We start from the raw sequence: 57192 nt of genomic DNA, 5'->3' as shown, positions 1-57192 counted from the left end.
GAGGCCGCACTGCAAACTCTTGTCGAGGCGCGGCTCAACGTCCTGATCAGCGGCGGCACCTCGACCGGTAAGACCACCTTCGCCCGCCACCTTCTGACCCATGTCAGTGAACACGAACGGCTGATCACCATCGAAGACGCCTTCGAACTCTTCCCTGGTCAGCCGAACACCGTCGCCCTTCTGGCCGACCGAGGTGCCGGGTCGCAACGCAGCGCCAACGCCCTTCTGCAGGCCTCCCTCCGCATGCGCCCCGATCGGATCATCGTTGGCGAGCTGCGCGGGGCCGAGGCCTTGACCTATCTCGAAGCGATCAACACCGGTCATGGCGGCTCGGTCTCCACCATCCACGCCGAAACCGCGGAACTCGCCATCGATCGGTTGGCGATCATGGTACTGCAGGCGGGAACGCCGCTGACCTTCGCCGAGGTGCGCGAGTACATCCGCAAGTCCATCGATGTGATCGTACAACTGGGGCGGGCCGAGGGGAAGCGGGGGATTACGGAGTTCTATTTGCCGGGGTGGTGACTTACATCATTGAAGCCGTACTTTGCACACATTTGGCGCAGCGAGTAAGCTTAAGCCTGTAACCTACAGCAAGAAGGCTTGCGACCTTACACTTAGGCTATACGTTTGACACAAATTCTCAGGTGTGTGTTTTGCCCGAAAACAACTCGGCGGACCTGCCTAGAAAGTGGACGGCGATCCCAATAACCACCCCCCAGAAGGCCGAACCGATTCCGAACAGGGTCACACCAGATGCCGTGAACAGGAACGTCAGCAGCCCCGCCTGAGCATCTTCAGACGCAAGCATCGCACCGGTGAATTTCAGGATAGGTTGTAAGAGCGCGAGACCAGCCAGCAGGGCAATAAGCGCCGTCGGCAAAAGCACCAGTACTTCAACGATGGTCCCGGCGAAAACGCCGCCAAGGCAGAAGAAAACGCCACAGGCGATGCCGGCGACATAACGGCGGTCGGGGTCTTCATGGCTATCCGATCCCGCACAGAAGGCTGCGGTGATCGAGGCCAGAGCGGTTGTTATTCCGCCCAAGAGCGCGGCCAAGACAGAGACAAGGCCGCCAACAATGAGGATCGGATTTGCCGAAATCCGGAAGCCATTGGCCCTTAGGATCGCCATCCCCGGAAGGTATTGTCCGCTCAGTGTTGTGATGAGCAAAGGCAATGCCAGGCTCAGCATGGCCCCCATTGAAAAGACCGGTCCGCTGACTTCGAGGGACGCGAAAACCACGCCCACGGTTCCAACCGATGCATCGTAGAAGACGGCGCTGATCAACAGTGCCGAGGCCAGCAGGACAAGCATGGAATAACGGGGAAAGAGCATCGCGCAGACGGCGAAGACGACGATCAGCAGCGCAATTGCGGCAGGATCAGTTGCCAATCCTCCGGCGGCCTTTAGGCCGAATCCGAAGAGTATGCCAGCCATCATTCCATTGGTCACCGAAGGCGGGAGGAGTTGTACAAGCCGTTCGAAGACGCCGGAAAAGCCGATGAGCACCAGAATCGCTGCCACAGCGACATAGGCACCGACCATCTCGGCGGGTGACAAGGATGTCCCGAGAGAAATCAGAAGGACCGTGCCAGGGGCCGACCATGCCATCGCGACCGGAACACGGAACCACAGGCTGAGCCCGATGCTCGACAGCCCAGCTGCCACGGAAATTGCGAAGACCCAGGACGAAAAACCCTCCTTCGAGGTGCCCACCGATTCCGCAGCGCTCAGATAGATCAGAAGCGGACCGGCGTAGGACACAAGGACTGCAAGAAAACCGGCCCCGATTGCGGAGCCGGAATGTCATTCAGGCGTAGCCCGTGATATCTAGATGCTTCAGACAATCGTTGCCTCGGTCGCCTTGATGATATCGTCGCGGGAGACAGCATCGGCGCATTCGACGATGTGCAGGCCCTTGTGGGTCACGTCCAGAACACCGAGGTTGGTGATGATCCTGTCGACCACGCCTTTGCCAGTCAACGGCAACGTACACTCCTTCAAGAGCTTGCTGTCACCATGCTTGTTGGTGTGATCCATCACCACCACAACACGGCCAACACCGGCAACGAGGTCCATCGCACCGCCCATACCCTTCACGAGCTTTCTCGGGATCATCCAGTTTGCGAGGTCACCCTTCTCGGAAACTTCCATTGCACCCAAGACTGCCGCGGCGATCTTGCCGCCGCGGATCATTCCGAAGGACATGGCGCTGTCGAAGTACGAGGTTCGGTTCAGCTCGGTGATCGTCTGCTTGCCGGCATTGATCAGGTCCGGGTCCTCTTCGCCCTCGAACGGGAACGGACCCATGCCGAGCATGCCGTTTTCCGACTGCAGCGTGATATCCTTGTCGCCGACGTAGTTGGCGACAAGCGTCGGGATGCCGATCCCGAGGTTCACATACATGCCGTCTTCGAGTTCCTGTGCGGCACGTGCCGCCATCCGGTTGCGATCCCAGGGCATTATGCTTCCTCCCGCTTGCGTGTTGCCCCTTCGGACCGCGCTCGCGTTGTGCGCTGTTCAATCCGCTTTTCGTGTTCGCCCTGTATCAGGCGGTGCACGTAGATCCCCGGCAGATGGATATGGTCGGGGTTGATCGAACCGCGCGGCACGATTTCCTCGACCTCGGCTACGCAGACCTTGCCGCACATGGCGGCGGGCGGATTGAAGTTGCGCGCGGTCTTCCGGAAAATCAGGTTGCCTGTGTCATCGGCTTTCCACGCCTTGACGATCGACAGGTCGGCAAAAATGCCCTCTTCGAGGATGTACTCTTTGCCGTTGAACTCTTTGACTTCCTTGCCTTCGGCGATCTGGGTGCCAACACCTGTCTGGGTGTAGAATCCGGGGATGCCTGCCCCGCCAGCGCGCATGCGCTCGGCCAACGTGCCTTGCGGGTTAAATTCCAGCTCCAGTTCTCCGCTCAGATACTGGCGCATGAACTCGGCATTCTCGCCGACGTAGGACGACATCATCTTCTTGATCTGGCGGGTGGCCAAGAGCTTGCCGAGGCCGAAGTCATCGACGCCCGCATTGTTCGAAGCGACGGTCAGGTCCTTCACGCCGCTTGCCATAATGGCGTCGATCAAAAGTTCCGGAATGCCACAGAGGCCAAAGCCTCCGGCCGCGACCAACATCCCGTCATGCAGGAGGCCATCCAGAGCCTCGGCGGCTGTTTTGTATACCTTGTTCATGATGCGCGTCCTTTTGAGGCATTCGCAGACAAGCGCAGTCCAAGAATGCGGCGCGCCTCTTGCCACGTTGCCACCGAGCGATCGTTTCTTTCACAAATCTCAACAGCCCGGCGCACCAAGGCTGCGTTGCTGGGAGCGAGCGTGTCGCGATCAAGTCGAACGTTGTCTTCCAGACCGGTGCGGGCATGACCCCCCGCAGCGATAGCCCATTCGTTCAGTTTGAGCTGGTTGGCACCAATGCCCGCGGCGCACCATGGAGCGTCTTCACCGAAGAGGCGGCGCACGGTGTGGATGTAGTAGTCGAACACATCACGATCGACCGGCATCGCGTTTTTCACGCCCATCACGAACTGGATGTAAGGCGTGCCCACAAGCTGACCTTTGTCAGCCATGTCCTTGGCTTTCAGGATATGGCTCAGGTCGAAGGCTTCGATCTCCGGTTTGACGCTGTAGGTCAGCATTTCGCTGGCCAGCCAGTCCACCAGATCAGGCGGGTTTTCGTAAACACGTGTCGGGAAATTGTTCGATCCGACGGACAGCGAGGCCATGTCGGGCGAAAGCGGCAACATCCCGCCACGCGTCTGACCCGCGCCTGATCGCCCTCCGGTCGAGAACTGGATGATCATGCCGGGGCAGTGTTTCTCGATCCCTTCTTTCAGCGCGGCGAACTTCTCAGGGTCTGAAGACGGAGATTCATCATCGTTGCGCACATGGGCGTGCACGATGGTGGCCCCGGCCTCAAAAGCCTCGTGTGTGGAATCTACTTGTTCCGACACACTGATCGGGACAGCCGGATTGTTGGCTTTTGTGGGCAGGCTGCCCGTGATCGCCACACAGATAATGCAGGGATTGGTCATGGGTGTACTTCTCCGTTGGATGCGACCGGACGGGTGCCAGCATGTGCGGGTTCAGGTTTCAGAAAGGAACGGTCGAAAAGTGCCGGACGCTTGCGCAATGCCTCGGTGGCCTTTCGCTCGTCATCGGTGAAGAACATCCAGTCTGCGTCGGCTTTTTCATGTTTCTTGCATCCGGGACACGGGGTTTTCGCGTTCGTGCACATGACTCCTCCTCCTGCGCAGGGGTTATCGGTCAGGTAGTTTTCGCCGCCGGGCTTGGCATCTTTTCCAGTGCGTCCACGAAGAACGGGCGGAAGCCCTCAGGGTGTTCGCTCATCGGAAAGTGGCCCAGTTCATCCATGACGGCCAAAGTGGCGCCAGGAATGGCGTTGGCGGTTCGCTCGGCATCCTCGGGCGTGCAGGTCAAATCATAGGCGCCTACGATGATGTGCACCGGCGTCTTTGCAGTATCGATCGTTGGCAAGCGCGGGATCAGGCTGTCATCCTTGGTGTAAAAGCTCAGATCGCCGCGGAAAACGCCCGGACCGCTTTGCATGAACATCCAAAGCGTGTTCCAGCGTTCGGAGTTGGGCGCAAAGGGTGAGATGTTGGCGGATACGAGAGCAGCACCCATCTCGCCGCCATGGGCATCGGGTCTGTGGAACCAGTCGATGTCGTACCAGGCAGGCTGAAAATCCGACGCTTCGATCGCAATGAAGCCGCTAAATTTTTCCGGGTGAAGCGCCGCGATTTGGAGGGCAATGCGCCCGCCCATCGAGCAGCCAGCAAGGACTGGGCGATCAAGGCCCAGACAGTCGACGACGGCCAGAACGGTTTCGATGTAGGCTTCTGTCGTCAGGAGGTATTCCTGTGTCTCGAAGCCTTCTGGCGGCAGCGATTTGCCGTGCCACGGCATGTCGAAGGCGATCAGGCGGTACGATGCGGTGATCTCGGCGTCATTCATCAGGTGACGCCACTGGCGGGTATCGGCGCCTGCGGTGTGCAGGCAGATGACCGGACGCCCTTGCCCCGCCTCTTCGAAATAGATACGGCGCGGGGCACCGCTCATGGTGGCAGTTACATAGCGACCGGTGATCGGTTCGATGCTCATGCTACCAACTCCTCTTTTGCACGGGCGAGAGTCAGCACTTCCTTGAAGAAGCGCAGGTTTTTGACGAGGTTCAGAATGTCGCCATCGACCCGACCGCGACCGATCTTCACCAGTCCAAAGATGTCATGGAAGCCGGGTTCGGGGCGCGCTTGCCAGAATTTGGTAAGAGCCTCGGAGTCGGTCCGCAATGCAAAGCGCCAAGGCGTCTTGCGGCTTGGGCCCTCTACGACCGATACGATGTGCCCCTTGTCGAAAGTCAGGTAAAATTCGTCACCGCCCACCTCGATGAGCACGGTTTCGGAAAACAGCCGGCCGAGGCGCAGCAAATGCGGCGTTACCTCAAGGCGTGTTTGTATGTGCGTGAAGGTGTCGATCACCTTGGCCTCCCATGCGTTAATAAGTTGAGCAAAAGCTGCCACGATCGCGAACCCGTCGGCCATACCGGCAAGGGTATGGGTCAATACTCTACCTTGAGGTCTTTGGAAAAACACCGGTTCACAGGACTCGGGTTACCGTCGGTATCAAGCAATACCGTTGTGGGCATTGGGGAAATCTGCGGACTCGGCAAAGTCTGTATTGCGACGAGAGGCAGTCAAGCAACTCGTAACCGGATCTACAGATTGCCAGGAGGAGGAACTACCCATGGGCATCGTCAACCAACACAACATCACCGACGTCGTGATCGCGAGCCTCGGTAAGCATGGAGACATCACCGACCGCCAGCGCGAACTCGCGACTGGCCTGGTCAAACACCTGCACGCATTCATCAAGGACGTGAAACTGCAGCATAACGAATTCCTGTTCGTCTGCGACTACCTCGCCCGCGCTGGTAAGCTCTGCAATGACAACCGGCAGGAGTTCATCCTTCTGGGCGACATCCTTGGCGTCGAGGTTCTGGTCGACATGATGACCAATCCCGTCGAAGGCAACGAAAGCGAATCCACCGTTCTGGGCCCGTTCTACCGCGAGAACCCGCCGGTTCTGCCCAAGGGCGGTTCGACAATCCAGAAGCACTTTGACAACGAAGAAACCGCGTACTTCGAGGGCTACATCAAGGATGAAAACGGCAACGGCATCGCCGGTGTGACGCTCGACGTCTGGGAAGACGCGCCGAACGGCGTCTACGAAAATCTCGACCCCGACCAGCCCGAATACAACCTGCGCGGACGGTTCGAGACCGATGAAAACGGCCATTACGCTTTTGTCGCCGTGCGCCCCGTCCCCTACCCGATCCCGGACGATGAAACCGCCGGTGAGCTGCTGCGCTTCATGGGCCACCACCCGAACCGCCCGGGCCACATGCACTTCATCATCTCGAAGGATGGCTACCGTCCGCTGATCAGCCAAATCTACGACGCCGACAGCGCATGGCTCGAAGAGGACAGCGTCTTTGCGGTCAAGGAAAGCCTGATCGGCAAGTTCAAACCGGCTGCCGCCGACCTGGGCACCGACCTGCACTTCGAGTTCGATTTCGTCCTCAAGACGGCCGCCAACGGAAAGGCGACCGCCGCCGAGTAATCCCCGATACCTCCCTGAAGACTGGCCCCCGCAAGACGGGGGCCTTTTTTTTTTCGTTTAGAGGTATAGAATATCGTAAGTTCTTGGGAGGACGGCGAAAATGAATTTCAAACAGCTGACCTATTTCATTGCAGTGGCAGAGGAGCTGCATTTCGGGCGCGCCGCAGAACGCCTCGATATGGCGCAACCCCCGCTCAGCCGTCAGATCAAGCAGCTCGAGGAAGACCTCGGCGCAATCCTGTTCAACAGGGGCCGGAGCACGATCACCCTGACACAAGCAGGTGAGCGGTTGCTGAAGCGCGGCAAGACAATCCTCGCAGAGCTTGAAGACACGCAACTGGAAGTGCGTCGGCTGGGACAAGGGGCGGAAGGACGACTCAGGATTGGGTTCGTCGGCTCTGCCACATACGGAATTCTGCCAAACATCATCAGATCGTATCGGGCGAATTACCCGGACGTGAACCTAAGTCTGATCCCGATGAACAACGCCGAACTGCACCGGTCCCTGGTGTCACGGGAACTGGACGTTGTATTTGCGCGCCCAACCCTGAAGGATCCCGAGTTCCTGTCAAAGCATTTGGTTGAAGAAAAGCTGATCCTCGCCTTACCTGACATCGTCGATACGGGAACTCGGACAGTGGCCAAGCTCGAACGGCTGATGACCCACCATTTGATCCTCTATCCCGAACGCCCCAGGCCCAGCTATGCCGACATGGTTCTCAAGGCGGTTGAGGATGCGGGATTCGAGGCGCCCCTGCGCATCTGGTGTATGGATCTGCAAACCGCCCTCAGTCTTGTTGCGGTCGGTGAAGGCGTGTGCATTGTCCCAGAATCCGTCGCCAATGCGCCGCGCAAGGGTATGAAGTTTCTCAATATCGAACCCGAGATCGCGCGAACTGAACTCTCGGTCAATTACCGCCTCGATGAACAGGGCGTTCACGTCAAGAATTTCGTTAACATCGCGCAGAAAGTCGCGCGAAAGAGCCCTGTCAAAAAGGGGTGAAGGTGCAAAGCGCGTTGGCCCTGCACGCAGATTTCACACGCCCAGCCAAGTGTGCTGTGCGTCTTCATCGGCCTTGATCGCCTCGGCATCTCCCGTCCAGACGATCTGCCCTTTGCTGACGACGACCACATCGTCGGCAAGCGACGTGGCAAAACCGAAGTTCTGCTCAACGATGATCATCGACAGGCCCGCCGCTTTCAGCTCTTGCAGCTTGTCGTGGATCAGTTTGACGATGATCGGGGCCAGGCCCTCGGTCGGTTCATCAAGGATCAGCAGCTTTGGGTTCATCAGCAGTCCCCGCGCGATGGCCAGCATCTGCTGCTCGCCGCCCGAAAGCTGCGTGCCGCCGTTGTCCATGCGCTCTCCTAGTCGCGGAAACAGGTCCAACACCCGCTCCATCGTCCATTCAGGGTTCGACCCGCCAAACCGCTTGGCCGCGATTTCGAGGTTCTCACGCACACTGAGCGACGGAAAGATATCGCGCGTCTCTGGCACATAGGCGATCCCGCTCTTGGCGATGTCAAATGGTTGCCCCGCGATCGGCTTACCACCCCACAGGATTTCGCCGGACTTCAGCGGCAAAAGGCCCATGATCGTTTTCAGTGTCGTGGACTTGCCGGCGCCGTTTCGCCCGAGGATGGCCAAAACCCGGCCCGTCTGCGCTTGAAGCGACAGGCCGTAAAGGACCTGCGTTTCGCCGTACCCGGATTCGATTGCGTTCAGTTCAAGCATCTTCCCAGCTCCCCAGATAGATTTCCTTGAGCAGGCTCGACCCGCGTGCCTCTTCGGGCAGACCATCAAAGACCACTTCGCCGTAGTTCAGCACCGTGATCGTGTTGGCCACGTCAAACGCAAGGTCCATGTCATGCTCGATGATCAGCATGGTCAGGTCGCGGGGCAGGCCCGCCAGCAGGTCGTGAAAGCCTTTCGACATTTCCGGCCCGACGCCGCTGGTCGGTTCGTCCATCAGCAGAACCAGCGGCCGCGTGGCCAGCGCCACACCGACTTCAAGCTGGCGACGCACGCCATAGCTGATCTCGGACACTTTCGCGTGGATGAAAGGCATCAGGTTCACCTGGCTTGCCACCTCCTCCACGATCTCACGGACTTCGGGTTTTGCCAGGCTGTCCGACCAAAGCTGCGTCGCATTGCCGGTGTGGACTGCCGCCGCAAGCCCAAGGTTTTCCTCGACCGTCAGACCATCGAACAACGTGTTCTTCTGGTAGCTCCGCGAAAGCCCACGACGGGCGCGTTTGGCAACGGGAAGTGCTGTGACATCTTCACCGGCGAGATGCACCGATCCGCTGTCTGGGGTCAGCTCGCCGACAAGCTGGTTGAAGAGCGTCGTCTTGCCCGCCCCGTTCGGCCCCAAGATCACCCGGCGCTCGCCACGTTCCAGCTTTAGCGACACATCGCGCGTGACGTGAACGGCGCCAAAACTTTTGTCCAGATTACGTGTCTCAAGCATCGGTCAACACCTCCTCAGGCTCCTGTTTGCGGGTCGCATCGGCGAGACGGCGGTCGAATACGCCGCCCCAGCGGGCCTCGATCCAGCCGAAGATGCCATTGGCGCGGCTCATCACGACGGCGATCAGGATGACACCGACAACGAGGTGCCAATAGGTCGTGACCGAGCTCAGTTCATGTTTCAGGACAACAAAGGCGGCTGCTCCGATCACCGGTCCGACAAGCGTTCCAAGACCACCAAGGATCACCACAACCAGTGCTTCGCCCGAGACCGTCCAGCTGAGCAGACCCGGGGAGATGTACATGATGTGTTGTGCGGCTAGCGCACCGGCGAGGCCTGCGATCATGCCGGACAGTCCGAACACATCGGCCTTTACACGCCAGACCGTCAGGCCAAGCGCGCGCATCCGCTGCTCATTGTGCATGACACCGGTGAGCGAGCGGCCAAGACCGGATCGGAGGATCAGTACAGAAGCACCGTAGACCGCCCCGAGAGTGGCCAGACAGAAGAGAGCAAAGCTGCGACTGTTGTTCAGATCGACGCCAATCAAGCTCAAGTCCAGCCGGGATATGCCGCCCAACCCATCGTCGCCGCCAAAGAGCGGCGCCTCGAATACGTAGGAATAGGCCAATTGCCCGAAAGCGAGTGTCGCCATGATGAAATAGATACCATGGCTGCGCGACCCGATGGCGCCGATGACCCAGGCAGCCGCGCCGGTCAGCGCGATACTGCCCGCCATGGCAACGGGCAGTGCGATCCCCGCCTTGGTCGACAGGACTGCGTAGGCATAGGCCCCGACCCCCATCAGAGCGCCATGGCAGAGCGAGACCATGCCACCGAAGCCCGCAACGATGTCGAGCGCCAGAACCAGCATGGCAAGGATCAGGATCTCTGTCAGGATCTCCAGACCGAAATATTCAGCCGTGAAAGCCTGAAAGAGGGCACCGGCTGCGAGCAGGACCAGAGCGGTGTAACGAAGAGTGTTGTGGCGAAACATCGTCTTATCCTTTCGCTGGAAAGAGGCCCTCTGGCTTGATCACAAGGACCGCAGCCAAAAGCGCGTAGATGAGAACAGAGGCCAGTTGCGGGGCCAGAACCGCACCGAAAGTCTGCACAAAGCCATAGATCAGTGATCCGGCGATGGCGCCCTTGAGGGAGCCGAGACCACCGATCACGATCACGATCAGAGTCGGGATCAGGATCTGCAGACCCATGTCGGGCGTCACACTGAGAAGCGGTGCCGCGACGGCCCCGGCCAGGCCCGCAAGGGCACAGCCCAGACAGAAGACGATGAAGAACAGCCGTTCCACATTGATGCCCAGACAGGCCGCCATGGCATCGTTATCGACACCGGCACGGATCATTGCGCCGATCTGGGTGCGGCTGAGCACGAAGGCCAGTGCGCCGAAGATGGCGAGACCCAGAACGATGATGAACAACCGGTAGGTCGGATACTCGACACCAAGGAAGGTCAGACGACCGCCAAGCAGCGTGGGTACGTCGATGGCGAGAGCCAGATCTCCCCAGAAGATGCGAGTCAGATCGAGCAGGACAAAGATCAGCCCGAAGGTGACGAGAACCTGTGCCATGGGCCCCGATTTCCGCATGCGCTTTATGAGGCCGGAATAGAGGAGGATCCCCACCCCGGCGACCGCCACGGGCGCCAGAAAGAACCCCATCCAGTAGCCGCCCACGGCAGCCAGCGAGGCAGCGAAATACGCGCCAAGAGCATAAAGCGAGCCATGCGCGAGGTTCACGAAGTGCATCAGCCCGAAGATGACCGTCAGGCCGATGGAAAGAAGAAACAGAAGCATGGACAATTGCAGGGCGTTGAGCGCCTGAAGGGTCCAGAATCCAAGATCATGTGCCATGAGCTAAGTCCTCCTCGGACGTTATGTCCCGGCCGCAGGCGAGCGGCCGGGACAGATTGGTCAGTTGGAGTCGGGTGCCATCTCGCAGCCATTGGTCGCGTCGGCTTCCGCGGGAAGCTGAGCTAGGACCTTCTGCGTCAGCCCACCTTCACCAGCGACGGTTTCGTAGACATAGACGGGCTGGATGATGTTGTTGGTTGCGGGGTCGATGGAGAGCTGACCGCGCGGCCCCTCAAAGCTGACCTGGCGCAGGGCAGTCGCCAAAGATGCACGGTCATTTGCGCCGGTTTTTGTTGCCTCAATCAGCGCGCGAGCCGCATCGTAACCTTGGACGGCGAATTCCGACGGCGCGCGGCCGGTTTCCTCGGTGAACGCGGCCACGAAAGCGGCGTTCGCCTCGCTGTTGATGGTCGGCGCGTAGTGAAGCGCTGTGATGACGCCTTCGGCAGCCTCGCCCTGTGCGTTCACATAAAGCGGCGAGGTCAGGAAGCCCGAGCCATAAAGGGGAAGGTCAGCTTTCAGGCCAAAGCTGTCATATTGCTTGACGAAGGAAATCGCCTCGCCGCCTGCATAGAAAACGTAGACCGCATCCGCACCGCTGGCCTTGGCCTGGGCGAGATAGGGACCGAAGTCCTGCGTCTTTTGGAACGGCGTGAATTCCTGCCCGACGATCTCGCCGCCTGCGGCGGTGAAGGTCTCGGTGAAGGCGTCGATCATCTGGCGACCGGCAGCATAGTCAGGCGCAAGCGTGAACACCTTCTTCACACCCTGCTCGGCCATCCAGGTGCCCATCGGACGGTTGATCTGGCCGTTGGAAAACGACATCCGCGTGATGTAGGGTGAACAAGACCCGCCAGTCGCTGCATCATTGCCGGCATTAGCAACGATCAGTGGCACACCTGCGCCATGCACCATGTCACGCACCGCACCCAGAACACCGGAACTGACGATCCCGACCATGACATCGACCTGGTCCTGTAGGATCAGTTTCTTGGCTTTGCCAAGTGCGACAGGCGGCTTCACCTCGGTGTCTTCACGGGCGATCTCAAAGGTTGCACCAGTCTCGGAACCGAACTGTTGCAGACCGAGGTTGAACCCGGTCTCAATTTCATTTCCGAGCGACGCATATACACCCGAGAACGGGAGCAGAAGGCCCACCTTGATCTCTTCTTCTGCCACAGCAGGCACAGCGAAGCTGGTGGCGAACCCAAGGGCCGCCAGGATTGCGCGTTTCATTTTGTATCTCCTCCAGTTGGTTAACGACCCCTCCTCAGGGCCTAGCCTAAGTCGCCCCCACCCACCGGGACTGTGACACCGGTGATGTATGAGGCTTCGTCCGACGCCAGAAACAGGATGGGACCTGCCTGCTCGTCGAGCGTTCCATATCTTTTCATGAACGAGGACTGGATCGTCTGGTCGACGATGGTCTGGTACCAGTCTTCGCGTTGTTCTTCTTCGGCATTGGGGTTGCGCGGTACGACCCGCGGCGGGGCTTCGGTTCCGCCCGGTGCGGTTGCAACGACGCGGATCCCGCGTTCGGCAACTTCCCAAGACAGGCTAGCCGTGAGCGCGTTCACGCCGCCCTTCGCTGCTGCGTAGGGCACGCGGTTCAGTCCGCGGGTCGCAATGGAAGACACATTGACGATGGTGCCCTTACCTTGCGGTAGCATCCGTTCAATGGCGGCGCGGCAGCAGTAGAGTGTCGGGAACAGCGAACGGCGCACTTCTGCGTCGATCTGCTTGGGCTCGTAATGCTCAAACGGTTTGGCCCAGATCGTGCCACCGACGTTGTTGATCAGGATGTCGATGCGGCCCCAGAGATCCACGGCCTTGCCGATGGCCTTGTCGCAGCCACTCCACGTCTCGAGGTTAACCGAGATCGCCTCGACCTCGCCCCCCGCTTCGCGGATCGCCGCGACGACGTCTTTGCGTGCGGGCGAGCGGTCCACGATCAGAACCCGTGCGCCTTCGCTTGCCGCTCGTTCGGCGACGCGGCGGCCGATACCTTGTGCCGCGCCGGTGACGACCATCACCTTGTTGTCGAAACGGCCTGTCATGCCGCTTCGGCCTTCTCTTCGGTGGGGTTGAATTTCTCGTAGTAGAAATTCGTGGGCTCGACGCCCAGTTTCCCGAAATGCGCGCGCACGGCATCGACCATAGGCGGCGGGCCGCACAGGTAGACGTCGCAATCGCCGCCCGACAGGTCATCGCCGCTGAGGTGATCGGTCACGAACCCCTTGCGCTCATGCGCGTCTTCTTCGGCGGCCAGAATGGTGATCACGGTGACGTTGCCGATCTTTTCAGCAAGCGCGCTAACGCGATCCAGTTCCACGAGGTCAGCGGCGCGCGTCACGGCATAGTAGAGCGTGATCGGGTGCTCTGCTCCCTGCTCAGCCACTTGTTCCAGCATGGAGAGGAACGGCGCCAGACCGGTGCCACCGGCGAGCCAAACCTGCGTGCGCTCGATTGGCCGCAGGTAAAAGGCACCCATCGGACCGGTTGCAGTCAGAGCGTCGCCGGGCTTCGCCTGCTCGCCAAGATAGGTGCTCATGACACCGCCGGGCAGGTTGCGGATCAGGAATGTTGCTTCCTGCGCACCCGGTGCGGACGAAAAGGAATAGGACCGGTGTTTGTCCGTACCGGGGACTGTCAGGTTCACATACTGGCCCGGCAGGAAGTTGATTGGCTTGGCCAGATTCACCCGCAGACCGAAGGATGTCTCGGAAAGTTTGTCAACGCCCTGCACTTCGGCTTCCACTGCCTCGGGCGCGGTCTTGCAGATGGCGGATGAGGCCGGAACCCGCACAACGCAGTCGCTTTCTGGGGTCATCTGGCAGGTGAGCGCGTAGCCTTCTTCGGCCTCCTCGTCGCTCATCGACTCGTCCATGTAGAATTCCAGCTCGTACTCGCCCTTCTCGACAAAGCACTTGCAGGTGCCGCAGACGCCATCGCGGCAGTCCATCGGCAAGTTGATCTTCTGACGGAAGGCCGCATCGGTTACCTTCTCGTCGTCATCGCACTGGATGACGCGTGTGACGCCATCTTCGAAATTCAGGGCAACGTTGTAGGTCGTCATGGCATGCTCCTCCCTTATCCGCGCACCCAGACGTAGATGCGCGGAGGTCTTCAGGCTCCCGGAGTAACGGGGATCAGGTGTGATAGACGTCGATCACGTGGTGGATGTGATCGTTCTTCAGGACGACCTTCTTATCGGTGATCAGCGGCTTCGGCCCGCTGGTGTCGATCGAGTAGAACGACGTGCCCCAGTGGGTATCGGTCTCGGCGTAGCGGTAGCTCAGCGTTTGCCAGTTGAAGCGCAGCTTGATTTCGCTACCTTCGCGGCTCAGCACTTCGATACCCGACAGATAGTGGTTCGTGCGCGGCTCCGGCAGCGAGGTCGCCGACGACCGGTCGGTCTTGATCCGGAATACGCGGTCCTCGATGCCCTGCTTGTTGGGGTAGTACATCAAGGACATCTCGTTCTGCGGATCCTCCGTCAGCGTGTCGAAGTCATCCCATGCGGGCATCCAGAACGGACAGTCCTTGTGGTAGAATGTCAGCCAGGTGTCCCAGTCGCGATCGTCCAGAGCGCGGGCCTCCGCGAAGAGAAAGGCCTGGATGTCTTCGAAGCTCATCACATCGGTTGCAGGGCGTTCAAGAGTCGCAGTTGTCATGTTCTTTCCTCCTCACTCGGCTGCGACCGACGCCTGAGGCGCGGTTTCGCGTTCCTTGGCGATGGCGTCTCCCATCCGCTCGGACCAGTTGCTGTGCTGGATGACGAAGAGCCCTTCGTCCTCAGTGCGCGCACCGGACATAACCGGGTTGATGCCAAGGGCCTTGGCGTCTTCATCGGGACCTTCGATCCATTGGGTTGCTCCGCGGGTCAGGTCGTTCCACTTGGCGTGTGCCGCACCGGCATAGCCGCGCTGTGTGGCCCGGAATTCTTCGGTATCATCCGGCGTCGCCATGCCAGAGGCATTGAAGAAGTCCTCGTACTGGCGGATGCGTCGGGTGCGTGCTTCCTGGCTCTCGCCCTTCGGCGCGATGCAGTAGATCGTGACCTCGGTCTTGTCGACCGAGACGGGCCGGAAGACGCGGATCTGGCTGGAGAACTGGTCCATCAGGAAGACGTTTGGATAGAGGCAGAGGTTGCGCAGCACTCCCACCATCCATTCGGCCTTGGTCTTGCCGTACTTCTCCGTCCATTCCTCCAGACGCGGATAGCCGGGGCGGTTGGTCGGGTCGGCCCATTCCGTCCAGAGCAGGATGTGACCATTCTCGTAGGCGTGGAAGCCACCGCGCTGCTTCGCCCATTTGGACGCGTCGGTTGCCTTGATGTTGTCTTCTTTGCCGTCATCGGTACGGTGCGCCGTCGTGGCCACGTAGTTCCAGTGCACGGCCGAGACGTGGTAACCGTCAGCGCCGTTTTCGGCCTGCAGCTTCCAGTTGCCGTCATAGGTGTAGGTGGACGAACCGCGCAGCACCTCGAGACCTTCGTCAGCCTGATCGACGATCATGTCGACCATCTTGCGTGCTTCGCCGAGGTACTCCTCCAGCGGCTTCACATCGGCATTGAGGGAGCCGAACAGGAAGCCACGGTAGTTTTCGAAGCGGGCAACTTTAGTCAGGTCATGGGAGCCGTCCTTGTTGAACTGCTCAGGATAACCTGCACCCTTGGGATCCTTGACCTTCAGGAGCTTGCCAGTGTTGGAGAATGTCCAGCCGTGGAACGGACAGGTGAAGGTTTTCTGGTTGCGGCGCTTGAAGCGGCAGAGCTGCGCACCACGGTGCGAACAGGCGTTGACCAGCGCGTGCAGCTCGCCGTCTTTATCGCGGGTGATGACGACAGGCGTGCGGCCCATGGTCAGAGTAAAGTAGTCGCCCGGGTTCGGGATCTGGCTTTCATGCGCCATGTAAATCCAGTTGCCTTCGAAGATGTGCTTGATCTCAAGCTCGAACAGCTCTTCGTCGGTGAAAATATCTCGGCGGCAGCGGAACACGCCATTTTCCGGGTCGTCCTGAATGGCGCCGTCGAGCCGTGCTTCGAATGCGTCGAGATTGGATTGGGTGAACATCTGTGATCCTCCTCCAGACTGCCTCAGCATGGATGCATCGGCTGGTTTGTTGTTCGTGTCGCGGGACTATTCACCCGCGACGGCTTTCATGCTCCGCCGACCATCTCGGCGGAAGAAATCGATCTTGTCGGGGTCGAGCGTCGCGCCAATGCCCGGGCCGTGTGGAATTTCGACGCAGAAATCTCTGTAGACGATCGGATTTGCGAGAATGTCCTCGGTCAGCAGCAGCGGGCCGAACAGCTCGGTGCCCCACGCCAAGTCATCAACGGTAGAGAACAACTGCAATGCCGCAACGGTGCTCAGGCCGGTTTCGAGCATGGTGCCACCGTAAAGGCCAAGGCCCGCAGCCTGCCCAATGGCTATGACTTCTGAGGCGCGCTTGAGCCCGCCGGATTGCCCGATCTTTACGGCGAAGACGTCCGCAGCTTGTGCCGTTACCACTTCGAGAGCATCCTCAGGCCCGTTAAGCGCCTCATCAGCCATCACGGCGATTTCGTAGCTACGCGTCAGTTCTGCCATTGCCCGGCGATAACGCGCGGGGACAGGTTGCTCGACAAGTTCGCAGCCCGCCTCTTGCAGCCCCCTCAGACCCCAACGTGCATCCTGCAACGACCAAGCCGTGTTGATGTCAACGCGCACGCTGGCTGCATCACCAACCGCCTCTTTGATGCGGGCGACATGGGCCACGTCATCACGGACCGCTCGCTTGCCGATCTTCAGTTTGAAGACGTTGTGGCGGCGGGTTTCGATCATCTGCTGGGCTTCGGCGATGTCGGTCTCGGAATTGCCGGAGGCCAGCGTCCAGGCGACCGGTAGACGTTCGTGAACGGCCCCACCAAAAAGTTGCGACACCGGCACGCCCAAGCGCTTGCCCAGCCCGTCCCACAGAGCTATCTCGACAGCTGTCTTGGCGATCCGGTTACCTTTCACCAACTTGTCGATGAGCTGTATTGCACCATTCACATCGTCGCTGTTGCGACCAAGCAGGCCGGGCGCGATATAAGTCTCGATCGCCGACTGGATGCCTTCAGGGCTTTCCGGTCCGTAGCTCAGCCCGCCAATCGTCGTGCCTTCGCCGATGCCTTCGGAGCCGTCCGAGAACTTGACCCTGACCAGCACCGCAGTTTGCGTACGCATCGTGGCCATCGAAAGCACGTGACCGCGAATGGTGGGAATGTCGAGGATCAGGGTCTCGATCTGGTCAATCTTGGTCACTGGGGCTCACCACATCTGCAGGTTTCTAATGGATGCAGATTGCCCGCCCGAGCCGGATTCTGTCGATGATTGGGAGGGTCTTGGATAATACCCTGGCGAGATGGGACAGTAAAAACCGAGCGAAGGTCAGACCCGGTTTCAGGCCGCTCTTCGCCGTCAATTGAAAAACAGCTATTTAGATTTTCTGGAAACAGGTCTCACCGAGAAACCTTCCGCAGCACGTGAAATTCTAGTTGGCATTTTTGCTAGAACGCAGGTGGCACAAGGTAAGTAGCTCCACAACAACTGCAATGCTGGCTGAAAAAGTTGAACGAATGCAAGAGTTACGCAGCGAGCAGCAGTCATCACTCACCCTCCCAACAATTCCTCGATGAAGTCCTCCTGCCGGTCGAGCGCCGCCTTCCAATCCTTCGGCACGGCGGCTTCCCTTTCGAGCGTCTCGGGCTCGGGCTGCCCGCGTCCGGCCTCAATCGGCATCACGCTCATCGCGCGCGCTTCGCGCCGCTGCGATCGATCCCGGACAGGCGCACGTTCGGCTAGTTTCGCCTGGTCGTCTGCGCCGACCTCAAAGTCACCGCCCCAGGGCCCCACGCCCTGCACACTCGGCGGATAGGGGAACGGCTTGCCGTCCTGGCGGGCCAGCATGTCCTTGAAGAACGGATCGTCGTAATACTTGATCCGGCTAGCCTTGATAGGGTGCTGGGGCGAAGCGAGGATTATGACCTCGTCGGGATCCATGAGGCGCGCTTCCGTCTCGGAAAGTAGCGGCCGCTCTTCCAGACGCGCCGAGGTCGAGGTCGCGCCAAGGAAGCCCTTGTTGCGACCGTACATCCGGGTCACCGCCTCGCGGGTGGTGCTGCCGACCGCGGCGGAGACCTCTTTCACCGTGCGCTGGTCCCGCGGGGTGATGTAGAGCTTCAGCCCTGCCCCGTTCTCGAGACTTTCACGGCCCTCGGGCCCGTAAATCCGATCAAGCGAAGCCAGCGACTGCGCGATCATCGCGACGCGGCCGCCATAGCTTGCCAGCGAATGGATCGCCCGCTCGAGATAGGGCATCGCCCCCATCTGCTGGAATTCGTCGATCATCATCATGACCGGCCAGGGCTCGTCCGGGCCGGGCTCGTTCAGCCGGATCGAGGCGATGAGATCGGCGAACATCAGGCGCAAGAGCGGCGCCAGCGTCGCGATGTGATCCTCGGACACCGCGATGTAAAGCGACTGAGGGGTCTTCCGGAAGGTCGAGAAATCGAAGTCGCTCGCCTCGGTGGCCGAGCGCACCGCCGGGTTGTCCCATTGCTTGAGACCGGCCGTCATCAGCGCCTGAATGTTCGAGGTCAGCAGCCGCGACGAGGCTGAGGCCGCATTGGTCCAGAGCTCGCGCAGGATGTCTTCCTCGGCCTCGTCGGCATAGGTCTTGTACTGGGCGTTCTTGTATTCGCCCCCGGCGACGATCTTGTTCACCTCGCCGAGGTTCGGCGTGCCGCGTTGGATCGCCAGCAGACAGGCCGCAACGAAGATCGACTTGCCGGCCTCGGAAAAGGTGTCGAGCGTCTTGTTGTCCTTGTCGAGGAAGAGGTCTGCCAGGATCGAGACCTCGGTGAAGCGCTGCGCGAATGTCGGGGCCTTGGCAATCCGCGCAAGCGGGTTGTACCGATGCGTGGCATTGGCCCAATCAAACGGGCTGAACCGATAGACCTCGTCGCCGTTGAGCGCCCGGAGCCGCGCGGTCTTCTCGAAGTTCTCGCCCTTCACGTCCAGCACCACAACCGAGCCCGCAAAGCTCAGAAGATTCGGGATCACGAAGCCAACCCCCTTACCGGCCCGGGTCGGCGCGACCATCATCACATGCGGGATGGTGGTCGAGGAGATGAACTCAGCTTTGGACGTCGGGGCTCCGAGCTTGCCACAGACAAAGCCCTTGCCAGGCGCTTGAAGCATGTCGTTCTTCTTCAGCTCCGCCTTGGTCTGCCAGTGGGCCGAGCCATAGTCGTCCCGCTCCTTCTTCCAGGTCCAGGCAAGCGCCAGGGCGCCGAGGCCAATCGCCCCGAAGCCTACGGCGCCAAACCCCACCTTGAACGCTTCGGGATGCGCCGCTCGGGTGCCCGCGCTGGCTTTCCAGAGCGCCAGCATGTCAAAACTACCAAACCCGGTTTTCAGGGCCAGGGTCAGGTAGAAGGCGGCGACGATGGTGCCGATGACGGCGCCGCAGATCACCCCGAAGAGGAGCGCGGCCCAAAGGGGGAGTGTCTTGGTCATGGTTGTCATCTCCCCCTTAGAATTCCATCTCGTCATCGAGACCACGATCTAGTGTTTTGTTTCGGGCAAGTTCACGCCCCATTTCCTGCGCCTCTTGCTGGCCGCGCATCCGCGCCACCTCCGTCGCCTTGTCCTGCTGCAACCCGGCGGCGCGGTCGGTGAAGACTTGGTCGCCGGTCTCCTCAAACGTCATCTCGAGGAATTCCTGCGTGACGGTGATCTGGTCGAGCTTGCTCGGAAGGGCCGCGTCCAGCACCTCGTAGTTGCCGCGGCGAAGTGCAGCCAAACCCTCCTCACCCAACTCCTTGAAGAGCTCGGATTGCAGGGTCCGCTCAACCACCTCTTCCTGTTCCTCGGTGAGCTTGCCGTCCCGAAGCATGTCGGCCAGGTCCTGCAGGTAGGGATTGGGCGTCCGGTCGTCTTCGTCGATGAGGGGCAGTGTCGCCTCCTCTTCGTCCGCGAGGGTTCGGCCGATCTCGACGCCCAGTTCCTTCGCCCGCTCCATCAGTGCGTCCATCACGCCGTCGACCTTTTCGAGCGCGGCATCGAGCTGGTCGTCACTCGCGGTCTCCACGCTGAGACCGTCCTTGGCCAGCACCGCATTCATGTCGCGCTCAACCCAGTCCTGCGCCATACCGTAGTTCCGCGTGCCGCCGGCCATGATCCGGGCCACCAGCTCCTCGCTGTCCATGCCTGCCTCTTCGGCACTCTCGAGCACATCGCGCAACCCCTCGTCATTGCCGGACTGCAGCGCGCCGATCAGCACCACGCTGCCCGCCCCCGGGGGATAGGGTTCTTCAAGCTGCTTGCCGAAGCGCGCCCGTAGCTCCGGGTCGGGCACCATCTGCGAGAGATCCGCGATGATCGGCGCGGCCTTGGCCTCGAATGCGGCGCACTCGGCCGGGTCCAGTTCCTCGGCCTTGAGCCTGAGCGCCTCGATCGTGCGCTCGGAATAGTCGATCGCATCACCGACGGTCTTGATGTCCTTCATGTCTATCTCTCCTTCGGTGAAGTTCCACGGCGCGCCGGAACCGAGCCCCTCCGCCATGCCGCGCAGGGCGCGGGCCATGTGGCGCTGGTCCATCCGGTCCAGCAGGTCAGCGAGGTTCTTGTAATCCTTGGCGAAGCCCACCACCTGCGCCTGCGCCATGGCGGTTTCCTGGGCCGTCAGGGCGATCTCGCGCGGTAGGCGGGCCTCTTCCTTGGCGCGGTAGATCTCTTCGATCCCGGCGGGTTTCTCGAAGATGCCGCGCTCGAGCCGCGTGGTGGCATCAAGCATCACGCCGTAGCGTTCCGCGATCTCGGCCTGTTTCTCGCGCATGAGCTGCGGCGACATCACGCCTTCGGCCCAGCAAGAGAACCAGGTGCCTTTCTCGAGGCCGCGATTGTTCAGGATGATGTGGGCGTGTTTGTGCGCCCGGTCGTCATGGACCGCGAGCACATAGTCCCACTGATCGCCGTATTCGCCGCTCTCGAAAAAATGCTCCGTCCAATCCATGGCGATGTCGCGCACCTGATCGACCGTCACGTCGGTCGGGAAGGAGAGCAACATGTGAGAGGTGAAGCCGAGCTTGGTCGAGCCGCGCCAGGTCCCGGCCCAATCCTCGATGATGTCCTCTTTCTGCCCCTCAGACAGCACCGCCGCATCGGTCAGCGCATTGGTCATTGTCGAGTAGGTGTAGACCGCCTTGTCGTTGATGTAGGAGATCTGCGCTCCGAGCGACGCGCGCGTCTTGCAGCCTCCCGCCCGGATCCGTTTGAAGACCGCCGCCCGGCTCTGACCCGACGCAGCCTTCAGCGCGTTGCGCGCCGACATGGATCCGACGCGCGAGAAACTCCGCCCCTGCCGACGCCCCGCCAGCCGCGCGTCGATCCGCGCTGCGGCCTGACCCCGGATGCGCTCATCCTCCCAGAGCCGGCCCATGACCGAGGCGTAGAGGGCGAGGGGATCAGCCACTGCGCACCAGCCTCAGACCGCCGTTTGTCACGGGCGAACCGTCCTCCAGAACCGCGCTCTCCGCCCCCTGCCCTTCTTCCTTTTGTGGCCACTCCTGATGACGCATCGCCTGCGCCGCATCTTTCATCCGGCCCAATTCACGGCTCATGGATTGCGCCAGATCAAGGAGATCAATCAGCACCGCGCGGTCTGCCTCCGAGACCTCCAGCCGACCGCGATGGACCGCCTTGGCGAGCATCAGTCCGGCGTCGCTCACATCCTTCGCCTGACGCCACGCTGCACAGAATTCCGCGACCAGATCACGGGGCACATCGAGGAATCCGCACCGTCCGCGCAGCACCGCATTCAACGCCTGCGACCGGTTGGCAAAACCCCGTTCGCGCCACTCCGCATCGAAGGCCTCCAGTTCGGATCGGCTTGCCCGGAATGCCACTGTCTCGCTCGGATCGCGCACCGTGATCCCCTCGCCCGCCTCCTCTTTCGCGAGCCGGTTCACGTGGCGCGCAGAGATGCCGAACGCCGCCGCCAGCTCCTTGGCACTTTCGCCCGCCGCAAAGCGCCGCGCGACTTCGATGCGCTGCTCAAGCTTCAGGTTTTTCGCTGGCCTCGGCACTAGGGCGTTCTCCCGCTGCCAGAAAAAGATTGCATGCGCAGACGCGCGCGAGGCAGCGATTGCTCGCAATCGCTTTCGCGTGCGGCGGAGCATTCAGCTTTGCGGGAAACGCCCATGACAGACCCCTCGGACAAAATGTGCAAACATTGGCCATATCCTGCCAACGTCTTCCTTCTCTCCTTTGCTTATACTTCAATACATCACATTGCGCAATATAACGTTTTGCATGCTGTGTCTTTTTGCTGGCAATAGGGTGCAGTCAAGACTGCTCCGCAGCGCGACATGGAACGCCGCCGTCCTCATCGATGCGCGGCAATCTGGTCGAATTAATCTGCCTAAACTTGCGCTGGAGCAGCACGCGATGTCAGGCAAACCGAGCGCCCGAGCCGGTAACGGATCGGGCGCGAAGAACACGAAAACGGCCCGCGCGAGATAGCGCGGGTCCCACCATTCGAGGGCGTCACGAAGCTTCTGAGAGACGGTGTCAAACCCCTGCGGATCAGTAGACCCGCAGGGGTGTCTGGGTCAGTGACCCAGTCCCTGAGAGCGCAGGTCGTCGTAGCGGCTGCGGGCGATCAGCGCCTCGGTCTCGAGGCTGTCGAGTGTCTCGGGATGGGCGTCTTCATCAAACGCGGCGAGGTAGGCATCAAAGGCCATGTCGGCTTGCAGTTCGGCGAGGTCGATGGATTGTTCGAGTGTCATGGTGTGATCCTTTCCGTTGATCGTCGTTGGACGGATCGTGGAAAAGACCGGGGGCATGAGAGCGGGCTGCACCCGGCACGGGGCGGAATGAAATGGAGCACGCCGGGGGCAGGTTTGTTGTGAGCGGTGCACCGCAGCGCTCAAGGCGCAGCCGTCCAGAAACCTGCCCCCAGCGTTGCCGGCCGCTCGACCCCGGGCTAGCGATCTGAGAGGCCAACAGGTCGACGGAAAGGCGCGCGACGGTGGCCCTGACGTGAGACGTCGCCCCCCGGACGCATGACGTTGATCTGCGGTTTACACCCTCGCGGCAAAGGGTGAGTTCGGCACCCTGGCAGCCTCGCCAACACGACCCAAGCGCGGGTTGCTCGACTGAGAGAAGGGGTGCGCTTACCTCGCACAGTGGGCTCCCATTTTTCCCCTGCTGACTTTCGGCTCACCCTCGGGTTCGCGCGATCCACTCTGTCCCTCAACAGAACGATCAAAGCTGCTTCTGCGATCGATCCAGTCAGACTATCCGCCTCGGTGTCAGCGTCCGAAATATGCCGCATCCTTCTGACACGGGTTTCGGACCCGAACCGCTGCCATTCCTCATAACGAGAAATAGCCAGACCGCCGGAGCGGTCTGGCCCTTGGCTTAGGCGGCGTCTTTCGGGCCCCAGGGGATGACGGCCTGCAGGGACAGATCGTCCTGGTTCGCGGCCTTGCCGAGGTTGGCGTTGAAGCCGTGGTCGCGGATGGTCAGCGTGTAGTAGTCGGCACCGGTCTCCTTGTTCTGCTTCTTCCAGATGCCGCCGCACTCGACCAGCTTGCCGCGCGGGGAGCGGCCGAGGACGCGGTGCGTGGGGGCCATCGGGTTCGTGCTCGCGACGGGCTCGACCGTGATGTCGAGGTCGAAGGTCAGGGTCGAGATGGAGCCTGTGCCCTTGGCGGTCTCGATGTCGGCGCTGGTGAATTTGATGCAGTTCGTGGTCATTGCTCTTCTCCTTGTTTGCGTTGCAATGATGGTCACCTTGCAGCTGGCCAAGGCCCGGGCACACCGAAGGCGAAGCGTAGCGGAGAGGGGCAGGTGCCGGTCTTTTTGCTCCGCGAGGAATGACCCGCAGGGTCAGGGGAAAAAGATCGGCGGCAACCTTTGTGGACGGGACGACAGCTGCGACCAGCATGTCATGCAACTCAGACAAAGGGAGAAGTGCGTTGGCCGCTAAGGAAGGATGGTGAACAGCCGTCAAAGATGCCAGAGGGCGCATGTTGATGCATGGATCATAGCTGGAGCAGGCATTTTCGGATCCATGTCACTTGCCAGATTCCCGACGCACCCACCTTGCGACGACAGCGAAAACTTGCTGTGACAAAGAAGTGCTACCGGGGGTATCGTAAGAGCGAAATTTTGGACCAAATCGTTTTCGGGCACAGACAAACTAAGCCGAAGTACAAGAAGTGAGGCAAAATAGCTTTGGAACTAGAAGAACTCGCAAAGCAGTGCCAAAACTGTGCACAGCATAGCCCAGTGATAGTCTTGGGCAGCGGGGCCTCGATACCGCATGGCATTCGTGGCATGGGGGATTTGGCCGTTTGGCTCCGCGATAATGTACAGGCCGACGATGGACCGGAAGTCGATGCCTGGACACTTGTTAGAACAGCCTTGGCCGCTGGAGATCATTTAGAAGCAGCACTAGAAAACAAGCCTCTACCCGACTCCTTGGTTGTCAAGATTGTCCGAAGTACCTGGGACTTCATCGCTCAGGGCGATTATAGCCTGCTCAAATCAGCTATAAAGACCGAGACCATTTTTCCGCTCCGCACCCTATTCACAGGTTTATTCCGAAGTACAAACCGCAATATCCATGTCGTAACAACAAACTACGACCGCGTTGCAGAGTATGCAGCCGATTCAGGCGGCTACATCCACAACACGGGTTTCCTTCCGGGCTATCTGCGACGGGCCGATGGGGCGGAGAATCTGATTTTCAAACAAGGGGCCAATTTGGCGCGGACGGTCACAGTCTGGAAAGTCCACGGGTCTCTTGATTGGTTTTCAGACCCGCATGGGGGTGTGATGTCGCTACCGATGACGAGCGAGTTGCCCGATGGTTTGGTTCCGTTGATCGTCACGCCAGGTGTAAGCAAATATCAGCGGACGCACGACGAGCCCTTTCGGAGCGCGATACAGGGCGCCGATCGTGTGTTGAGTGCCGCGACCGCATTCATTTGCATAGGATACGGGTTCCGCGACGGCCATATCCATCCGAAGCTGATGACGCGTTGTCGTGTGCATGACGTTCCCATCCTTGTCGCAGCGCGCACCTTAACGCCCGAAGCCAAGGATTTTCTCAAGAACAACGCCGGGCGTCACTACCTCGCGCTCGAGAACCACGATGAGGGGACGATGGTTTACAACCGTGACAGCCCAGACGGTATTGTTGTTATCGGGGGCAAATATTGGGAGTTGCCTGCATTGAACGAATTGATTGGGTTTTAGGAGGAAGAGTTGGGCATACTTGATTTCAACGATGATGAAAGTCTCGGCAAAATTATTGCCGTCGATACTGCCACTGTGACGGTGCGAGTCGATGAACTTGAACGCCTCAAACGGATTCAGGTCAATCGGTTGACCGCGATCAGAAGCTCGAAAGCCGGGCAGCACTTAATCGGGATAGTTTCGCGCATCACACGCAAAGCAGGTGACGAAACTGCAATAGACGGGTCTGAGGAGGATCCGGAAGCCGCGCTCCCCGAAAACAACCTCGTTCGGGTCGCTCTGATTGGAACACTCGTAGACAAGGAGGGGCTGAAAGAGAACGTCTTTAAGCGCACCCTAGAGACTGTGCCCGAAATCGATGCGGATTGCTTTTCCTTGGAAGGTCAGCGCCTGACAGACTTCATGCAGGTCATTTCGCAGGTTTCCGGCGACGGCCCGCAGCTTGATCTTGGTCGCTATGCTTTGGACGAGGACGCGCGGGCCTTCTTGAACGGCAACCGTCTGTTCCAACGTCATGCCATCGTGGTCGGTAGCACTGGCAGCGGCAAATCGTACACAACTGCGCGGCTCCTAGACCAGATTGCCGGTCTTCCACAAGCCAACGTAATCTTGTTCGATATCCATGGTGAGTACCAGACCCTCGATAGCGACGAGTTTCGGCATCTACGCATCGCTGGGCCGGGGGACATTGGACACGATCGCCGACTGGCCGACGGTGTTCTACATCTACCGTTCTGGCTTCTCGGCTATGAGGCATTGGTCGCTTTGTTTGTAGATCGGTCCGATCAGAACGCTCCGAACCAAGCCATGCTCATGACGCGCTGTATCACCGATGCGAAGCGCGCAATGCTTGATCCGGGAAAACACGCCGACATTCTTGCAAATTTCACTATCGATAGCCCCGTGCCTTTCGATATCGACAGTGTCCACAAGCAACTATCTGACTTGAACGAACAAATGGTTCCGGGCGCTAACAACAAGGATAAGCAAGGACCATACTTCGACAAGCTCAGCCGCTTAATCGCGCGATTTGAAGCCAAACGAAATGATCGCAGGCTTGGGTTCATATTTCAGCCGCCAGCAGCCTGTATGGATATGGCCTGGCTGTCGGAGGTAACGCATTTCCTGATAGGCGGGCGCGGATCGCAAGCTGATGGCAAGGGTGGGATCAAGATCATCAATTTCTCGGAAGTGCCGTCCGACATCCTGCCGCTCATGGTCAGCTTGATTGCTCGGCTGATATTCACAGTCAGCCAGTGGACGCCACCAGACAACCGTCATCCCATCGCATTGTTCTGCGATGAGGCACATCTGTATATCCCGGAGCGTGCATCGTCAGAGTCAGCCGATGAGATCTCTGTCGGGATTTTCGAGAGGATCGCCAAAGAAGGCAGGAAATACGGTGTTGGACTAGTGGTTATCAGCCAAAGACCATCCGAAGTGAACCGCACCGTTCTGAGCCAGTGCAACAATGTCATTGCGATGCGGCTGACCAACGGCGACGATCAATCCGTGATCAAACGGTTGCTGCCTGACAGCCTCGGCGGGTTTGGTGATCTTCTACCGGTCCTCGACATCGGTGAGGCATTGGTGGTCGGCGATGCGAGCTTGCTTCCGACGCGAGTTGTGGTGTCCGAGCCGCGCTTCAAGCCCAATAGCGCGACAGTCAATTTCTGGGATCGTTGGAGTGACGCGGCACCAGTTGCGGGAACGGAAGATGCCGTCCTTTCTTGGCGGAGACAAAGCAATCACTAGCCCTAGGAGCGATGAAAACAGTCAACGAGTATTGCCGCACATATTATGCTGGGACGATTCTACCGACCATCGCGGTAAGAGTATCGGGCGCAAGCTTGGAAGAAATTGCATCCAACTCCAAGAGGGGCTGCGACAGGTAAGGATGAAACTTCTCCGACATTAAATTCCCAGCTCCAGCGAACAGATCGACAGGTTCGCCAGATCGAATGTGCGCTAGTACCGTTTGAAGATCGGGGGTTTCGTCCCCGGCCTCCACCATCAGAAACCCGTCATGCAGTTCGACCGAAAACCCCTCACTTCTCAGTGCTAGCGCGAGGGTTGATGTCTTCACAGTACCGACCCGCGTCGCAATGACTGATGTATGCTCGCCAATGGTGTGTAGGTTATTGGCCCTAAACCCCAGCTGTTCATAGTGAGCACGCGCTTCCTCGAGCATCATCAAAGAGACTGTATCCATGTAAGCTGGGCTGGAATCCCCCTCGAGCACGGCGAACATTCGGTCGATCACTTTGTCATGAATGTCCCCCGCATCGCCGCCGAAGACGGGCGGCACACCAGCCTTCGCGGGTTTGACGACGATGACCTTTTCACGATCATGGATTTCTTGAACAACCCAACGTCGCCCAGAGAATATTAATAGCATCCCAGGGGCAAGAACATTATCGATCGGCAGGGTTCCAAGGTCCCGCCCCTCTGCGACCAACCGGAATTCCTCAGGCGTCTGAAACACCGCATAGAAGCTGTAATGCTCAACCAGTTTTTCGCCCGCGGGTCCCAAAAGCAACAGCCCGCTGCCGACCTGTTCGATCAAGCCGGTTTCTGGGTGGCCGATTGCACGCAACACATCTGCGAAGACTTCGGTTGTGACCTTCCGAAAGGGGCCTTCGCGGCAGAGCACATTGTAGACCACGCTTGCAGACGCACCGCCGCGCTGCGCTATGACTGACAGTATCTGGTGGACGAGCGTCGAGAGATGAAGCGCCTGAGGTTTTGGAGGTTCGCACCAGCCTTCCAGCAGCAAGTCTATCATCGCGATGGACCTGATCAGGCCGAGGCGAAGACGATCCACGAAACTGCTCTCCGGCGTCAACTTGGCTTCGACAGCATACTGCCTGAGAATGGCCGGCTGTCCTTCACGCCGGCCTGATCGGCCAAGCCGTTGTCGCAACGCGGCGACGCTGAATGGCGCACCGATTTGAGCCACGCAGGTCACGTCACCGATGTCGATTCCAAGCTCGAGCGTCGATGTGCAAACGGCTGTCGTCGGTTTCGCAGGGTCCTTCAAGCGCCGCTCAACGAAGTCACGGTGTTCTCGGGAGAGGCTCGCGTGGTGGGGATAGAATTCCTGTGGCAGGTGCTCCCGTTCGCAAAGCTCCCGCAACCGATCTGCGTAAATCTCGACCCGTTGACGCGCTCCGGCGAAGACCAGGTTGTCGCTGCCTCGAAGGTGTTTGAAAAGATGTGCTGCGATCGCGTCCGTTGCGGATGGGCTGTTTTCATCTTCATCGCCGGAAAGGTAACCGCGAAGCTGAAGCTTCAATTCAGCCTCGCCGCCATCTGCTTCGATCAGCTGGACAGCGTTTGCGGCGTCAGGGCGAAGATAGGCCTTAGCGAGGTCCATGTCGCCTAGCGTAGCTGACAGACCTATCCGACGGATTGGGCGCTTTATCGCGAGCTCGAGCCGTGTGAGCAGTGAACGAAGCTGGACACCGCGTTCGCTGTCCAGAACTGTGTGCAGCTCGTCGATCACGACCGCCCGTGTCGCCCCAAACAGGCGGGCAATTTCCAAACCGCGACGAATGAAAAGCGCCTCAAGGGACTCTGGGGTTATCAGAAGGATCCCTTTTGGAGATATCAACGCGCGCGTCTTGATGGATTGCGAGACATCTCCGTGCCAGGGAACAACCGGAAGCTCTGCTTCCTGGCAGATGCCCTCCAGCCGCATGGCCTGGTCCGTGATCAGGGCTTTCAGCGGACCGATGTAGAGCAGGTCGAAGCCGGTGCCGCCCGACGGCTCGTCAAGCACCTGTGAAATCAACGGCAGGAACGCCGCCTCGGTCTTTCCGCCCGCCGTAGAAGCTGCAACGATTAAATCGGCATTGGATTCGCAGATCGTCCGGATGGATCGCGCCTGGATGTCGCGAAGTTCGCGCCAACCTTTCTGGCGTATCCATTTCTGCACAGGCCTCGCCAGTTTGTCGAACGCACTGCTCATCGGCGTCAGAGCTTGAAGCTGATCAGATCATCGTCACCGGGGTCTTGGGCACCAGTCGACTCGTCTACCTCGTTCATGTCTTCGCCGAGGTCTTCGGAGACCTCGATCTTTTCGATCAGATCGCTCCACTCGACACCGGGGTTTTGCTCAAGCACGGAAAGCAGGTTCACGAATGCCGTCACCGTATTGCGCGGGGTGCGGAAGTAAGCTTCACCGATCCGGTCCGAACAATGCGCCATGAAGGCCTCGAGCGCGTCGTCCGGCAGAGCACCGGCATCGTCCTGCATGATCCGCCGCACATTGGCCAGAAGAACGAAGAGATCTTCAGGGGTCAGGCTGGCCAGCCGGACAACCGGTCCTGAAAGGTCGACCAATCCGTCCCGCGCGAAGGTGTTCTCGGCCAAACGCGATTGAAGGGCTTCGTAGCTATAGAGCCCTCGACGGGTGTTCATCAGAAACTCCGGGGTTCCACCCATAAGGAATCCGAGGTTCTCGGCGCTACCCTGCAGCACATCGTTCAGGATCCGGAGGATCTGTTCGTAGTTTGCATTGCGGGCCTGCGACGAAGTGAGCTTGTAGAGGTTCACCATCTCGTCGAGGCCGACCAGCAATCCTTTATACCCGGCCTCGCACACGAATGCCGACATCAGCTTCAGATGGTCATAGACACTGGCGTCGTCGATGATCGTTCGCACACCAAGTGCTTTGCGCGCGTCGGTGCGTGTCGCGAACTCGCCGCGCAGCCATCTCAGGGCTGCGGATTTCAACTCGTCGTCGCCGGTCTCATGGCCTTCCCAATATCGACGGATGACTTCGGCGAACTCAAACCCTCCGGTAAGTTCTTCAAAGTGGCCAAGGCGTTCACGAATGACGGTCCCCGTGGGCAAATCCCGTTCTTCAGCATCTCGGTGAGCCTGGCTGACAAATCGCTCCACCACGCTGGCCAATGCCCCGCCATCGGGCTTGGTCCGCGTCGAGAGGTTTCGGGCCATCTCGGCATACAGCCCGCGAGCTTGTCCGCCGGTCGCGTGAATGCGCCGATCTGGCGCTAAATCCGCGAACATCACGACCAGGCCTTTCTCCAGAGCCACGAGGCGGATCAGGTTCATGAAGAACGTCTTGCCCGATCCGTACTCCCCGATGATGAACCGGATCGCCGATCCGCCATCGGATATCCGGTCCATGTCCTTGACGAGCTCTTCAATCTCTCGGACGCGGCCAACCTGAATATGGCGCAAACCGAGTTTGGGCACGACCCCGGCCCGAAGCGCCTGTACGATTGCATCGCGTTCACGTGGTTTCAACTTAGACATCCCTGCCCTCCGCACTCATCTTTTCTTTTACCGCCTCCGCAATTTCCAGAGACACGTCATATCCATCATACTCGTCGAGCAGTGCTTCGTTGTAGGTCTCAAAAGCCCATTCATTCACGACTTCCAAAGCCCCGGATGCCATCAACCCATGCGAGGCGCAGATCGTCTCGAACTCGGTTTCAGACCAATGCTCTCGAGTGACCAGTTCGAGGACAAGGGCGCCGTGTTTCGGGTCAAGCCCTACCAGCTGGCTTTGGCTGGCAGGCGCGGAGGCACCACTTTCTTCCTCTTTGACATCGAAAATCTGACCGAGGACGGACGACACGCGCTCTGTGTCCGAACGAATTGCTGCGATCCGTGAAGCGTCGAGTTTCGGTCCGCTGGCTTTTTCGAGCGCGGGTATCGCTTCGCCCGGGCGACCCGGTTGCGACGCGCGAACAGTGCGTGGACCATCCGCAACTTCGCCAGCATGCAGGTCGGTGTAGGCAAGCGCAGGATCAAGTCCCAAAGCCTTGTAGATTTTCTCGATGCTTGCGACTTCGTCGGAGTGAATAATGCCATCGGCATGTGCTGCACCGACCAGCGCTGCCCGCATAGCGGCTTGGCTGTCTTGGCCCACCTCCTTCAGTTTGCGCCGCAGAAGCGTCATGTCCGGTGGCACGGCCAGGAACCATTCAAGGTTTGCACGCAGCCTGCGGCGTTCCTGATCGCTGAGGGCCGTGGCAGAAACCTGATCTTCCAACGCCCTGCGTTCAGGCTCCGCGATGCGACCATCAGCATGGGCGACTAACGACCCAAGTGCCAATTCGATCAAGGCGCTTCGATAGCTGTCGGAAACGTCCTCCAGTCTTTCGATGGGTTCGCCCAGACGAAACAGCACAACAGGCTCCTCCGTCTTGGGCGACCGGAGCGCAAACCGAGGGTCGGGCGCCAGACCGAAACCGAGGCGCGCGAGCGCGTCGGCGGCTCCTGTCATTTGCCGTTTTCCGATCTTCTCGTTCGTTTCTCCCTCCAGTCGTCCGATCACCTCCTCAAGCGGCACCAATCCCCCGCGATCGACGATATCGCTTGCCCAAGATTTCAAGCGGTCCATTTCCTCTGATGGGAAAGCATCCCAAAGTTCAGAGGGTAGCAAGGCATGCGCTTCCACACTTCCGCGGCCGTCAGGGTTTCGGCCCAGGAAGCGACTGAGCTTGTCGAGGTCGTTCATCACCTCGTCAGCCAGCTCTTGCGCAATCTCGACCGGCTTGCGCAAGCCGGAGATGTCGGGCACGGGTTTGCCATCCACGGTCGGATTGACTGACCCCTGAAACTCGCTGGAGGCGGCGCGATAGGATGCCGTGAGTGATTTCCGGGGTTTTGTCACTTTGAGCCCATCAGGAAAACGCCGATCAAACCGCATACGGAAAAGAGCGACGAACTCGTCACGGCACCGCGTCGCGGGAGTTCTCAGATTTGTTTCCGGATGGCAGATGAACCAACTCAGCAACCAGTCAGCCGTCAGGTTCTCGCCTTTGTCGATCCGAGCTCCGATTGCGTATTTGAGTGAGAACGGAAGTTCCCAGCCCTGCTTCTCGAAAATCGGTTCGATAGCGTCGAGGTCGGTTTCGGCAAGCATCGCAATGTCGAGGAACTCACCCAAATAGCGCCTGACGGAGTGGTTGTCAGGGTAAAGTGAATGCAGCCGCCGAACTTCCTGGACGATATCCTTGGCATCTTCGTTGGACTGATCGACGAAGAAGCGACGCTCCAGCCCGTAGAAGTACAGGAACATGTATCCGGGGTTGTAGGAGGCGTCGTTGCGCCCGCTGGCCAACCAGTCGAGGTAGGTCGCCCGGCACTGAGGTGAGATATCCGCGTATCCGGGCCAGTAAGGCATACCTTCACCAGCTTTGTCGGCTCCAGAGCGCGCGACAGACAGAGACGGATCGATATAGGCTCGGCACTTGTCACGATACCCGTAGGTGTTCAGCAAGGGAGCCGTGCCGACATAGACCATCCCGCCGATGTTGCGGCCGGCGACGCTAGCTGTTTCATAAGACGGGACCCACCCGCTTTTCGATGATCGGACCGATGCGCTCGATGCCACTCGCGAGGGCTGATTTCGTTCAGCGGCCGCGGCAAGTGCCGGCGCCGCAGACTTTCCAGCCCGAACGATTTCAGCGTAGTCCTGCTTTGGTGGGGAGTAAGCCTGCACGGCAGCCGGCTGTTTGGACGCGTTGGCTTCGCGAGTTCGTTCGCGCTCACGCTCGATACGCTTGTCGTAGGCACTTGGGCGCGGCACCGGCTCAGGTCGGGGGGGTAGATTTTCGGAACTCCCCTCAGCTTGCGCCTTTGCAGCGACTTTCCGCGATCTCCGTTTTTCTTGCCACCAGACCAGAATGACGGGAACACCAAATGCAAACAACATCTGGCCGCCAATCGGCCAACCCTGAAGCATTGTGGTCACCACGACCATACATAAGAAAAAATACAGGACGAGAAAGAATGTAATTCGGAAAAACTTGATTATTGAAGACATTATCGGAACCCTCTCCGAACCACACTATTTTGCACAGCCATCTTTGCAACGACTAACGTCATGGTTGAAGCACTTCCCATGCTTTATGCTTGATTGGGCCGATGGCCACATACATCTGTTCGCACCGTTGCGGGCACACCCCTGCCCCAGTGACCGTAACCGGAACGGCCGAGATGAAGCGTTGCCACGACCATGCGACGGCTGGTCGGGCTGGCTCCGGAGGAGACGGCCGGGCCAGCGGCACGTCGCAGGGAGAGGCGGCGTTTCAGCTCGGGGAGGGCGGCTGCGCGCAGCCGACCGAGTAGGGCGCGGTCCTGGCCAAAGGGCGGGAGGGGCCAATGTTCCCCTTGAATGCTTCAACTTAAGAATCAAAAGTTACTTCAACGGCAGGGCCATTGAGACAGGCGGAACACACTTTGATTGAGCTGAAAATCGAACTGGTTGGCATCAAACCACCCATCTGGCGCCGTATCGTCGTGCCGAATGACATCAGCTTGGACATCCTGCATTCCGTTCTCCAGGGCGCTATGCCTTGGCAAGACTATCATTTGCATGAGTTCGAGATTGGCGAAGACAGGTTCGAGGCCCGCGACGAAAGTGACGACAGCTGGGACCCTACCGATGGGCGGAAGGACGAGAAGAGGTTTACTCTTGGAAAGCTGGTCAAGAAAGGCAGTCAGTTCACATACACTTATGATTTCGGCGATGGCTGGCGGCATCTCGTCACCGTTGAGAAGTTTAGCAAACCAACCGGAAGACCAGATCTGGACTTTCCCGCCTGTGTTGACGGAGAGCGAGCCTGCCCGCCAGAGGACTGTGGAGGACCCTACTCTTACGAAGAGTTTCTCGACGCGCTGACCGACAAACACCACCCGGAACATCGCGATACAAAGCAATGGGCGGGCGCGTTCGAACCGGAAGTGTTCAGCGTGCAGCAAGCCAATGCTGCCGTCGGTGCGATGTTTGTATGGGCAAAAGAACGCCACAATCGAAAGTGAAACCTGACTCTGGTTTGGCGCAGCGGCTTCGACAGGGGCACATAGCTTCGACTGTTCGATCCGAATGGCCGGATGTCTTCTCAGCCCTCCGAGGGCATCCACGCCCTGCTTTGCTGGTGAGCTTCAGAGCTGACAACCACCAGTCTCTTTGAAAATTCCAGAATTTGTCGATCCTTGACGGACTATCTCACAGGTTATCACAGAAACAAGTGGCGGCATCTTTAAAAATACATCATTATGTCGCCCATGAGTGGACAAGAACACGAAAAACTAAAGAGTCTTCTTGAGGCTGTCCCCACGGGGTTCCTCGTGGACTCCGCCTGGCTGGAGCACCACGGGATAGGTCGGCGTTCGTCCTACGGCTATGTGCAACGCGGCTGGCTAGAACGCCTAGGACGCGGAGTGTTCCGCCGTCCCGCACCAAGCAGCGCCACCACGAATACGCTCGACTGGAAGACCAGCCTGCTCTCGCTCCAGCACATCATGCACTACCCTGTCCATATCGGGGGGGCGACGGCATTGGGCCTGCAAGGCTATGCGCACTACCTCTCACTCGGCGACAAGAGCACAGTCTGGCTCTACGGCTCAAAAATCCCCAACTGGCTCGAAAAACTGCCGCTCAACACCGAACTCCGCACACGCAGCGTATCGCTGTTCTCCGATCCAGAGTTGGGTGTCAATGACGCGCGAAATAATCTCAACGAGACAGCATCGTCCCTGCCATGGGACTGGAAACTGGTGATGTCCTCGCCGGAACGCGCCATCCTCGAAGCGCTTGACGAGTTGCCGGATCAGGAGAGCTTTCACAACCTCGACATGGTGTTCGAAAGCCTGACGACGTTGCGCCCAAGAACCCTCTCGGCACTGCTCAGAAGTTGCAAGAAGATCAAGGTCAAACGCCTGTTCTTCGTGTTCGCCGACCGCCACGACCATGCCTGGCGCAAGCGTCTCGATCCGGAAGACTTCGACCTCGGCAGCGGGGATCGCGCATTGGTCAAAGGCGGCAAGATACATCCACGCTACAGGATCATGGTGCCCGAAGAGTTTGTAAGAAAGGAACGTGGTGATGGCGCGTGAAGACTATGCCGCCCAAGTGGCCCTGCTCGTACGGGTACTTCCATATGTGGCGAAGGAGGAGATATTTGCGCTCAAGGGCGGGACGGCCATCAACCTCTTCTATCGCGACCTTCCGCGCCTCTCGGTCGATATCGATCTGACCTATCTGCCTGTCAAGGACCGCGCCGACAGCCTCGTCGAGATCAACGACGCGATGGACCGGATTACCGCCGCCATCGAAGGCGGCATCGCCGGCGCCAAAGCGCAGCGAATTGCCGGCGGTGGCGGCGGCGCCACGCGTGCGCTCGCCCGCCTCGGCACAGCCGAAATCAAAATCGAAACCTCCCCCGTTACCCGGGGCGTCGTGCATGATCCGGAACAACGCGAAGTCTCCGAAGCCGTCGAGGAGGCGTTCGGATATGCGACGATGAACATCGTCTCCTTCGAGGATTTGTTCGGCGGCAAGCTACATGCGGCCCTAGATCGCCAGCACCCGCGAGACCTCTACGACGTTAAACTGCTCTACGAGAACGAAGGGTTTACCGACGAGTTGTTCCGCACGTTTCTGATCTACCTCGCGAGTTCACCACGCCCGCCGCACGAACTGCTGAATCCAAACCTGATCGATCTAGATCAGCCCTACGCGCGGGAATTCGAGGGCATGACGAAGGAAGCAGTCGACCTAACGGAATTGGTCTCAACGCGCGACCGCCTGATCGGTGATATCCAATCCCGCTTGGATGAGGGCGCGAAGAGGTTTCTGAGAACCCTGCATGACGGCGATCCAGACTTCGACGCGATCGACCGCCCTCAAGCGGCCGAGCTTCCAGCGGTCCGATGGAAGCTCATCAACGTGAACAAGCTGAAAGCAGAAAACCCCAAGAAGCATGCCGCCCAAGGGGAAGAGTTGGAGAAGCTCCTCGGCTGAAGATGGACCAGAGATGACTGATTTCGAGAACGACCCCGACTACGAAGAATGCCTTGTGACCTTTTTTGATGTCCTCGGTTTCAGGAACCTCCTGCACACGCGAAGCGGTGCAGAGATCAGGCACTTGCTTTCGATGTTTCGCAGGGTGTCCGAAGGGGATGCCACGCCGCCCACCCGCTCCGACGAGATGCGGATGATCAGCGAAGTCCATGCAGAGATCGTGTCTGACGCGATCGTAAGAACCAGAACCATTGAAACTCAGTACCAGGCTGGCCCTTTGGTCTGGGAACTCATCGATCTGCTGCACATCCAGATCGAATGCGTGGCGAACGGCATAATGGTGCGCGGCGCGATGACCATCGGCCCTATGCATCTCGGCATCGACTTCAGTGGTCCGGTGTTTGGGCCTGCCCTCGTTCAGGCTTATTTCATGGAAGAAGGCGAGGTCATCTTCCCGCGCATTGCGATCCATGAAGATGTCATCGAACGCCACCGACAGGACCAAACGCTTTGGCGGGAAGGACATTCCTATGAGGATGAAGAGCGTCACCTGAACAACCTCCTGCGCCAGGACGAGTCAGGCCTCCACTACATCGACTATCTTCGCGCCAGTCTGAGCGAGCTCGACGGCGAATACGCCGGCTGGATCGAGTTTCTGGGTAGGCACAAAACGTTGGTGGAGAGCGGTCTCGCCGACAGTCCCAACGCGACGGTGCGGCGCAAATACAGCTGGCTCAAGAACTACCACAACGCAGTCATCGACGAGAACATAGCAAACCTGGAACCGGGCGCGATGACCGAGGATGGGGACCCTTGGGAAGCTCTGTTCAGAGGGCTCAGGATCGAAGCCTGAGTTCTCTCAACAAGTCACAACTGAGAGCGTCACGAAATGTCCACGACATGCCTCACCGTTTGGCCAATACGGGGATCGCCAGCCCGCAACCATTCCTATGACCCGCCATCCAGACCTGCGTCCTCCAACTGCTCCCGCTCTGGCAGATCCGCGAGAGTCTCCAGATCAAATGCAACAAGGAACTGCTCGGTCGTCACAAATGTGTATGGCGCACCGCGGCGCGGCGATCGTGGCCCGGTCCCGATCAAGTCGCGCGCATGCAGCCGACCGATCAGGTCGCGGCTGATCTCCTTGCCGAAGATGTCCTTGAGCCCGTCGCGCGTGATCGGCTGGTGATAGGCGATGGCGGCCAAGACCGCGACGTCGAATTCACTCAGGTCGAGTAGCTGATCCTCGACATCCGCGGCGACCCGGATCGCGGGAGCGTAGGCCGCCCGCGTCCGAAACATCCAGCCGCCAGAGACCTGGGCGATCTCGAAGGCCCGCCCTTCCAGATCGGCGACGAGATCCTCGACCAACAGATCCACCGAGACCCCCTGCCCCACCACGCGCGCCAGGTCTTCGCGCGGCACCGGCGAGGCCGAGGCAAACAGCACCGCCTCGATCCGGCGCATCCATTCCCGCCAGCGCAGCTCAGGCGGCAGGTCGGCCAACTCACGGTCCAGGTCCGGCTCTGAACGATCCTTCGCCATCGCTACACCCCGTAGAGCCGAAACGTGTCTCGCCCTGTCAGCTCGCGCACCGCGCCGAGATCGACCAGTCGGTCGCAAAGCCGCCGCGCGGCGCGATCCGACAAGGGCAAGGCCAAAGGTGCCACGGCATCGCGGGTGAGGAACATCTCGACAGCGGCATCCGCTCCCTTGGCGCGAAGCTTTGGCGCAACGGCCTTTAGGTGTGCCGCCCGACGCGCGAGGTCGGCGGAGAGACGCACAGCCTCGACCGCCGATAAGATGAGTGCCCGATGACAGACGAGACGCAAATCGTCGCCCTGCTTGCGCAGGTCGGCACGTTTCAGACCCGCGGCCAACAACGGCACGAGATGATCCCAACCGAATGTTTGGGCGAGAGCCGCATCCGCGAGGACCAGCGAAGCTACGTCAGCGCGTGGCGCCTCCGTCAGCACCGCCTCCAGCACCATCGCGGCCCGAGTCACCGGCGCCCCCTTCCCTGCATTGAGCCACATCGCGATCTTGCCCGACTCGAAGGCCGGCAAGGCTCGATCCAGAGCCTTGGTCGACACCGGCCGCTCCACCGCGCGCCGCCAGGCGAGGCAGGTCTCGCCAGCCGGTCCCGGCAGATCGCCAGAACGCAACAAATGCACCGCGTCGCGCAGATCCCCTGCTCTCTCCAGGCGCCCCGAAAACGCGACACAGGCCTCCGCTGCGCGCAGCGCGAGCCGATCCCGCAACAAGGCTTGGGGCACCTCCTCGCGCTCCAGCACAACATGCAGGTGGCTCAGCGCTGCGCCCGACAAAAACGCAACATCTTCAAGGCTTTCAGCCCGCGCTGAGGTGACCCAGGCGGGCATCCGGGGTAATGTGTCGAGGTCGCTGGTGTGATCGAGCCGAGCATATGTCATGCTTGGAGCCTACGTCATCGCGGCGCTTTTCACCAGAAAATAGCGTTAGAACCGCCGCAGCCTGCAAGATCGCGCTATGTCCAATAAGTTTGCATTATCGGACACCAAAGAATATGCTCAGCGACATGTCAGAAAACAACGAGAAATCGATCTCAAAGCCGCCAAATGGGCCTTCGGTCAGCGAGAACAACGAGAGAGATCATCCCAGCAGCGAGGCTTTGAGCCTTCCTTCCTTTGTGGCTGGTTCAGGCACGCTCGATCGGCTGGTGGATACCGCGCGCGACTATGCGCGCGCCGCGGCCTCGGACAATACGCTGAAGGCCTATGCGAAAGACTGGGCGCATTTCGCGCGCTGGTGCCGGATGAAGGGCGCGGAGACTCTGCCCCCGTCGCCCGAAATGATCGGGCTCTACCTTGCGGACCTGGCGTCCGGAGCGGGCCCCTCCCCTGCCCTATCGGTCAGCACCATCGACCGCCGCCTGTCGGGCCTTGCCTGGAACTATGCGCAGCGCGGCTTTGCCCTCGATCGCAAGAACCGCCATATCGCCACCGTGCTGGCCGGGATCAAACGCAAACACGCCCGTCCGCCGGTGCAAAAGGAAGCGATCCTGGCCGATGACATCCTTGCGATGGTGGCCACCCTGCCTTTTGACCTGCGCGGCCTCAGGGATCGCGCGATCCTGCTGCTGGGCTACGCCGGCGGCCTTCGTCGCTCGGAAATCGTCAGCCTCGATGTCCACAAGGACGACACGCCGGACTCGGGCGGCTGGGTTGAAGTGTTCGACAAGGGCACCCTGCTCACCCTCAATGCCAAGACCGGCTGGCGCGAGGTCGAGATCGGCCGCGGCTCCAAGGATCAGACCTGCCCTGTCCATGCGCTCGAACAATGGCTGCACTTCGCCAAGATCGACTTTGGCCCAATCTTTGTCGGCACCTCGCGGGACGGCAAGAAGGCGCTGGAGACACGCCTCAACGACAAACACGTCGCGCGCCTGATCAAGCGCACCGTGCTCGACGCCGGCATCCGGTCGGACCTGCCTGAGAAAGACCGCCTGGCGCTGTTCTCCGGCCATTCGTTGCGCGCCGGTCTCGCCAGCTCCGCCGAAGTCGACGAGCGCTACGTCCAGAAACACCTCGGCCACGCTTCCGCCGAGATGACCCGCCGCTATCAGCGCCGCCGGGACCGGTTCCGGGTGAACCTGACCAAAGCCGCCGGTCTCTGAGCCCCTGCCCTATCACGCCGCCTGCCCACTGAGCCTACCATAGAAGCTGCGCTCGAGATGCAGCTCCCCTGCCCCGGCCTTCTCGACCATGCCCCGCAGATAGCCGCCCGGCGAGGCAACCTCGCCCGCACTGTGCTTCTCGAAGACGAGGGCAAACGCGGCCGTGGCCACCTGGGTGCCCATTCGGTCCTGCGCCACGTTCCAGGCATGCTCAGAGATCCCGATCATCGGCCTGAGTTGACCGGCAACCCGGTGCAGATCGCCCCAATCTTTCAGGAATCCACCCAAATTCCGCGCCCAGGATGCGAATTCCGGACAGGCCTGCATGATTGTCGGCAGATCGAGCGCTGTCCGCTTCTTGCGTACCTCGGCAACCCAGTCTTCCAGCTCCCTATCAACCCGCTCTTCGGGTTGGGCATTAGGCACCACACCCGCCGCTTCCTCTTTTTCAGAGGAATTACTAGTTACAGGATTAAGTTGGTTTGTAATTAGTATATGAGGTTCAGAAATGACCTCCCTGGGGTTCATTTCTTGAGTCTTCTTCGTGACTTGGGCGTGTTTATCATCGGTGTTTTCCACAGGTTTTGTCGCAACAGTCGCCTTAAGATAAGCCGCCTCGACCCGTTCTTGGAGTTCCTTGAACCATGCCAATAGCCGCTCCAACTGCTCTGAAGCTTCATGACGGCGCGGAAGTCGTTCCAGAAGCTCCTCAAAAAGCCCCGTGAATTGCCTCCAGGGCCCACGCAGAGCGCTGCTGAGAGCTGCCTCGATCCGGGCTCGGATCATCCGGCGCGCCACAGTGATCTGGCGCTTCAGGCGTAGGCAGAGCTCGCGTTCAGCCTGCAACTCAGCATGAAGCTCCTCGAACTCCTCGACACGGGCTGAGAGCGGCGACAGATCGAAGCCATAGGCCTCGACGATGCGGCCATCGACGTCTCTGCGGCCCCACCGCTTGCCATTGGGGCTATCCTGGAAGGAGATCACGCCGATCTCAGCAAGGCGCCGCGCGTGGCGCTTGAGGGCAGACAGCGAAAAACCCGTTTGCTCCATCAGATAGGCGTTCGACGCCCAGACGATCGGACGCTGCCCCTCCTCCCAGTCCTGGGCCTGGGTAAAGGCCCCGAGCGTGTCGAGGAGCAACATGTCTCCGGCCTTCAAGCCGATATGTGCCCCCACGCGCTTAAGTGCCACGAATGCCCGTGTTTTGGGTACTGCTACCCGTTCACCGGCTTGGGCAAGTTGCTCAGCAACCCCAAGACCCGGTGTCGGCTTGCGCCAACCTGTATGTTTCATGCCTGTATCTCACCTCCGTTTATGTGGAGGCAAAAGAAAGCCGTTCGCTCAGGAGCGTTCGTCGTTGACAGTGAATCCTGCGAGACTTATCTTGAAGGTGACCAAACCATTAAGATCAGCTCTCAGGCCACACCGCTTGGGGGCTTTTCTTTTGCCTTTATTTCGATTGTCGTTCCTTTTTGCTCCTTGCCTCGTCGTTCTGGAGGATATGTCGCTGACATTGTCGTCAGTCGGTTTCCTTCCCCGAACCTTCGGCGCTCAAGTAGTCGGCGACTAAATCTCCGAGCTTCTCGAGACGCTCTTGGTCTATCGGCACACCTGCAACCTTGATGGATAGGTTTCCATCGACTGAAGTCGCCGAAAGATTTCGGTTGCCCACCTTGCGTTTGACCGTGAGCTTTCTGGGCTTTGCCTTCGGTTTGAGCTTGGGTTTGTTCACCCTCTCCAAGCTCGCTAAGGCTCCCTGCAAATCACGAAAGCTCATGTCGTAGACATTCTTGAACGCGTTCAAGATCTGATCCTGCGCAGCGAAAACAGACCTCGCTCGTGAGACTAGGCTCTCATGCACGCCAATTTTCTTTGCGAAGGCCACAGCTGTCAGCTTGTCTGCCCCAGAAGCCAACGTTTCATACATTTCACCAATCGAAACCAAACGCTCAAATGGGCTAAGATTCTCGCGCTCCTCATTCTCGCGGAACCGCAGAAACAACATCTCAAACTTGCTGTTCTCGGCGTTTCGCGCTTCCGGCGAAGCGAGGATTGCACGAAGAGGTAAACCCAACTCCGACGCGGCCGCCAGTCGGCGGCGTCCTGTAAGCATGACAAATGGAACACCAGTGACGTTCGACGGCTCCAACGGATCCGGCTCCCAATCCGGATCCTCGGGCCACACCAGAATGGGTGTGTCCTGCCCGTTCGAGGCAATGCTGTTTACCAGAGACCTGAATGCTTCCTGGGACATCCAGTCTTGACGGCGGTCTGTCCCCATCGGATCTGATATCTGGTCTGGCGACAGGCTTATTTCGTGGCGGCCGTTTAAGATATCCGAACAAAGCTCAGCTCTGCTTCGCTCCACAGCGGCTTGCGATTGCGCAAGCGCCCCTGATTTCCAAGCACTGCCGGCCCCCTTGAAAGGAGTAGAAACAGCGTCGCCCGTTTCTGCCCGGCCTTCGGGACCGGGCGTGCGCTCCTTGGATGTGTCGGGACTAGTAGCCTTGCTGACCAGCGACCTTGGAATACTGCGTTTCATGCTTCACCCTCGCCGTCATCTTCATAGAACTCGTCCATCCATGTATTGGCATAACCGCGTTCGAAGCCCGGCCAGAGTCGCGATACTATGGCGTCGTTAACCGCATCGGCATTCGTGATGAACCGGTTGATCCCCTTGCGTTTTCCCGGCGTGTCCGGCTCATATTCGTATACGGATTGATAGACGTCCGACGCATTCGAGATTGCGTCGGAACGCAGATAAAACACCGGCAGAATTTCCGTGGGGCAGTGTTCCAGCAGGTTTCCGATGTGGTTTAGATCCTGCGCATTGGATCGTTGGACGATCGTCGGCAACAGCATGTTGGCACCAGTTCCTATTTCGATCCGTTCATGGGCCAGAATATGCTGAAGCATCCCCAGCAGGCCGGTCACAAAGGTCGACAGCGTTGCGATGTCAAACCCCTTCATGGTTTGCGGGATGACCAGCGAAGTCGACGCAATCACGTTATTCAGCTGGAAAAGTGTCAACGCAGGCTGATAGTCGATGATGATGACATCGAGGGTCTCGGTCAGCGCAGCGTTCAGTCGCTGCTGATCGACCTTGCCCTCGACTACCAATTCGTTGGGCAGCGTTTTTGGCGGGTGGCCCGCTTTCCAGCGATCAAGGGCATCGCGCAGGTAGCGATAGAAGCTCTTTCCGGCGGGGGCCTCTCGCACAAGGCGCGCAATCTGGATCTCTCCCTCAGACGTTTCGCCATGTGCCGGCAGCAGACGCAGCCCCGGCCAGGAGGTCTTTAGAAAGAAGCTGTCGAGCGTCTGCGCATCGTGATCAGTGTATGGCGCATCTTCCGACTGGAAGAGGCCGGCAAAGTCCACCATGGAGGCGGTGTTTTCGTCGGGCATCTGGGGAAGACCTTCACCCCCGACAAAGTAGAGCGTTATCGTGCTTTGCGGGTCTGCATCCATGACACCAACGCGCATGCCGTAATGCAAGCTGAGATACTGCGCAAAATGCGCGGCGCTCAGGCTCTTAGCCGTGCCCCCTTTCTGGCTGGCAAACGAGATGACGGGTAAGGGGGCGTCGGGTTTGCGCCAGGCTAGGTAGTCGTAGGGCCGCTTTGCCGAGGCCGCCAGAAGGGCCCGCATGTGCATCAATTCGGAAAGCGTGAAAACACGCTCTCTTCCAACATATTCGCCCGCGGGAAAGTCGTCGCTCGAATTGGCGAACTTGGTTAGATACTGAATACTGACGTTCATAAACCTTGCGCACTGGCGCATTGACCACGTGCGCTTGATGCGCTGACGCAAGGTGAGTTCCTTGTTCACTGCCACCATCGTGCGCTCAAGCCCACGTGACAGGTCCGTCAAAAACTGTTCTAGACTACCGCTCATTCCTAAGCCCTGACTTCGGTTGGGTCCGAGTTCGACTCGATTCTGCTTCTATGGTAGCACGGTTTTGGAGGAAAAATAAAGATACCACGCGCCTATGAGTTTCAGGCGCTTATTTAGAAGCTCCACCACCCCTAAAACTCCAATCTTGAACGCGTTCAAGATTGGAGTCTTGATGGGCCGGTCGGTGGAGAACCGACCGGCCTTAGCCGTCACGCGGCGTCTTTGGGACCCCAGGGGATGACGGCCTGCAGGGACAGATCGTCCTGGTTCGCGGCCTTGCCGAGGTTGGCGTTGAAGCCGTGGTCGCGGATGGTCAGCGTGTAGTAGTCAGCGCCGGTCTCCTTGTTCTGCTTCTTCCAGATGCCGCCGCACTCGACCAACTTGCCGCGCGGGGAGCGGCCGAGGACGCGGTGCGTGGGGGCCATCGGGTTCGAGCTCGCGACGGGTTCGACCGTGATGTCGAGGTCGAAGGTCAGGGTCGAGATGGAGCCGACGCCCTTGGCGGTTTCGATGTCGGCGCTGGTGAATTTGATGCAGTTCGTGGTCATTGCTCTTCTCCTTGTTTGCGTTGCAATGATGGTCACCTTGCAGCTGGCCAAGGCCCGGCCACACCGAAGGCGGAGCGCAGCGGAGAGGGGCAGGCGCCGGTCTTTTTGGTCCGCGCGGAATGACCCGCAGGGTCAGGGGAAAAAGATCGGCGACAACCTTTGTGGACGGGACGACAGCTGCGACCAGCATGTCATGCAACTCAGACAAAGGGAGAAGTGCGGTGGCCATGAAGGAAAGTAGGGGAACAGACGAGAGAGATGCCGCAAGGAGTAGGGATTGTCTTCTCGTCCATCCAAACTTCAAGACTCTTCGAAGACCAAAGCCGTCAGATCACAAATCGATGGCAACGGCAGAGCATTCGCCCATCCTTCCGTGGCATCACAGGGGCGTTTGCGTTCGCATTCGGAGATGCAGGCGTCCAGATACCATCGAGTTGCCAGACACTCATCCGCTCTGGTGCCCGACTAATGGCCAGACCTGGCTCTGAGATTCTTCGCGTGTCGCTGTTATCCTCAGACCAATGGAAGTGTCCTGAGCCAGAGATAAAAACGAGGTCATAGCGCGCTCAACAACTCGATTGCATGTGCCAGTGGTAACGCTCGAATGTCCTTCGCGACGGGGACCTCATGCTCACCGGCATAGACCAGGAGCTTTCGGTTGGCTCCAATGTCCTCGGCCCCTGTGTGAAATCCTCTCGAAACCTTTGGTGCAGTCGTCCGTTTGATCTCAACAGCCCAGATGTCGCCGCTTGGCAAACGCAAAACCAAGTCGAGTTCAGCACCGGCCGAAGTGCGATAGAAGAAAGGTTCGGTGCCTAAAGGGGCGGCAGCAAGAAGCGCCTCGATACAGAACCCCTCCCAACTGCCACCGACGACCGGGTGCCCGAGCAAGCCTTCTGTCGTGCCGATGCCCAACAGCGCATGCACGATGCCGCTGTCTCTCACATAGACCTTTGGCGATTTCACCAGACGCTTGCCGACATTCTCGTGCCAGGGCTGCAGGCGTCTCACCAGCATGAGATCGACGAGCAGATCGAGGTAGCGCCCAACGGTCTGGCCGGACACGCCCAATCCCTCGGCAAGGGCCGCGGCGTTCAGAAGGCCGCCCTGGACATGCGCAAGCATCGTCCAGAACCGCCGCAAGGTCGCTGCCGGAATCCGAGGTCCGAGGGCAGGGATGTCTCGCTCCAGATAGGTGCGCAGGAAATCCAGACGCCAGTCCATACTTGCCCGATCGCTCGCGGCCTGAAAGCTGTCGGGAAAGCCGCCGCGCAGCCAGAGCAAGTTCAACTGATCGGCCCCCACCTCGTCAGGCTGCAAGGGGGGCATTTCAACATATCGAACACGACCGGCGAGGGATTCCGCCGTTTGGTGCAAGAGGATATTGGAAGCCGATCCCAATAGCAGGAACTGTCCCGTCCGAAACCCGGCCCGCCGACGCTGATCGATCTGGCCGCGCAAGGTTCTGAAGAGGTCAGGCATCTGCTGCACCTCGTCGAGGATGACGAGTTTGCCCGCCTGTTCGTCCAGATAGAGATCTGGTTCAGTCAGGATTTGCCTGTCCGCCTCACGCTCAAGGTCGAGATAGACAGATGGGCGCTCTGATGCGATGTCGAGTGCAAGTGTTGTCTTTCCGACCTGTCGGGGGCCGAGAAGGACCACAGCCGCTTGGCTCTCCAAGGAAGACTGAACGAATTGTTGGGTCTTGCGTTTGTACATACCTTGCAATTACTCCACGATACGGAAGATTTGCAAGGTTAATCTTACCTACGGCCATAGCTAGTTGCTCAAGCCGAAGTATCTTACTGCCCCAGCAAAACAGCCGTGGCCAAGGAGCATCGACGCAAAATGAGTGCATTCAAATCTGTATCCAAGGGCCTCGAAGAGGCTCTGGCCTTCGCGAATGGCGATTTGGCCGACGCCAAAGTGCATGAAGTGTCCGTGGCGGAGGTCGATGTCGCCGAAGTCCGGCAACGGACGGGCCTGTCCCAGGCCGAGTTCGCCAAGAGCATTGGCGTCGCGAAAGGTACGCTCCTGAACTGGGAACACGGGCGCCGGCACCCGACAGGCCCAGCACAGGTTCTGCTGGCATTGATCGCCAAGAAGCCTTCCGTCGTACAGGACCTCTTGCGCGGGGCGTGAACCGGGGCCTAAGCCCCGATCCTCTTGATGCGGATTCCGAGCTTGCGGGCCTTGTCGACGATGTTCTCGGTGATGCCCGAACCGGGCGTGGCAATCAGACCCTGTGGCATGGTTTCGAGCATCTTGTCGTTGCGCTTGAAGGGGGCAGCCTTGCCATGGCTCTTCCAGTCGGGTTTGAACGCCACCTGCGTGACACCACGGGTATCTGCCCAGCGGGCAGCGATCATCTCGGCACCTTTTGGTGTGCCGCCGTGTAAAAGAATCATGTCTGGGTATTTCGCATGGGTGGCATCGAGGACGGACCAGATCAGGTCGTAGGCGTGATAGTCCCCGCCCGAGAAGGCGATCCGCGTGCCTTCGGGGCAGTGAACCTCGGTCTCCTTGCGCCGCTTGGCCGAGAGATAGGCCCGGCTGTCCACCACGGCGGAGGTGAGACCGCGATGCGAGACCTTGGATCCGGTGCGGGGCAGCCAGGGTGAACCGGTGGCGGCCGAGAAGTGGTCCACGGCCAGATCGCGCATCTGCTCGAAAGCGTCGCGATGGTCCCAGAGCTTAAGCCCGATCAACTGGAGGCGTTCCAGTTCAACCGAAGCGACCTCGGAACCGTCCTGGATGGCCAAACTTTCCCGGACCTCGAATTCGTTATCGTCGAGAAGCTTCTGGATATGGGCAAGCCGGCGATGGAAGATCGAGGTGAGGGACCAGAGCATCTCTTCGAGATTGTCTTCCAACTGGCTGCCGGTGAGGAGGCCGATAGTGGTGTCGAAAAGTGTCGCCATGGCGAGCTCGACCTCGTCAGGCTGGGGCAGGGGGCGATGATCGGTCTCGCCGGGTCCTGGTGTTGCGCCATGAAGTGCGAGGTGGTCGAGGATGGCGGAGGTTACGCCGGTTTCCTCGGGGATGTCTGTCTGATGGGGCATTGTCTGGTTCCTCTGATTGATCTGACCCGATTTGGATGGGGCGATAACAGGACCGGCGGCGACCGGGCCGCATCCGTCAGGATCGGAGCGCAGCGGAGAATGCGCCCAGGGCCGGAAAATTGCTCCCGCGAGGAATGAGCCGAAGGCTCAGGGGAATTTTCTGGTGCGGGGCGCATTGCTGTCCGGGCGAGGAGCACTCTGCTCCGACCCGCCGGTCCATCGCTCCTCTTTTCCAAACGGGTTCAGATCGAACCCGCGGAACCTTTGCCCTGTCGGACGTCACTTATGGGGCTGGCGCTCACCCGTCCTCGATCTCCAGACCTTGTACTTTCATGGCCTCAAGCAACGACCGGCGCAGCGCATCTTTGCCAAATGCCCGCAGATCGTCGTTGAAATCGCCCATGTTTGGCACGAGACCACCACAGGCAATACCAAGCGATTCCAGTTGGTTACGCAGTCTCAGTGATGCGGTTCGTCCCGCTTCGTCATTGTCCCGCGCGATCCAGATGCGCTGAATGCCCGGCGGCGGGATGAAGAGCCCGAGATGGGTGGCGGTGAGACAGGAGGCGAGGTCGAACTCAGGGAGGGCCGTTCCGACCGAAAGGGTATTCTCGAGACCTTCGCCGACGATGAGGTCGGAGCGGCCCGTACCGGACCAGAAACGGATGGCATGGCCGTGCAGCTGCCCCAAGATCCGTTTCGGGCTCTCGATTTCGGCCAAACCGCCGGTGGACGGGTCGAGGTAGATGCGCGCGCATCCGGTGACCTGGCCGCGATTGTCGGTGATCTTTGCGAGCAGGGCAGGGGCCCTTTGCGGCGGATCGGGATCGTCCTCACCTTGCCGCAGGAAGACCCGCGGGTGATAATGGAGGGCCGGGCCCAGCCGTGTGATCCCGCGCCCTTGCAGATAGGTGGCGGCCAGAGTGCCAAGCACCGGCTTGCCTGCGGCGAAGAGTTTCCGCGCCCGCGCAATGCGTTTGCTGGAGGCAGAATTCGGGGGCTCAGGGTTTCGAGTGGCATTCGGAACGGCAGGGCAGGGGGCCTCACCGAGAAAGGACCGGGCCTCCCTCAGCGTCTCTTTGAGCGTGACCGACCCGAGCCGTTCCTGCAGCAGGTCGATCAGGTCGCCATACTCACCGGTCGCAAAGTCAGTCCAGGACCCAGCCTTGCGGCCACCTTGAGCTTGCAGCCGGATGGCGAGGCTTTGACCTTTGGCCCCCGAGGTATCGCCAACCTGCCAATAGTTGCCCTGCTTGCGCCCCTCGGGGAAATACTGGCGGCAGAAGCTCTCGGCCCGATCTGCCAGATCGGCCGAGAGGTCTGCGATGCTGCGCCGCGCGTTCATGCGGCGGCATTCGCAGCGTTTGCGCCAACCGGATGCTCGCCGAGCACGCGCGCCAGCACGTCAATGCCGTCCACCGGGATGAACACCCGCGTCTTCCACTGGATCACCTCGGTGAAGCAGCCCAAAGCCTTCAAACCGGGCAGGGCCGCACCGGACGCGCCGATCAGCTCACATCTCGGCTGCCCCATCACGAGCGACCGGCGCAACTGGTAACCGCCGAGCAAGCTGAGGGTCGTCTTTGCGTCCATCACCGCGCCGAACACCTCCTGCGGTGCCATCTCGATCTGACAATCGAGACCGAGGCGCGCGTAGACATTGAGAAGCTGATCCTGGCTGACCAGACGGCCGATGGCGCGTTCCCCATCCTCGGTCTGCAGGCGATAGATGCGCATGTTGTCAGCGGGCAGCCGATCCCAGATCGGCAGGAGCAGCCCGCAGATCAGCGTGATCTTCGAGGTGGTGAACTCCGGCACGGCGGCGACTTCGGTCTGCCAGAGATGTTCGAACATCGAGTCATCAATCTCCTCCCAATGCGAGGTCGAAAATTCGCTGGCCGCGAGGATCTCGGTTCCCATGGGCCGCAGCAGTTTCACCCGCAGGATCGGCACACCGTCTTCGTCCATGAAGGCGGGCGCCTTCACCATCAGCGCCGCGCGTTTGGAGGTCGTGTTCCAGCAGAGCGTCGCGCCCTCTGTGTTTGCGCAGATCGATTTGACCCGGGGCAGGGCGAGAGGATCGTTGCGGTCTGTGCGCTCCACGGTCAGCGCAGTGGCCGTCGCCCCCGTCGCCTCATGCTCGAAGATGACCTTGCGATCGACGATCTCGAACTTCTCCGCGCGCAGGGTCTCGAGGCCGACATCCAGCGTGCCCGCCTGCCGCGCGTCTTCGATGATCGCCGAGAGGAACCCGCCGAAGGCCTCGAAAATTGCGTCTTGCACGTCAATCCTCAGAGCAAGGCAGCGGTTCAGGAACTGCTGGATCGGCGGCAGGGTTTCCTTCATCGTGCCGTCCGCGTCATCGAGCGTCAGCCCGGTCATCTCCTGGAATTTGGCGTAGGAGCAGGCGTCAATCTTGCCCGCGCGCAGCTTGTAGAAGAACTGGCGCCGCGCCGCGCGTGCGTAAGGGCTTTCGAGGTTGTCCTCGGCGCGAAACATGTTCTGACCGCCGGTCTCGCGTTGCCCCTTGGTGATCGCCCCGAGCGTGTCGAGGCGGCGCGCGATGGTGGAGAGGAACCGCTTCTCGCCTTTCACATTGGTGGCCACCGGCCGGAACAGCGGCGGCTGCACCTGATTGGTGCGATTGGTGCGCCCGAGCCCCTGGATGGCATTGTCGGCCTTCCAACCGGGCTCGAGCAGGTAATGCACCCGGAGGCGCTGGTTCTTTGCCCCAAGGTCGGCGTGATAGCTGCGCCCGGTGCCACCTGCATCTGAGAAGATCAGGATGCGTTTGGCGTCATCCATAAAGGCCTGAGTCTCGCCGAGGTTGGAGGAGGCGGGGCGGTTCTCGACCTTGAGCCGCCCTTCGCGCGTTTTCACGATGCGCCGCTTGCGCCCCGTGACCTCGGCCACCGCATCGCCGCCAAAATGCCAGAGGATCTGGTCGAGCGCGCCCTGCACCGGGGCGAGGGCACCCAAGTGCTCGATCAGATCGTCCCGCCGCCGCTCCGCTTCGCGGCAGATGATGGGATTGCCGTCAGCATCGAGGGCGGGGCGCGACCGCAGATCGCCGTTCTCGTCGGTGTAGGGCTCGAAAAGCTGCGTCGGGAAGCTGTGCATCAGGTAGTCCATGATGTTTTCACGCGGTGTAAAATCGACCTGCAGATCGTCCCAGTCCGAGGCCGGAATCTCCTCGAGACGGCGTTCCATCACCGCTTCGCTGGTCGAGACGACCTGAATCACTGCAGAATGCCCCGCCGCCAGATCCGCCTCGATCGCGCGGATAAGCGAGGGGCATTTCATGGCGGTGATGAGATGGTTGAAGAAGCGCTGTTTGTTGCTCTCGAAGGCCGAACGCGCGGCGGATTTTGCCTGGGCGTTCAGCGTGCCGGTCTCGGAGGAGATGCCAGACGCCTGAAGCGCGGCCTCAAGATTGGTGTGGATGATCTGGTAGGCATCGGCATAGCTGTCGTAGATCGCGATCTGAGGGGGCGTCAGGTCGTGCACCAGCATCTCGTATTCGACCCCGGCGTAGGAGAGCGAGCGTGCCAGATATAGCCCGAGCGCCTTCAGGTCGCGCGAGATCATCTCCATGGCGGCAATACCCCCGGCCTCCATCGCGGCGACAAACTCTGCACGTGTCACGAAGGGGAAATCGCCAGTGCCCCAGAGCCCGAGGCGGGAGGCATAGGCGAGATTGCCGACGACCGTGGCCCCGGTGGCCGAGACATAGAGGACGCGTGCATCAGGCACAGCGTTTTGCAGTGCGAGGCCAGCGAGGCCCTGCTGTGAGGCCTTCTTGTCGCCGCGGTCGGACTTTTCGCCAGCAGCATTGGCCATGGCGTGGCTTTCATCAAAAGCGATGACCCCGTCGAACCCTGCGCCGAGCCAGGACGTCACCTGGTCGAGACGGGAGGCTTTGCCTTCCCGCTCGGCGGAGCGCAGCGTGGCGTAGGTGACGAAGAGGATGCCTTCGGGCAGGCGGATGTCGCTCCCTTGGCGGAATTTCGAGAGCGGCACGATATCGCTTTCACGCCCCCCGAGGGCCATCCAGTCGCGCCGCGCATCTTCGATGAGCTTGTCGCTCTTCGAGACCCAAACGGCCCGGCGGCGCCCTTTGAGCCAGTTGTCGAGAATGATGCCCGCCACCTGCCGCCCCTTGCCGCAGCCGGTGCCATCGCCCAGGAACCAGCCCTTGCGCAGACGGAAGGCACCTTCGTCACCCTCCGCCGCGGCCATAAGCTGACCCTCGATCTCCCCGCGCTTGAACCAGCCTTTCAGGTGCGCCTCGTGTGCATTGCCCGCGTAGATCACGCTTTCGAGCTGCGGAGCGGAGAGGAGGCCGTCAGCGACAAGGGACTTCGGCAAGACTGGGCGATAGGTCGGCACGGGCGGCGGGACAGACGCCATGGCTGCGGATTGGACAAGTGCTGTCGGGTGCTCCGCTGCGCCGCCGATCCGCATCGCCTGAAGATTATAGGTCTCGTAAACCGTGTCCTGCAACGTGCCATAGGGTTCGCTCCAGGCTTTTGGCAAGTAGTCGAGCGGGGCCGTCTCGATGTCGTCGAACGGATGCTTCGCGCGTTCCTCGGCGAGCGCACGGGTTTCTTTGCGTGCTGCGTTGCGCAGAGCGTACAGGTTGGTGCGGGACTGGCGGTTCGGCACAGACAATGCCGCGCTGGTAGGGCAGGGCGGGGGGTTGCGGCGCGCGGGACAATGGGTGAGCACTGCGGAGAGAAGATCGCCCGTGGTTGCGCAGATGGGATGATAGACGGCCTCGATTTCGACAGGTGCGGTCTCTTCAGCACCAGCCGCGCGCTTATCGATTACCGTCAACCGCGTGTCGATCGTGGTGCCATGCCGTGCGAAGACCTTGCCGTCGATGGGGGCCGAAAACACGACATCGGCGCTCTGGCCGATCCGCTGAAATGTCGACTGGAAGGATTTCAAAGAGGGACGGAAGCTTTCGCCGGTGATGACGACAAGCCGCCCACCAGGCGCGAGGCGTGCCAGGGCGGAAAGCACATGCTGACTGGTCGCTTGCCTAAACCGGCCCTCGACATGGTTGGCAGCGGAAAACGGCGGGTTCATCACCACGACCGAGGGCGTGATCGAGCGATCAAGACGATCGTCGATCGAGGCAGCATCGTGGTCAGATACGGCGGCATCGGGGAACAACTGCCCCAGTAGGGCGCGGCGCGTGTCGGCAAGTTCATTCAGCGCCAACCGTGCACCAGCGATCTTTGCAAAGATGGCCAGCATGCCCGTGCCCGTCGACGGCTCGAGCATCAGGTCGTCGTCCCGAAACCCGGCGGCCTGCGCGACGATGGCCGCGAGGGGCAAAGGCGTGGAAAACTGTTGCAGACGGATACTGTCTTCGGAGCGGCGCGTGTGAGACGGGGCCAGAGCCGTGAAACGTTCGATCATGGTGAGGAAGGCCTGCGGCGACAGTGCCTGACGCTGCATCAGCGCGCCGTAGCGCGAGAGTATAAGGATTTGGGCGACCTCGGCCGCCTCATAGGCGTCTTTCCAGACCCAGGCACCACTTGTGTCACTGGCACCGCAAGCATCTTCCATCGCGGCGCGAAGTGCGGCGGCGTCGATGGACCTGCCTGCCTCGAAAACGGGGACGAGGATTTTCGCAGCCTGCATCAGGTTTTGGGCGAAGCGTGGGGCATCCGGCAGGGCAGGGGCTTCGGGCTCGGTTGCAAGTTGGACGGAATGGGGGTGAGCGTTCATCGGCAATCTCCGGGGTTGAGGGTTGGCCCCGAGCCCCGCGTGCACTCTCTCACCCGGGAGGGGTCACCCCTCCCGCCCTGTCTCTCACTCTTTCATGGCCTCGAAAACTGAAGTCTTGGCAGCGAAAACTTATCCACAAAATCTGGGGATGACGCTGTGGGCGTTGTCGCGCAAACCCATGCCAGGCTGCTGGGACACGGCCGTGCCTGCATTTTGGGCACCTCCAGCGAAACGGACCCGACACACAGCAAGCTCGGGGACCGAATGGTCAACGAGGAGAAATCGCAAGAGCTCAGAATGGGGATCTGCAAATAAAAAGGCGACATCCGGGAGGAGGTGGATGCCGCCGATTATTCCGGATCGGCTCAGGGAGGAGGAGAGAACCGATCACAAGAGCGAACATAGGAGCAATGCTGCAGTCGCACAATGGGCGGGCTATGACTTTTCTGCAATGCAGCAATGCATGTCCGCGATCGGGTGCTGCCCATAGTTCCGGTGTGTGGCGGCGAGTTATTCTATGGATATGCGGTCAATGCACCGGTCGCGGGTGGCGCATGGGGATCGGACCGAGGAACGGCATTCCGCGCCTCCGGCAAACAATGCGTCTCATAGGCGCCAACAAACCCCCAGCAAGCGTCGATCTCCTCGCCACCCTGTTCGACGATGTAACCATAGACACGCCCACCAAGGTAAGAATCGTAGTCGGCGGTCTCACCACGTAAGATGTCTACAGCCTGTTCGCGCAGGGCCTTGGTCACGCGTTTTACACCGAATTCCTTTCGGACCGCTTCGAGCGTCACGTAGACGTAACCGACCTGCCCAGAATCCCACGGGCAGTGGAACCCGACGGTGTTCATCGCGAGACCGGAATGGTCATAGAGAAACACAGGCAGAATGATTGCCTTCCGCTCGGCGCGGTCCCGCAGACGATCCATCGAGAGATCGCTCTGATCCGAGACGCCCGCAAGATCGCGCAGGAACGCCTCAGGGCTGTCGTACTGATGGCTGTCACCCAGCCGATAGCGGCGGTGCCAGCAGATCAGCGTACCGAGGTTGCACCACTCTCGTGGGTCCTCAGCGTCGGGGTCGTGGTAGATCTTGATCGTGTGGCCCTGGTGGACCTCCTCGTAGACGGGATCTTGCATGTCCATGTCCTTTCTCGAAACGCAATCGACCCGCCAAGCCGGTTGTGGCGCAGGCGGGTCGATCTGGATGGGATCAGATGGTTGGTGAGTTTGCCGCCCGGCGGATCAGGCGGCGGCGCGATTCTGGCGATGCTGGACGTGCTCGACAGAGACCTTGAGAAGCCAATCCTCAAAGCCAAGAATGGTCTGGTGACCCGCAACCGCCTGGACCCAGGCCGCACGCGGATCGCTGCCGATCTGCGTCGGGTCGTTGTCGATCCGGCCATTGGCCATCCACGGTTCGGGTTGTATGCGTCCGAGCCAGTCAGCCAGTGACGGGATACGCCCCTGGCAGTCTTCGCGCACATGCTGCTCGCCGATCCAGCGGATCGGAACGACCCGGCCCGCGCTGTTGATCAGGCTGCGACCGAACACCCGCTCGGCATCATAAATCCCGACCGTATGATGTTTTTGGGCTCTGTGAACAAAGAGACCTAGGTGCTCTTTAGATGAGTCAAACCAGTCATGCACATGTTGGTAATCATCTGGAACACCGCCAAATCTACGGGCCGAGCTTTCGGCGTGGTGGAGAGGATGTGCCATGTCAGAGCCCCTCATGTTCTGTGGTGTCGGTCTCGATGAAGCGGTTCGAGTGGCTGACATCGATCTTGTCCGTCTCGAGCGCCCAGGTCAATTCGCCATAGCCGCCCTCGTTGTTTTCGAAGCCAGGGCTCAGCGCATAGGCAAAGTCCCAGCCGAAATCTTCGACCCGTCGCCGCAGCTCTTCTGTCAGGGTAATCGTGTCAGGCGTCACGACGACCTCCTCGACATTGCCGGAATCGCCATAGCCTTCATATTGCACGTCGAGGCCGGTCACGCCGAGGCCGCGCAGTTCGGTGAGAAGCGCCGCGCGGGTCTCGACCCGCTGTTCGGCTGCCCGTCTCTGGGCTTCGAGCATCTGCGCGTAGAAATCATTTGCTTGTGTCATATCTTCGGTCCTTTGGAATTGAGGGAGGGTGAGGGCGACCGTCTTGCAGGCCGCGCCCCGGAGGTTTCCTTTGGGGGGCTTCAGGCCGCAGCGTCGCCGCGTTTCTCAGCCGTCCGGTCAACCAGGTTGAAATACAAATTCTCGGTCGCGCGCTTGAACCCCGGCGGTTTGCGCGGAGCGAGGCAGCGCACCGAGGCGCTGCAGCTCTCGCCGTGCTCCATCGCGAACTGCGTCACTTGGTCGATCAGATCATCCATGCCCGCGGCCTCGATGCGCTTTTCGGGGTAGTTCGCCAGCATCTGGAACTGGGTGACGACGAAGGCGCCATCGCGATGTGCGGGATAGAGGGTGATCTGGTAGTCGAGTGTCTTGGCCATCTCTGGTCTCCTGCGGCAGGCCGGACACGATCATCGCGCCCCTTGGAACCCGCCAGCCCGAAAGGACCGCCCTTTGTGCAAGGGCGATCCGTGGCGATGTCGGTGAAAAAGGGGCGTCAGTATTCCGACGGCAGAAGCAGGGTCAGGACCCGGCGCGTCTGATCAGGATCGGAGGGCTCAGGCGAGCCATAGGTGTAGTCGACGTCGTACAGGTCGATCTTGAACCAGACCTTCGTGCCGTCGAGGTCGATGACGCCCATCTCGTGCCATCCTTGCGGGTCGCTGTCAGCGTTGAACGCGTCAAATGAAGCCACGCTGCGGGTGAGAGCAAGCTGGGCATCGGGCCCAAGCGCTGCAACGCCACGGGTCATCACGAACTGGCCCTGCGGGGCATCGGTGACGAGGATATTGCCAAGGATAGAGCGACGAAAGGCGTCATTCTGCGAAGCGACGAGTGCGGCTTCCTTAACGGGATCGAGGTCAAGTGTGGTGGTCATGGGATATCTCCGGGACGGGCCCGCCGATCCGATATCGGCTGTTGGTAACCCGTCAGCCGGAAAGGGCCGCCCTCGATGTGAGGACGGCCCAAGGCTCATGTCGTGATCAGGTCAGCGTGCGGCTCGTCAAGCCGCATCCTCGCTGAGGAAGGCGGGCAAGGACGACGGTTCATCGCTCTCGGCGTCGCTCAGAGAATCTTCGGCGGACACATCCCCCTCCTCGGTCTCCGGCGCTTCGCCTGCCATGTCGGCAACAGCCTCCGCCGCACCGGCAAACACCATCCCGTCGGGCAGCCAGCGCGTCGTCCTGACAACCGTTGCGGCGTCGAACCCTTCCGTCTCGCCGGCCGTTTCCGCGAAGGCCCGCTCCATCGCGGCCGCGATATCGCCCTTACGCTCGCGATTGCGATCTTCGGCGTAATCGTCGCCAATGAGCTTGCGCGCGGTAGCGACCGCATGCCCCTTGTTGACCCGACCCCAGTAATTCTGAGCAGTCGGGCGCCAGCAGGCCGCCACATCGACGTCAAGACGCGCGCCGATCTCCTCGATGATCGGGGAGGGGCGATTGTCGGAGGAAAGCTGCGGCTTGACTGCCAGACCCGTCGCCCAGGCGAAAAGCGCCTGCTTGGCGGCAATGGGCAGCGCCGACATCGCCCGGAAGTTTTCGGGCTTCTCCAGCGTAATCCAGTCGGTGGCGAGGCCCTGCTCCAGCGCCTCGAGCATCTTCTGGGCAACAGTATCCGAATGCAGCACCTCGCGGTTCTGCGCCTGGAAGGGCCGGATCGAGATATCGAGCGCCTCGTTGTTGTAGGACCGCCCCAGAGCCTGCTCGCAGAGCGCGTAGAGCATCGCATCGAACGCCACCTCGAAATCCGCCGCCAGATGCGCCCGAAGGATATGCTGACGCGTCGCGCGCAGATCGTCGGCGAGGCTCGCCGAAATCCCGTTCGCCTTGCGCAAGGTCGCGGCCGGGTCGGAGGTGGGCACCGGTGTCGAGGAGGTTGGCGGCGTCACGTTCGGGCGGACAGGAGACGGGGCATCACCCGCGTCAGCACTATTTTCGCTCGGGACGACCGCAGCGGGGATATCTTCTGGCCGCACGAGGCCTTTCTCGACACGCAGCGCGCCGTCATGACCGATGGTCAGAACCACGCCCGCGATGGCACGATCTTCGTCCGCGTAAGGCTGCCGTTCGCGTTGCAGGGCCTCGATCTCGCGCAGGC

At 60.2% G+C, this 57192-nt stretch carries 52 protein-coding genes and 1 pseudogene (1 of these 53 only partly in view); 12 read left to right on the top strand and 41 right to left on the bottom strand.

What is annotated here, in order from left to right:
- Positions 1 to 525, top strand: partial view of a P-type DNA transfer ATPase VirB11 gene (gene virB11, locus J7394_RS18370; protein ID WP_180888392.1) — the 3' portion only. The gene continues 456 nt to the left of window position 1, outside the view; only the last 525 of its 981 coding nucleotides appear in the window; its start codon lies beyond the left edge, outside the window; it ends in the stop codon at positions 523 to 525.
- Positions 526 to 643: 118 nt separating this feature from the next.
- Here virB11 and J7394_RS18365 read toward each other — a convergent pair whose 3' ends face one another.
- The 7 genes from J7394_RS18365 to J7394_RS18335 form a co-directional block, all read right to left on the bottom strand.
- Complete coding sequence (locus J7394_RS18365) at positions 644 to 1768, bottom strand: benzoate/H(+) symporter BenE family transporter (RefSeq protein ID WP_209227859.1); 1125 nt, start codon at positions 1766 to 1768, stop codon at positions 644 to 646.
- A gap of 75 nt (positions 1769 to 1843) precedes the next feature.
- Positions 1844 to 2467 carry a 3-oxoacid CoA-transferase subunit B gene (locus J7394_RS18360; protein ID WP_040179337.1) on the bottom strand — a complete coding sequence of 208 codons (624 nt, stop codon included), beginning with the start codon at positions 2465 to 2467 and terminating at the stop codon, positions 1844 to 1846.
- A complete protein-coding gene (locus tag J7394_RS18355) occupies positions 2467 to 3195 on the bottom strand; it encodes a CoA transferase subunit A (protein ID WP_040179339.1) in 729 nt (242 codons plus the stop codon). Before J7394_RS18355 ends, J7394_RS18360 begins: the two co-directional genes overlap by 1 nt.
- The gene (locus J7394_RS18350; RefSeq protein WP_040179341.1) at positions 3192 to 4052 is read right to left on the bottom strand and encodes a 3-keto-5-aminohexanoate cleavage protein; all 861 of its coding nucleotides are present in this window, start codon (positions 4050 to 4052) and stop codon (positions 3192 to 3194) included. The genes J7394_RS18355 and J7394_RS18350 overlap by 4 nt, the downstream gene beginning before the upstream one ends.
- Entirely contained in the window at positions 4049 to 4255 is a 207-nt protein-coding gene (locus tag J7394_RS18345; RefSeq protein ID WP_040179343.1) for a hypothetical protein, read from the bottom strand. Before J7394_RS18345 ends, J7394_RS18350 begins: the two co-directional genes overlap by 4 nt.
- 29 nt (positions 4256 to 4284) lie before the next feature.
- The gene (locus J7394_RS18340) at positions 4285 to 5142 is read right to left on the bottom strand and encodes an alpha/beta fold hydrolase (RefSeq protein WP_040179345.1); all 858 of its coding nucleotides are present in this window, start codon (positions 5140 to 5142) and stop codon (positions 4285 to 4287) included.
- Positions 5139 to 5519: a hypothetical protein gene (locus J7394_RS18335; protein ID WP_040179435.1), complete on the bottom strand. Its 381-nt coding sequence runs from the start codon at positions 5517 to 5519 to the stop codon at positions 5139 to 5141. The genes J7394_RS18340 and J7394_RS18335 overlap by 4 nt, the downstream gene beginning before the upstream one ends.
- Before the next feature lie 265 nt (positions 5520 to 5784).
- Here J7394_RS18335 and J7394_RS18330 point away from each other — a divergent pair, with 265 nt between their 5' ends.
- Together J7394_RS18330 and J7394_RS18325 are read left to right on the top strand one after the other, a co-directional pair.
- Positions 5785 to 6660, top strand: coding sequence for a dioxygenase (locus J7394_RS18330; RefSeq protein ID WP_040179347.1), 876 nt, complete (start codon positions 5785 to 5787; stop codon positions 6658 to 6660).
- Positions 6661 to 6760: 100 nt separating this feature from the next.
- Positions 6761 to 7663, top strand: a complete 903-nt coding sequence (locus tag J7394_RS18325; protein ID WP_040179349.1) for a LysR family transcriptional regulator — start codon at positions 6761 to 6763, stop codon at positions 7661 to 7663.
- A 33-nt stretch (positions 7664 to 7696) separates the two neighbouring features.
- Here the strand turns inward: J7394_RS18325 and J7394_RS18320 are convergent, their stop codons facing one another.
- From J7394_RS18320 to J7394_RS18250, 15 genes are all read right to left on the bottom strand, one after another.
- Positions 7697 to 8395 carry an ABC transporter ATP-binding protein gene (locus tag J7394_RS18320; protein ID WP_040179352.1) on the bottom strand — a complete coding sequence of 233 codons (699 nt, stop codon included), beginning with the start codon at positions 8393 to 8395 and terminating at the stop codon, positions 7697 to 7699.
- The gene (locus J7394_RS18315) at positions 8388 to 9131 is read right to left on the bottom strand and encodes an ABC transporter ATP-binding protein (protein ID WP_040179354.1); all 744 of its coding nucleotides are present in this window, start codon (positions 9129 to 9131) and stop codon (positions 8388 to 8390) included. Before J7394_RS18315 ends, J7394_RS18320 begins: the two co-directional genes overlap by 8 nt.
- A complete protein-coding gene (locus J7394_RS18310) occupies positions 9124 to 10128 on the bottom strand; it encodes a branched-chain amino acid ABC transporter permease (protein ID WP_040179355.1) in 1005 nt (334 codons plus the stop codon). The genes J7394_RS18315 and J7394_RS18310 overlap by 8 nt, the downstream gene beginning before the upstream one ends.
- Positions 10129 to 10132: 4 nt before the next feature.
- Entirely contained in the window at positions 10133 to 11002 is an 870-nt protein-coding gene (locus J7394_RS18305) for a branched-chain amino acid ABC transporter permease (RefSeq protein ID WP_180888391.1), read from the bottom strand.
- 60 nt (positions 11003 to 11062) lie between these two features.
- The gene (locus tag J7394_RS18300) at positions 11063 to 12238 is read right to left on the bottom strand and encodes an ABC transporter substrate-binding protein (protein ID WP_040179358.1); all 1176 of its coding nucleotides are present in this window, start codon (positions 12236 to 12238) and stop codon (positions 11063 to 11065) included.
- A 41-nt stretch (positions 12239 to 12279) separates the two neighbouring features.
- Positions 12280 to 13059 carry a benzoate diol dehydrogenase BenD gene (gene benD / locus J7394_RS18295; protein ID WP_040179360.1) on the bottom strand — a complete coding sequence of 260 codons (780 nt, stop codon included), beginning with the start codon at positions 13057 to 13059 and terminating at the stop codon, positions 12280 to 12282.
- On the bottom strand, positions 13056 to 14078 hold the full coding sequence (gene benC / locus J7394_RS18290) for a benzoate 1,2-dioxygenase electron transfer component BenC (protein WP_040179361.1): 1023 nt from the start codon (positions 14076 to 14078) through the stop codon (positions 13056 to 13058). Before benC ends, benD begins: the two co-directional genes overlap by 4 nt.
- 73 nt (positions 14079 to 14151) lie before the next feature.
- Positions 14152 to 14676, bottom strand: coding sequence for a benzoate 1,2-dioxygenase small subunit (gene benB / locus J7394_RS18285; RefSeq protein ID WP_040179363.1), 525 nt, complete (start codon positions 14674 to 14676; stop codon positions 14152 to 14154).
- Between the two features lie 12 nt (positions 14677 to 14688).
- The gene (benA, locus tag J7394_RS18280; protein ID WP_040179364.1) at positions 14689 to 16077 is read right to left on the bottom strand and encodes a benzoate 1,2-dioxygenase large subunit; all 1389 of its coding nucleotides are present in this window, start codon (positions 16075 to 16077) and stop codon (positions 14689 to 14691) included.
- Positions 16078 to 16143: 66 nt separating this feature from the next.
- Positions 16144 to 17292 (bottom strand): muconate/chloromuconate family cycloisomerase, encoded by a 1149-nt coding sequence (locus J7394_RS18275; RefSeq protein ID WP_040179366.1) that lies wholly within the window; start codon positions 17290 to 17292, stop codon positions 16144 to 16146.
- A gap of 348 nt (positions 17293 to 17640) precedes the next feature.
- The gene (locus J7394_RS18270) at positions 17641 to 19548 is read right to left on the bottom strand and encodes a type IV secretory system conjugative DNA transfer family protein (RefSeq protein WP_084353827.1); all 1908 of its coding nucleotides are present in this window, start codon (positions 19546 to 19548) and stop codon (positions 17641 to 17643) included.
- A 16-nt stretch (positions 19549 to 19564) separates the two neighbouring features.
- A complete protein-coding gene (locus J7394_RS18265; RefSeq protein ID WP_180888390.1) occupies positions 19565 to 21505 on the bottom strand; it encodes a relaxase/mobilization nuclease domain-containing protein in 1941 nt (646 codons plus the stop codon).
- Positions 21498 to 22118 carry a helix-turn-helix domain-containing protein gene (locus tag J7394_RS18260; RefSeq protein WP_180888404.1) on the bottom strand — a complete coding sequence of 207 codons (621 nt, stop codon included), beginning with the start codon at positions 22116 to 22118 and terminating at the stop codon, positions 21498 to 21500. The genes J7394_RS18265 and J7394_RS18260 overlap by 8 nt, the downstream gene beginning before the upstream one ends.
- A 525-nt stretch (positions 22119 to 22643) precedes the next feature.
- Positions 22644 to 22820, bottom strand: a complete 177-nt coding sequence (locus tag J7394_RS18255; RefSeq protein ID WP_165198475.1) for a hypothetical protein — start codon at positions 22818 to 22820, stop codon at positions 22644 to 22646.
- A gap of 634 nt (positions 22821 to 23454) precedes the next feature.
- Positions 23455 to 23793: a DUF736 family protein gene (locus J7394_RS18250; RefSeq protein ID WP_037207756.1), complete on the bottom strand. Its 339-nt coding sequence runs from the start codon at positions 23791 to 23793 to the stop codon at positions 23455 to 23457.
- Positions 23794 to 24375: 582 nt separating this feature from the next.
- Between J7394_RS18250 and J7394_RS18245 the strand changes: the two genes are divergently transcribed.
- Positions 24376 to 25299 carry an SIR2 family protein gene (locus tag J7394_RS18245; protein ID WP_152460852.1) on the top strand — a complete coding sequence of 308 codons (924 nt, stop codon included), beginning with the start codon at positions 24376 to 24378 and terminating at the stop codon, positions 25297 to 25299.
- Between the two features lie 9 nt (positions 25300 to 25308).
- A complete protein-coding gene (locus tag J7394_RS18240; protein ID WP_084353831.1) occupies positions 25309 to 27054 on the top strand; it encodes an ATP-binding protein in 1746 nt (581 codons plus the stop codon).
- A gap of 43 nt (positions 27055 to 27097) precedes the next feature.
- Here J7394_RS18240 and J7394_RS18235 read toward each other — a convergent pair whose 3' ends face one another.
- The 3 genes from J7394_RS18235 to J7394_RS18225 are packed head-to-tail and all read right to left on the bottom strand — an operon-like array spanning position 27098 to position 33103.
- On the bottom strand, positions 27098 to 29269 hold the full coding sequence (locus tag J7394_RS18235) for a DEAD/DEAH box helicase (protein WP_084353832.1): 2172 nt from the start codon (positions 29267 to 29269) through the stop codon (positions 27098 to 27100).
- A 5-nt stretch (positions 29270 to 29274) separates the two neighbouring features.
- Entirely contained in the window at positions 29275 to 30582 is a 1308-nt protein-coding gene (locus J7394_RS18230) for an ATP-binding protein (protein ID WP_084353833.1), read from the bottom strand.
- A complete protein-coding gene (locus J7394_RS18225; RefSeq protein WP_133840909.1) occupies positions 30575 to 33103 on the bottom strand; it encodes a TerB N-terminal domain-containing protein in 2529 nt (842 codons plus the stop codon). The genes J7394_RS18230 and J7394_RS18225 overlap by 8 nt, the downstream gene beginning before the upstream one ends.
- Before the next feature lie 101 nt (positions 33104 to 33204).
- Here J7394_RS18225 and J7394_RS18220 point away from each other — a divergent pair, with 101 nt between their 5' ends.
- From J7394_RS18220 to J7394_RS18200, 5 genes are all read left to right on the top strand, one after another.
- Complete coding sequence (locus J7394_RS18220) at positions 33205 to 33408, top strand: hypothetical protein (protein WP_209255198.1); 204 nt, start codon at positions 33205 to 33207, stop codon at positions 33406 to 33408.
- A 111-nt stretch (positions 33409 to 33519) separates the two neighbouring features.
- Positions 33520 to 34101 carry a plasmid pRiA4b ORF-3 family protein gene (locus tag J7394_RS18215; RefSeq protein ID WP_235866649.1) on the top strand — a complete coding sequence of 194 codons (582 nt, stop codon included), beginning with the start codon at positions 33520 to 33522 and terminating at the stop codon, positions 34099 to 34101.
- 246 nt (positions 34102 to 34347) lie between these two features.
- The gene (locus tag J7394_RS18210) at positions 34348 to 35178 is read left to right on the top strand and encodes a type IV toxin-antitoxin system AbiEi family antitoxin domain-containing protein (protein ID WP_084353844.1); all 831 of its coding nucleotides are present in this window, start codon (positions 34348 to 34350) and stop codon (positions 35176 to 35178) included.
- Positions 35168 to 36085, top strand: coding sequence for a nucleotidyl transferase AbiEii/AbiGii toxin family protein (locus J7394_RS18205; protein WP_084353836.1), 918 nt, complete (start codon positions 35168 to 35170; stop codon positions 36083 to 36085). Before J7394_RS18210 ends, J7394_RS18205 begins: the two co-directional genes overlap by 11 nt.
- Positions 36086 to 36098: 13 nt before the next feature.
- Positions 36099 to 36938 (top strand): hypothetical protein, encoded by an 840-nt coding sequence (locus J7394_RS18200; protein ID WP_084353837.1) that lies wholly within the window; start codon positions 36099 to 36101, stop codon positions 36936 to 36938.
- A 95-nt stretch (positions 36939 to 37033) separates the two neighbouring features.
- Here J7394_RS18200 and J7394_RS18195 read toward each other — a convergent pair whose 3' ends face one another.
- Positions 37034 to 37630: an SMC-Scp complex subunit ScpB gene (locus tag J7394_RS18195; protein ID WP_133840908.1), complete on the bottom strand. Its 597-nt coding sequence runs from the start codon at positions 37628 to 37630 to the stop codon at positions 37034 to 37036.
- 2 nt (positions 37631 to 37632) lie between these two features.
- Positions 37633 to 38517, bottom strand: coding sequence for a DUF1403 family protein (locus tag J7394_RS18190; protein ID WP_084353839.1), 885 nt, complete (start codon positions 38515 to 38517; stop codon positions 37633 to 37635).
- Between the two features lie 113 nt (positions 38518 to 38630).
- Here J7394_RS18190 and J7394_RS18185 point away from each other — a divergent pair, with 113 nt between their 5' ends.
- Positions 38631 to 39740 (top strand): tyrosine-type recombinase/integrase, encoded by a 1110-nt coding sequence (locus J7394_RS18185; RefSeq protein WP_008335646.1) that lies wholly within the window; start codon positions 38631 to 38633, stop codon positions 39738 to 39740.
- A gap of 12 nt (positions 39741 to 39752) precedes the next feature.
- Here J7394_RS18185 and repC read toward each other — a convergent pair whose 3' ends face one another.
- From repC to J7394_RS18160, 5 genes are all read right to left on the bottom strand, one after another.
- A complete protein-coding gene (gene repC, locus J7394_RS18180; RefSeq protein ID WP_081940158.1) occupies positions 39753 to 41033 on the bottom strand; it encodes a plasmid replication protein RepC in 1281 nt (426 codons plus the stop codon).
- Between the two features lie 226 nt (positions 41034 to 41259).
- On the bottom strand, positions 41260 to 42282 hold the full coding sequence (locus tag J7394_RS18175) for a ParB N-terminal domain-containing protein (protein ID WP_037207731.1): 1023 nt from the start codon (positions 42280 to 42282) through the stop codon (positions 41260 to 41262).
- Positions 42279 to 43634, bottom strand: a complete 1356-nt coding sequence (locus tag J7394_RS18170) for a ParA family protein (protein ID WP_009804235.1) — start codon at positions 43632 to 43634, stop codon at positions 42279 to 42281. Before J7394_RS18170 ends, J7394_RS18175 begins: the two co-directional genes overlap by 4 nt.
- Positions 43635 to 43843: 209 nt before the next feature.
- Complete coding sequence (locus tag J7394_RS18165; protein WP_008335659.1) at positions 43844 to 44182, bottom strand: DUF736 family protein; 339 nt, start codon at positions 44180 to 44182, stop codon at positions 43844 to 43846.
- Between the two features lie 555 nt (positions 44183 to 44737).
- Entirely contained in the window at positions 44738 to 45901 is a 1164-nt protein-coding gene (locus J7394_RS18160) for an ATP-binding protein (protein WP_008335662.1), read from the bottom strand.
- 129 nt (positions 45902 to 46030) lie between these two features.
- Between J7394_RS18160 and J7394_RS18155 the strand changes: the two genes are divergently transcribed.
- Positions 46031 to 46324: a DNA-binding transcriptional regulator gene (locus J7394_RS18155; RefSeq protein ID WP_008335665.1), complete on the top strand. Its 294-nt coding sequence runs from the start codon at positions 46031 to 46033 to the stop codon at positions 46322 to 46324.
- A gap of 8 nt (positions 46325 to 46332) precedes the next feature.
- Here the strand turns inward: J7394_RS18155 and J7394_RS18150 are convergent, their stop codons facing one another.
- The 9 genes and pseudogenes from J7394_RS18150 to J7394_RS18110 all read right to left on the bottom strand — a co-directional run.
- Positions 46333 to 47244 carry a DUF2493 domain-containing protein gene (locus tag J7394_RS18150; protein WP_009804234.1) on the bottom strand — a complete coding sequence of 304 codons (912 nt, stop codon included), beginning with the start codon at positions 47242 to 47244 and terminating at the stop codon, positions 46333 to 46335.
- Between the two features lie 298 nt (positions 47245 to 47542).
- Entirely contained in the window at positions 47543 to 48589 is a 1047-nt protein-coding gene (locus J7394_RS18145; protein WP_209255197.1) for a toprim domain-containing protein, read from the bottom strand.
- Positions 48586 to 52983, bottom strand: coding sequence for a strawberry notch-like NTP hydrolase domain-containing protein (locus J7394_RS18140; RefSeq protein WP_209255192.1), 4398 nt, complete (start codon positions 52981 to 52983; stop codon positions 48586 to 48588). Before J7394_RS18140 ends, J7394_RS18145 begins: the two co-directional genes overlap by 4 nt.
- A 515-nt stretch (positions 52984 to 53498) precedes the next feature.
- On the bottom strand, positions 53499 to 54128 hold the full coding sequence (locus tag J7394_RS18135; RefSeq protein ID WP_037931030.1) for a hypothetical protein: 630 nt from the start codon (positions 54126 to 54128) through the stop codon (positions 53499 to 53501).
- A 105-nt stretch (positions 54129 to 54233) separates the two neighbouring features.
- A complete protein-coding gene (locus tag J7394_RS18130) occupies positions 54234 to 54710 on the bottom strand; it encodes a hypothetical protein (RefSeq protein WP_037930962.1) in 477 nt (158 codons plus the stop codon).
- Between the two features lies 1 nt (position 54711).
- On the bottom strand, positions 54712 to 55095 hold the full coding sequence (locus tag J7394_RS18125) for a DUF6878 family protein (RefSeq protein ID WP_009804230.1): 384 nt from the start codon (positions 55093 to 55095) through the stop codon (positions 54712 to 54714).
- An 80-nt stretch (positions 55096 to 55175) separates the two neighbouring features.
- Complete coding sequence (locus J7394_RS18120) at positions 55176 to 55472, bottom strand: hypothetical protein (RefSeq protein ID WP_009804229.1); 297 nt, start codon at positions 55470 to 55472, stop codon at positions 55176 to 55178.
- Positions 55473 to 55588: 116 nt separating this feature from the next.
- Positions 55589 to 55969, bottom strand: a complete 381-nt coding sequence (locus J7394_RS18115; protein ID WP_009804228.1) for a DUF3768 domain-containing protein — start codon at positions 55967 to 55969, stop codon at positions 55589 to 55591.
- Positions 55970 to 56095: 126 nt separating this feature from the next.
- A pseudogene (locus tag J7394_RS18110) lies at positions 56096 to 57192 on the bottom strand (chromosome partitioning protein ParB); the annotation flags it as partial.

Origin of the sequence: Ruegeria sp. R13_0 (assembly GCF_017743995.1) — a bacterium.
GTDB lineage: Bacteria > Pseudomonadota > Alphaproteobacteria > Rhodobacterales > Rhodobacteraceae > Ruegeria.
Note: the sequence above shows the minus strand (reverse complement) of the source record. Positions and strands in the feature narration are given on the sequence as shown.

What these genes read in the sequence shown, in the direction of transcription:
- J7394_RS18360 (WP_040179337.1), bottom strand. Translation starts at nt 2,467, where the DNA reads ATGCCCTGGGATCGCAACCGGATGGCGGCACGTGCCGCACAGGAACTC.
- J7394_RS18355 (WP_040179339.1), bottom strand. Translation starts at nt 3,195, where the DNA reads ATGAACAAGGTATACAAAACAGCCGCCGAGGCTCTGGATGGCCTCCTG.
- J7394_RS18350 (WP_040179341.1), bottom strand. Translation starts at nt 4,052, where the DNA reads ATGACCAATCCCTGCATTATCTGTGTGGCGATCACGGGCAGCCTGCCC.
- J7394_RS18345 (WP_040179343.1), bottom strand. Translation starts at nt 4,255, where the DNA reads ATGTGCACGAACGCGAAAACCCCGTGTCCCGGATGCAAGAAACATGAA.
- J7394_RS18340 (WP_040179345.1), bottom strand. Translation starts at nt 5,142, where the DNA reads ATGAGCATCGAACCGATCACCGGTCGCTATGTAACTGCCACCATGAGC.
- J7394_RS18330 (WP_040179347.1), top strand. Translation starts at nt 5,785, where the DNA reads ATGGGCATCGTCAACCAACACAACATCACCGACGTCGTGATCGCGAGC.
- J7394_RS18325 (WP_040179349.1), top strand. Translation starts at nt 6,761, where the DNA reads ATGAATTTCAAACAGCTGACCTATTTCATTGCAGTGGCAGAGGAGCTG.
- J7394_RS18320 (WP_040179352.1), bottom strand. Translation starts at nt 8,395, where the DNA reads ATGCTTGAACTGAACGCAATCGAATCCGGGTACGGCGAAACGCAGGTC.
- J7394_RS18315 (WP_040179354.1), bottom strand. Translation starts at nt 9,131, where the DNA reads ATGCTTGAGACACGTAATCTGGACAAAAGTTTTGGCGCCGTTCACGTC.
- J7394_RS18310 (WP_040179355.1), bottom strand. Translation starts at nt 10,128, where the DNA reads ATGTTTCGCCACAACACTCTTCGTTACACCGCTCTGGTCCTGCTCGCA.
- J7394_RS18305 (WP_180888391.1), bottom strand. Translation starts at nt 11,002, where the DNA reads ATGGCACATGATCTTGGATTCTGGACCCTTCAGGCGCTCAACGCCCTG.
- J7394_RS18300 (WP_040179358.1), bottom strand. Translation starts at nt 12,238, where the DNA reads ATGAAACGCGCAATCCTGGCGGCCCTTGGGTTCGCCACCAGCTTCGCT.
- benD (WP_040179360.1), bottom strand. Translation starts at nt 13,059, where the DNA reads ATGACAGGCCGTTTCGACAACAAGGTGATGGTCGTCACCGGCGCGGCA.
- benC (WP_040179361.1), bottom strand. Translation starts at nt 14,078, where the DNA reads ATGACGACCTACAACGTTGCCCTGAATTTCGAAGATGGCGTCACACGC.
- benB (WP_040179363.1), bottom strand. Translation starts at nt 14,676, where the DNA reads ATGACAACTGCGACTCTTGAACGCCCTGCAACCGATGTGATGAGCTTC.
- benA (WP_040179364.1), bottom strand. Translation starts at nt 16,077, where the DNA reads ATGTTCACCCAATCCAATCTCGACGCATTCGAAGCACGGCTCGACGGC.
- J7394_RS18270 (WP_084353827.1), bottom strand. Translation starts at nt 19,548, where the DNA reads ATGACCAAGACACTCCCCCTTTGGGCCGCGCTCCTCTTCGGGGTGATC.
- J7394_RS18255 (WP_165198475.1), bottom strand. Translation starts at nt 22,820, where the DNA reads ATGACACTCGAACAATCCATCGACCTCGCCGAACTGCAAGCCGACATG.
- J7394_RS18250 (WP_037207756.1), bottom strand. Translation starts at nt 23,793, where the DNA reads ATGACCACGAACTGCATCAAATTCACCAGCGCCGACATCGAGACCGCC.
- J7394_RS18245 (WP_152460852.1), top strand. Translation starts at nt 24,376, where the DNA reads ATGGGGGATTTGGCCGTTTGGCTCCGCGATAATGTACAGGCCGACGAT.
- J7394_RS18235 (WP_084353832.1), bottom strand. Translation starts at nt 29,269, where the DNA reads ATGAGCAGTGCGTTCGACAAACTGGCGAGGCCTGTGCAGAAATGGATA.
- J7394_RS18230 (WP_084353833.1), bottom strand. Translation starts at nt 30,582, where the DNA reads ATGTCTAAGTTGAAACCACGTGAACGCGATGCAATCGTACAGGCGCTT.
- J7394_RS18225 (WP_133840909.1), bottom strand. Translation starts at nt 33,103, where the DNA reads ATGTCTTCAATAATCAAGTTTTTCCGAATTACATTCTTTCTCGTCCTG.
- J7394_RS18220 (WP_209255198.1), top strand. Translation starts at nt 33,205, where the DNA reads ATGGCCACATACATCTGTTCGCACCGTTGCGGGCACACCCCTGCCCCA.
- J7394_RS18210 (WP_084353844.1), top strand. Translation starts at nt 34,348, where the DNA reads ATGAGTGGACAAGAACACGAAAAACTAAAGAGTCTTCTTGAGGCTGTC.
- J7394_RS18205 (WP_084353836.1), top strand. Translation starts at nt 35,168, where the DNA reads ATGGCGCGTGAAGACTATGCCGCCCAAGTGGCCCTGCTCGTACGGGTA.
- J7394_RS18200 (WP_084353837.1), top strand. Translation starts at nt 36,099, where the DNA reads ATGACTGATTTCGAGAACGACCCCGACTACGAAGAATGCCTTGTGACC.
- J7394_RS18195 (WP_133840908.1), bottom strand. Translation starts at nt 37,630, where the DNA reads ATGGCGAAGGATCGTTCAGAGCCGGACCTGGACCGTGAGTTGGCCGAC.
- J7394_RS18190 (WP_084353839.1), bottom strand. Translation starts at nt 38,517, where the DNA reads ATGACATATGCTCGGCTCGATCACACCAGCGACCTCGACACATTACCC.
- J7394_RS18185 (WP_008335646.1), top strand. Translation starts at nt 38,631, where the DNA reads ATGCTCAGCGACATGTCAGAAAACAACGAGAAATCGATCTCAAAGCCG.
- repC (WP_081940158.1), bottom strand. Translation starts at nt 41,033, where the DNA reads ATGAAACATACAGGTTGGCGCAAGCCGACACCGGGTCTTGGGGTTGCT.
- J7394_RS18175 (WP_037207731.1), bottom strand. Translation starts at nt 42,282, where the DNA reads ATGAAACGCAGTATTCCAAGGTCGCTGGTCAGCAAGGCTACTAGTCCC.
- J7394_RS18170 (WP_009804235.1), bottom strand. Translation starts at nt 43,634, where the DNA reads ATGAGCGGTAGTCTAGAACAGTTTTTGACGGACCTGTCACGTGGGCTT.
- J7394_RS18165 (WP_008335659.1), bottom strand. Translation starts at nt 44,182, where the DNA reads ATGACCACGAACTGCATCAAATTCACCAGCGCCGACATCGAAACCGCC.
- J7394_RS18160 (WP_008335662.1), bottom strand. Translation starts at nt 45,901, where the DNA reads ATGTACAAACGCAAGACCCAACAATTCGTTCAGTCTTCCTTGGAGAGC.
- J7394_RS18155 (WP_008335665.1), top strand. Translation starts at nt 46,031, where the DNA reads ATGAGTGCATTCAAATCTGTATCCAAGGGCCTCGAAGAGGCTCTGGCC.
- J7394_RS18150 (WP_009804234.1), bottom strand. Translation starts at nt 47,244, where the DNA reads ATGCCCCATCAGACAGACATCCCCGAGGAAACCGGCGTAACCTCCGCC.
- J7394_RS18145 (WP_209255197.1), bottom strand. Translation starts at nt 48,589, where the DNA reads ATGAACGCGCGGCGCAGCATCGCAGACCTCTCGGCCGATCTGGCAGAT.
- J7394_RS18140 (WP_209255192.1), bottom strand. Translation starts at nt 52,983, where the DNA reads ATGAACGCTCACCCCCATTCCGTCCAACTTGCAACCGAGCCCGAAGCC.
- J7394_RS18135 (WP_037931030.1), bottom strand. Translation starts at nt 54,128, where the DNA reads ATGCAAGATCCCGTCTACGAGGAGGTCCACCAGGGCCACACGATCAAG.
- J7394_RS18130 (WP_037930962.1), bottom strand. Translation starts at nt 54,710, where the DNA reads ATGGCACATCCTCTCCACCACGCCGAAAGCTCGGCCCGTAGATTTGGC.
- J7394_RS18125 (WP_009804230.1), bottom strand. Translation starts at nt 55,095, where the DNA reads ATGACACAAGCAAATGATTTCTACGCGCAGATGCTCGAAGCCCAGAGA.
- J7394_RS18120 (WP_009804229.1), bottom strand. Translation starts at nt 55,472, where the DNA reads ATGGCCAAGACACTCGACTACCAGATCACCCTCTATCCCGCACATCGC.
- J7394_RS18115 (WP_009804228.1), bottom strand. Translation starts at nt 55,969, where the DNA reads ATGACCACCACACTTGACCTCGATCCCGTTAAGGAAGCCGCACTCGTC.